The organism is Tatumella ptyseos, from assembly GCF_030552895.1.
GTDB classification, from domain to species: domain Bacteria; phylum Pseudomonadota; class Gammaproteobacteria; order Enterobacterales; family Enterobacteriaceae; genus Rosenbergiella; species Rosenbergiella ptyseos_A.
The window spans coordinates 1,326,172-1,383,842 of the sequence record NZ_CP130649.1; the positions used below are offsets into that span (position 1 = coordinate 1,326,172).

The 57,671-nt window shown below is 47.7% G+C and carries 55 protein-coding genes and 1 pseudogene (2 of these 56 only partly in view); 40 read left to right on the top strand and 16 right to left on the bottom strand.

The window, feature by feature from the left end; translation table 11 throughout:
• From flgE to flgL, 8 genes are all read left to right on the top strand, one after another.
• On the top strand, positions 1-699 hold the 3' portion of the coding sequence (gene flgE / locus QJR74_RS06230; RefSeq protein ID WP_304373686.1) for a flagellar hook protein FlgE. It extends 504 nt beyond the left edge of the window; only the last 699 of its 1,203 coding nucleotides appear in the window; its start codon lies beyond the left edge, outside the window; it ends in the stop codon at positions 697-699.
• Positions 700-714: 15 nt separating this feature from the next.
• Positions 715-1,476: a flagellar basal body rod protein FlgF gene (locus QJR74_RS06235; protein WP_304373687.1), complete on the top strand. Its 762-nt coding sequence runs from the start codon at positions 715-717 to the stop codon at positions 1,474-1,476.
• A 12-nt stretch (positions 1,477-1,488) separates the two neighbouring features.
• The gene (gene flgG / locus QJR74_RS06240; RefSeq protein ID WP_071429560.1) at positions 1,489-2,271 is read left to right on the top strand and encodes a flagellar basal-body rod protein FlgG; all 783 of its coding nucleotides are present in this window, start codon (positions 1,489-1,491) and stop codon (positions 2,269-2,271) included.
• A 50-nt stretch (positions 2,272-2,321) separates the two neighbouring features.
• Positions 2,322-3,011, top strand: coding sequence for a flagellar basal body L-ring protein FlgH (locus QJR74_RS06245; RefSeq protein WP_304373978.1), 690 nt, complete (start codon positions 2,322-2,324; stop codon positions 3,009-3,011).
• A gap of 27 nt (positions 3,012-3,038) precedes the next feature.
• Positions 3,039-4,124, top strand: coding sequence for a flagellar basal body P-ring protein FlgI (locus QJR74_RS06250; protein ID WP_304373979.1), 1,086 nt, complete (start codon positions 3,039-3,041; stop codon positions 4,122-4,124).
• The gene (gene flgJ / locus QJR74_RS06255) at positions 4,124-5,032 is read left to right on the top strand and encodes a flagellar assembly peptidoglycan hydrolase FlgJ (RefSeq protein ID WP_304373688.1); all 909 of its coding nucleotides are present in this window, start codon (positions 4,124-4,126) and stop codon (positions 5,030-5,032) included. The genes QJR74_RS06250 and flgJ overlap by 1 nt, the downstream gene beginning before the upstream one ends.
• Positions 5,033-5,129: 97 nt before the next feature.
• Entirely contained in the window at positions 5,130-6,770 is a 1,641-nt protein-coding gene (gene flgK / locus QJR74_RS06260) for a flagellar hook-associated protein FlgK (protein ID WP_304373689.1), read from the top strand.
• A gap of 23 nt (positions 6,771-6,793) precedes the next feature.
• Positions 6,794-7,756, top strand: a complete 963-nt coding sequence (gene flgL / locus QJR74_RS06265; RefSeq protein WP_304373690.1) for a flagellar hook-associated protein FlgL — start codon at positions 6,794-6,796, stop codon at positions 7,754-7,756.
• A gap of 49 nt (positions 7,757-7,805) precedes the next feature.
• On the opposite strand, the gene rne is transcribed toward flgL, so the two are convergent.
• Positions 7,806-10,817 carry a ribonuclease E gene (gene rne, locus QJR74_RS06270; protein ID WP_304373691.1) on the bottom strand — a complete coding sequence of 1,004 codons (3,012 nt, stop codon included), beginning with the start codon at positions 10,815-10,817 and terminating at the stop codon, positions 7,806-7,808.
• Between the two features lie 546 nt (positions 10,818-11,363).
• On the opposite strand from rne, the gene rluC reads away from it, so the two are divergent.
• Complete coding sequence (gene rluC, locus QJR74_RS06275) at positions 11,364-12,323, top strand: 23S rRNA pseudouridine(955/2504/2580) synthase RluC (protein WP_304373692.1); 960 nt, start codon at positions 11,364-11,366, stop codon at positions 12,321-12,323.
• An 11-nt stretch (positions 12,324-12,334) separates the two neighbouring features.
• On the opposite strand, the gene QJR74_RS06280 is transcribed toward rluC, so the two are convergent.
• Positions 12,335-12,922, bottom strand: a complete 588-nt coding sequence (locus tag QJR74_RS06280; protein WP_304373693.1) for a Maf family protein — start codon at positions 12,920-12,922, stop codon at positions 12,335-12,337.
• Between the two features lie 142 nt (positions 12,923-13,064).
• Here QJR74_RS06280 and yceD point away from each other — a divergent pair, with 142 nt between their 5' ends.
• From yceD to QJR74_RS06380, 20 genes are all read left to right on the top strand, one after another.
• The gene (gene yceD / locus QJR74_RS06285; RefSeq protein WP_304373694.1) at positions 13,065-13,586 is read left to right on the top strand and encodes a 23S rRNA accumulation protein YceD; all 522 of its coding nucleotides are present in this window, start codon (positions 13,065-13,067) and stop codon (positions 13,584-13,586) included.
• Positions 13,587-13,600: 14 nt separating this feature from the next.
• The gene (gene rpmF / locus QJR74_RS06290; RefSeq protein ID WP_048911991.1) at positions 13,601-13,771 is read left to right on the top strand and encodes a 50S ribosomal protein L32; all 171 of its coding nucleotides are present in this window, start codon (positions 13,601-13,603) and stop codon (positions 13,769-13,771) included.
• 26 nt (positions 13,772-13,797) lie between these two features.
• Complete coding sequence (plsX, locus tag QJR74_RS06295; RefSeq protein WP_304373695.1) at positions 13,798-14,811, top strand: phosphate acyltransferase PlsX; 1,014 nt, start codon at positions 13,798-13,800, stop codon at positions 14,809-14,811.
• Positions 14,812-15,765, top strand: coding sequence for a beta-ketoacyl-ACP synthase III (locus QJR74_RS06300; protein ID WP_304373696.1), 954 nt, complete (start codon positions 14,812-14,814; stop codon positions 15,763-15,765). It begins immediately after the preceding gene.
• 16 nt (positions 15,766-15,781) lie between these two features.
• Positions 15,782-16,714 (top strand): ACP S-malonyltransferase, encoded by a 933-nt coding sequence (gene fabD, locus QJR74_RS06305; RefSeq protein ID WP_304373697.1) that lies wholly within the window; start codon positions 15,782-15,784, stop codon positions 16,712-16,714.
• Between the two features lie 10 nt (positions 16,715-16,724).
• The gene (gene fabG / locus QJR74_RS06310) at positions 16,725-17,459 is read left to right on the top strand and encodes a 3-oxoacyl-ACP reductase FabG (protein WP_304373698.1); all 735 of its coding nucleotides are present in this window, start codon (positions 16,725-16,727) and stop codon (positions 17,457-17,459) included.
• A 148-nt stretch (positions 17,460-17,607) separates the two neighbouring features.
• Positions 17,608-17,844, top strand: a complete 237-nt coding sequence (gene acpP / locus QJR74_RS06315; protein ID WP_028685983.1) for an acyl carrier protein — start codon at positions 17,608-17,610, stop codon at positions 17,842-17,844.
• Between the two features lie 84 nt (positions 17,845-17,928).
• Positions 17,929-19,167, top strand: a complete 1,239-nt coding sequence (gene fabF, locus QJR74_RS06320) for a beta-ketoacyl-ACP synthase II (RefSeq protein ID WP_304373699.1) — start codon at positions 17,929-17,931, stop codon at positions 19,165-19,167.
• Between the two features lie 64 nt (positions 19,168-19,231).
• Complete coding sequence (pabC, locus tag QJR74_RS06325; protein ID WP_304373700.1) at positions 19,232-20,041, top strand: aminodeoxychorismate lyase; 810 nt, start codon at positions 19,232-19,234, stop codon at positions 20,039-20,041.
• Between the two features lie 3 nt (positions 20,042-20,044).
• Positions 20,045-21,070, top strand: a complete 1,026-nt coding sequence (mltG, locus tag QJR74_RS06330) for an endolytic transglycosylase MltG (RefSeq protein WP_304373701.1) — start codon at positions 20,045-20,047, stop codon at positions 21,068-21,070.
• Entirely contained in the window at positions 21,060-21,692 is a 633-nt protein-coding gene (gene tmk / locus QJR74_RS06335; protein ID WP_304373980.1) for a dTMP kinase, read from the top strand. Before mltG ends, tmk begins: the two co-directional genes overlap by 11 nt.
• Positions 21,692-22,675, top strand: coding sequence for a DNA polymerase III subunit delta' C-terminal domain-containing protein (locus tag QJR74_RS06340; RefSeq protein WP_304373702.1), 984 nt, complete (start codon positions 21,692-21,694; stop codon positions 22,673-22,675). The genes tmk and QJR74_RS06340 overlap by 1 nt, the downstream gene beginning before the upstream one ends.
• A gap of 16 nt (positions 22,676-22,691) precedes the next feature.
• Positions 22,692-23,492 carry a YchF/TatD family DNA exonuclease gene (locus QJR74_RS06345; RefSeq protein WP_304373703.1) on the top strand — a complete coding sequence of 267 codons (801 nt, stop codon included), beginning with the start codon at positions 22,692-22,694 and terminating at the stop codon, positions 23,490-23,492.
• 47 nt (positions 23,493-23,539) lie between these two features.
• Complete coding sequence (gene hinT, locus QJR74_RS06350) at positions 23,540-23,890, top strand: purine nucleoside phosphoramidase (protein WP_304373704.1); 351 nt, start codon at positions 23,540-23,542, stop codon at positions 23,888-23,890.
• Positions 23,891-23,907: 17 nt separating this feature from the next.
• Positions 23,908-24,273 (top strand): YcfL family protein, encoded by a 366-nt coding sequence (locus tag QJR74_RS06355; RefSeq protein WP_304373705.1) that lies wholly within the window; start codon positions 23,908-23,910, stop codon positions 24,271-24,273.
• A gap of 10 nt (positions 24,274-24,283) precedes the next feature.
• Positions 24,284-24,907 carry a penicillin-binding protein activator LpoB gene (gene lpoB, locus QJR74_RS06360; RefSeq protein ID WP_304373706.1) on the top strand — a complete coding sequence of 208 codons (624 nt, stop codon included), beginning with the start codon at positions 24,284-24,286 and terminating at the stop codon, positions 24,905-24,907.
• Positions 24,888-25,661 (top strand): thiamine kinase, encoded by a 774-nt coding sequence (gene thiK, locus QJR74_RS06365; RefSeq protein ID WP_304373707.1) that lies wholly within the window; start codon positions 24,888-24,890, stop codon positions 25,659-25,661. Before lpoB ends, thiK begins: the two co-directional genes overlap by 20 nt.
• A gap of 47 nt (positions 25,662-25,708) precedes the next feature.
• Complete coding sequence (nagZ, locus tag QJR74_RS06370) at positions 25,709-26,734, top strand: beta-N-acetylhexosaminidase (RefSeq protein ID WP_441007650.1); 1,026 nt, start codon at positions 25,709-25,711, stop codon at positions 26,732-26,734.
• 238 nt (positions 26,735-26,972) lie between these two features.
• Complete coding sequence (locus tag QJR74_RS06375) at positions 26,973-28,277, top strand: NAD(P)/FAD-dependent oxidoreductase (RefSeq protein ID WP_304373709.1); 1,305 nt, start codon at positions 26,973-26,975, stop codon at positions 28,275-28,277.
• Positions 28,278-28,500: 223 nt separating this feature from the next.
• Positions 28,501-29,052, top strand: a complete 552-nt coding sequence (locus tag QJR74_RS06380) for a glycine zipper 2TM domain-containing protein (protein WP_304373710.1) — start codon at positions 28,501-28,503, stop codon at positions 29,050-29,052.
• Positions 29,053-29,088: 36 nt separating this feature from the next.
• Here QJR74_RS06380 and mfd read toward each other — a convergent pair whose 3' ends face one another.
• Positions 29,089-32,544: a transcription-repair coupling factor gene (gene mfd, locus QJR74_RS06385; protein WP_304373711.1), complete on the bottom strand. Its 3,456-nt coding sequence runs from the start codon at positions 32,542-32,544 to the stop codon at positions 29,089-29,091.
• A gap of 272 nt (positions 32,545-32,816) precedes the next feature.
• Between mfd and lolC the strand changes: the two genes are divergently transcribed.
• The 4 genes from lolC to cobB are packed head-to-tail and all read left to right on the top strand — an operon-like array spanning position 32,817 to position 36,848.
• Positions 32,817-34,016, top strand: a complete 1,200-nt coding sequence (gene lolC / locus QJR74_RS06390) for a lipoprotein-releasing ABC transporter permease subunit LolC (protein WP_304373713.1) — start codon at positions 32,817-32,819, stop codon at positions 34,014-34,016.
• Complete coding sequence (gene lolD, locus QJR74_RS06395) at positions 34,009-34,713, top strand: lipoprotein-releasing ABC transporter ATP-binding protein LolD (protein ID WP_304373714.1); 705 nt, start codon at positions 34,009-34,011, stop codon at positions 34,711-34,713. Before lolC ends, lolD begins: the two co-directional genes overlap by 8 nt.
• Positions 34,713-35,957, top strand: coding sequence for a lipoprotein-releasing ABC transporter permease subunit LolE (gene lolE / locus QJR74_RS06400; protein ID WP_304373715.1), 1,245 nt, complete (start codon positions 34,713-34,715; stop codon positions 35,955-35,957). The genes lolD and lolE overlap by 1 nt, the downstream gene beginning before the upstream one ends.
• A 60-nt stretch (positions 35,958-36,017) precedes the next feature.
• Complete coding sequence (cobB, locus tag QJR74_RS06405; RefSeq protein WP_304373716.1) at positions 36,018-36,848, top strand: Sir2 family NAD+-dependent deacetylase; 831 nt, start codon at positions 36,018-36,020, stop codon at positions 36,846-36,848.
• Positions 36,849-36,886: 38 nt separating this feature from the next.
• Here the strand turns inward: cobB and QJR74_RS06410 are convergent, their stop codons facing one another.
• The 9 genes and pseudogenes from QJR74_RS06410 to rluE form a co-directional block, all read right to left on the bottom strand.
• Complete coding sequence (locus tag QJR74_RS06410; RefSeq protein ID WP_304373717.1) at positions 36,887-38,026, bottom strand: ribosomal protein uL16 3-hydroxylase; 1,140 nt, start codon at positions 38,024-38,026, stop codon at positions 36,887-36,889.
• A 67-nt stretch (positions 38,027-38,093) separates the two neighbouring features.
• Positions 38,094-39,560, bottom strand: coding sequence for a two-component system sensor histidine kinase PhoQ (gene phoQ / locus QJR74_RS06415; RefSeq protein ID WP_304373718.1), 1,467 nt, complete (start codon positions 39,558-39,560; stop codon positions 38,094-38,096).
• Positions 39,550-40,221 (bottom strand): two-component system response regulator PhoP, encoded by a 672-nt coding sequence (gene phoP, locus QJR74_RS06420; RefSeq protein WP_304373719.1) that lies wholly within the window; start codon positions 40,219-40,221, stop codon positions 39,550-39,552. The genes phoQ and phoP overlap by 11 nt, the downstream gene beginning before the upstream one ends.
• Before the next feature lie 100 nt (positions 40,222-40,321).
• Complete coding sequence (gene purB, locus QJR74_RS06425) at positions 40,322-41,692, bottom strand: adenylosuccinate lyase (RefSeq protein WP_304373720.1); 1,371 nt, start codon at positions 41,690-41,692, stop codon at positions 40,322-40,324.
• A gap of 37 nt (positions 41,693-41,729) precedes the next feature.
• Entirely contained in the window at positions 41,730-42,359 is a 630-nt protein-coding gene (hflD, locus tag QJR74_RS06430) for a high frequency lysogenization protein HflD (protein ID WP_304373981.1), read from the bottom strand.
• A gap of 23 nt (positions 42,360-42,382) precedes the next feature.
• Entirely contained in the window at positions 42,383-43,504 is a 1,122-nt protein-coding gene (mnmA, locus tag QJR74_RS06435; RefSeq protein ID WP_304373721.1) for a tRNA 2-thiouridine(34) synthase MnmA, read from the bottom strand.
• Positions 43,505-43,596: 92 nt separating this feature from the next.
• Positions 43,597-44,550: a DMT family transporter gene (locus QJR74_RS06440; protein WP_304373722.1), complete on the bottom strand. Its 954-nt coding sequence runs from the start codon at positions 44,548-44,550 to the stop codon at positions 43,597-43,599.
• A 156-nt stretch (positions 44,551-44,706) separates the two neighbouring features.
• Positions 44,707-45,147, bottom strand: a complete 441-nt coding sequence (locus QJR74_RS06445) for an NUDIX hydrolase (protein WP_304373723.1) — start codon at positions 45,145-45,147, stop codon at positions 44,707-44,709.
• A gap of 9 nt (positions 45,148-45,156) precedes the next feature.
• Positions 45,157-45,702: pseudogene (rluE, locus tag QJR74_RS06450) on the bottom strand (23S rRNA pseudouridine(2457) synthase RluE); the annotation flags it as partial.
• A 449-nt stretch (positions 45,703-46,151) separates the two neighbouring features.
• On the opposite strand from rluE, the gene icd reads away from it, so the two are divergent.
• Positions 46,152-47,402, top strand: coding sequence for an NADP-dependent isocitrate dehydrogenase (gene icd, locus QJR74_RS06455; protein WP_304373725.1), 1,251 nt, complete (start codon positions 46,152-46,154; stop codon positions 47,400-47,402).
• 142 nt (positions 47,403-47,544) lie between these two features.
• Here icd and bla read toward each other — a convergent pair whose 3' ends face one another.
• Positions 47,545-48,438 carry a class A beta-lactamase gene (bla, locus tag QJR74_RS06460; RefSeq protein WP_441007635.1) on the bottom strand — a complete coding sequence of 298 codons (894 nt, stop codon included), beginning with the start codon at positions 48,436-48,438 and terminating at the stop codon, positions 47,545-47,547.
• Positions 48,439-48,650: 212 nt separating this feature from the next.
• Between bla and QJR74_RS06465 the strand changes: the two genes are divergently transcribed.
• Positions 48,651-49,184: an AAA family ATPase gene (locus QJR74_RS06465; protein ID WP_304373726.1), complete on the top strand. Its 534-nt coding sequence runs from the start codon at positions 48,651-48,653 to the stop codon at positions 49,182-49,184.
• Positions 49,185-49,446: 262 nt separating this feature from the next.
• On the opposite strand, the gene QJR74_RS06470 is transcribed toward QJR74_RS06465, so the two are convergent.
• Together QJR74_RS06470 and QJR74_RS06475 are read right to left on the bottom strand one after the other, a co-directional pair.
• Entirely contained in the window at positions 49,447-50,475 is a 1,029-nt protein-coding gene (locus QJR74_RS06470) for a CAP-Gly protein (protein WP_304373727.1), read from the bottom strand.
• Between the two features lie 196 nt (positions 50,476-50,671).
• Positions 50,672-51,892: a cupin domain-containing protein gene (locus QJR74_RS06475; RefSeq protein ID WP_304373728.1), complete on the bottom strand. Its 1,221-nt coding sequence runs from the start codon at positions 51,890-51,892 to the stop codon at positions 50,672-50,674.
• A 1,153-nt stretch (positions 51,893-53,045) separates the two neighbouring features.
• Between QJR74_RS06475 and QJR74_RS06480 the strand changes: the two genes are divergently transcribed.
• The 4 genes from QJR74_RS06480 (at position 53,046) to QJR74_RS06495 (ending at position 55,430) form a co-directional block, all read left to right on the top strand.
• Entirely contained in the window at positions 53,046-53,522 is a 477-nt protein-coding gene (locus tag QJR74_RS06480; protein ID WP_304373729.1) for an OsmC family protein, read from the top strand.
• 65 nt (positions 53,523-53,587) lie between these two features.
• On the top strand, positions 53,588-54,340 hold the full coding sequence (locus QJR74_RS06485; protein ID WP_304373731.1) for an SDR family oxidoreductase: 753 nt from the start codon (positions 53,588-53,590) through the stop codon (positions 54,338-54,340).
• The gene (locus tag QJR74_RS06490; RefSeq protein ID WP_304373732.1) at positions 54,337-54,528 is read left to right on the top strand and encodes a hypothetical protein; all 192 of its coding nucleotides are present in this window, start codon (positions 54,337-54,339) and stop codon (positions 54,526-54,528) included. Before QJR74_RS06485 ends, QJR74_RS06490 begins: the two co-directional genes overlap by 4 nt.
• Entirely contained in the window at positions 54,525-55,430 is a 906-nt protein-coding gene (locus tag QJR74_RS06495; protein ID WP_304373733.1) for a DMT family transporter, read from the top strand. The genes QJR74_RS06490 and QJR74_RS06495 overlap by 4 nt, the downstream gene beginning before the upstream one ends.
• Here the strand turns inward: QJR74_RS06495 and QJR74_RS06500 are convergent.
• Positions 55,420-57,102 carry an alpha-keto acid decarboxylase family protein gene (locus QJR74_RS06500; RefSeq protein WP_304373734.1) on the bottom strand — a complete coding sequence of 561 codons (1,683 nt, stop codon included), beginning with the start codon at positions 57,100-57,102 and terminating at the stop codon, positions 55,420-55,422. The genes QJR74_RS06495 and QJR74_RS06500 overlap by 11 nt on opposite strands.
• A 141-nt stretch (positions 57,103-57,243) precedes the next feature.
• On the opposite strand from QJR74_RS06500, the gene QJR74_RS06505 reads away from it, so the two are divergent.
• A protein-coding gene (locus tag QJR74_RS06505) for an Lrp/AsnC family transcriptional regulator (protein WP_304373735.1) crosses the window boundary here: on the top strand, positions 57,244-57,671 show its 5' portion. The gene runs 34 nt beyond the window's last position; the window shows 428 of its 462 coding nt (coding positions 1-428); it begins with the start codon at positions 57,244-57,246; its stop codon lies beyond the right edge, outside the window.

The following is a 57,671-nucleotide window of genomic DNA, read 5'->3' on the forward strand; positions in this document are numbered from 1 at the left end:
CCGTTCGATGCTAAAGAAGTTAACAGTTATAACGCCAAAAGCAGTATGACGGTTTACGACAGCCAAGGGAATGATCACCAACTCGATCTCTATTTTGTGAAAACCGCTAACAATCAATGGCAAGTTTACCCCATTGACAGTTCAACGGGGGAAGCCTCCACCGACTTTACCATGTCCTTCGATGAGAATGGACAACTGACCAGCGAAGCCCTCCAACCCATAACGATACAGGGAAGCAATGGGGCGGCAGCCAATCAAACCCTTAACATCGATTTCGCAGGCAGTAGCCAGCAGAACACGGGTGAGACGCAGTTTGGCAATCCAAAACAAGACGGTTATGCGCCTGGGGATTTAACCGGATTTACCATCAATGATGATGGCACGATTATCGGCAGTTATTCGAACCAACGCACCCAAGCGATGGGGCAAATTGTCCTAAGTAGCTTTACCAACAGTGAAGGGCTACAGCCGATGGGAGACAATCTATGGAGCGAAAGTTCCTCTTCTGGACAACCCGCCATTGGGACACCAGGTAGCGGTAATTTTGGCACTATGACTGCCGGCGCACTCGAGGCATCGAATGTCGATCTGAGTAAGGAGCTGGTTAATATGATCGTCGCGCAGCGTAATTATCAATCCAATGCGCAGACCATAAAAACGCAAGATCAAATCCTCAATACCTTGGTTAATTTACGATAAAGGATAGGGCCATTCATGGATAGGATGATCTATACCGCAATGAGCGGAGCGAGCCAAACCCTCGCCTTGCAAGCAGTGACCTCAAATAATTTAGCCAATGTTTCCACCCCCGGCTTTAAAGCGCAATTAGCCAATTTTCGCGCGGTGCCCGTGGAGGGTGCAAGCCTTGCTACGCGAAGTTTTGTGACGGCTTCTACCCCCGCGGCGGATCTCTCTGCCGGTCGCGTTAATTATACGGAAAGGACACTCGATGTTGCATTACAACCCAATGATTGGCTAGCCGTCACACTACCCGATGGCAGCGAAGCCTACACGCGTAATGGCAATATGCAAGTTTCACCGCAGGGGATCCTGACCGTGAATGGCCACCCTGTAGTCGGGGAGGGCGGACCCATTGCCATCCCAGAGCATGCGCAATTAACGCTTGCCACGGATGGAACCCTCACGGCATTAAATGCGGGGGATCAACCGAATGCGACGGTAGCGATTGGGCGATTAAAGATTGCCTTGGGGGAACCGACTATGGTGACACGTGGCGATGACGGATTTTTTCGTCCTACCGAAAAAGCCATTGCCCAATTTGGTGACGCACGCTTACCGGTTAATCCCCAGGGCAAAGTGATGCCGGGAGTCTTAGAGGAGAGCAACGTTAACCCTGTGCAATCGATGGTAGAGATGATCAACCATGCTCGCCGCTTCGAAATGCAAATGAAAGAGATCAGTCATGCTGATCAAAATGAGCAAAAGGCTAACCAGTTATTGTCCATTACGAGTTAATGAGGAAAGACCATGATCCGTTCTTTATGGATTGCAAAAACCGGACTTGATGCCCAGCAAACAAACATGGATGTCATTTCCAATAATCTCGCCAACGTATCGACCAACGGCTTCAAGCGCTCACGTGCGGTATTTGAAGATTTGCTTTACCAGACCTTACGTCAACCGGGTACGCAGGCTTCAGAACAAAATACGTTACCTTCCGGTTTACAAATCGGGACTGGGGTACGACCTGTCACCACCGAGCGTCTTCACTCTCAGGGAAACTTATCGAAAACCGATAACGCTAAAGATGTCGCCATCAATGGACAAGGATATTTCCAAGTACTCCTACCTGATGGCAGCTCGGCATACACTCGCGATGGCTCGTTCCAAGTTGATCAGAATGGCCAGCTAGTGAATAACGCTGGCTATCCGGTACAGCCGGGGATCACCATTCCAGCGGATGCACTCAGTATCACTATTTCGAAAGATGGCATTGTGAGTGTCACGCAAGCTGGGCAGACGCAACCGGCTCAGGTTGGGCAATTAACCTTGAATACGTTTATTAACGACGCTGGATTAGAGAGTAAAGGCGAGAATCTGTATCAAGAAACCCAAGCCTCTGGCGCGGCGACGGAGAGTACGCCGGGCCAAAATGGGGCGGGTTCACTCTATCAAGGCTACGTTGAGACCTCAAATGTGAATGTGGCGGAAGAGTTAGTCACCATGATCCAAACTCAGCGTGCTTACGAGATCAATAGTAAAGCCATTAGTACTTCCGATCAGATGTTACAACGTCTCACGCAACTTTAAACCGCTTTGGGCGTGACCTCACGCCCACGATAAAGGAGATAAGGGTGAAAATGCGTTGGTTTTTTACGGGATTGATGTGGTCATGCTTAAGCACCCTGAGTGGTTGTGCCCTCATTCCCCATACTCCCTTAGTCAAAGGAGATACCTCAGCCAAGCCCGCCATCTTGCCGCAACCTGTGGTGAATGGGTCAATTTTTCAAGCCGTTGCTCCCATGAATTTTGGCTATCAACCGCTGTTTGAAGATCGAAGACCCAGAGCCATTGGCGATACCTTAACGATTATTTTGCGGGAAAACGTCAGCGCGAGTAAAAGCTCGAGCAGTAACGCATCACGTCAAGGCAGTAGTCAGTTTGGCTTGAGCGTGGTGCCGCGCTCGTTGAATGGACTATTGGGTGGTGATAAAGCCAACTTCGATGGATCGGGCGGGAATGACTTTAGCGGTAAAGGGGGAGCCTCGGCAAATAATACCTTCACCGGAACCATTACCGTATCGGTCTCATCCGTGCTAGCTAACGGTAATTTGAAAGTCGTCGGCGAGAAGCAAATTGAAATTAATCAGGGAACCGAATTTATCCGTTTCTCAGGTGTAGTGAATCCGCGCACCATTAATGCCGATAATGCAGTGCTTTCTACCTCCGTAGCTGATGCACGCATTGAGTATGTTGGAAACGGCTATATCAATGATGCCCAACAAATGGGATGGCTACAGCGTTTCTTCTTAACTATCGCACCGATGTAAGGGAGTCTTAGGATGCGAATTATCATCATGATTGGATTACTGTGTATGAGTTTCCTCTCGTTCGCGCAAACATTGCGTATCAGAGATGTGACGCAAGTACAGGGGGTCAGGGAAAATGCGTTGATTGGTTATGGATTAGTGGTGGGCCTTGATGGGACGGGGGACCAAACCACGCAAACCCCTTTCACAACACAGTCGATGAGCAATATGTTGTCGCAGCTCGGCATTACGCTACCGGCGGGGACCAATATACAACTGAAAAATGTGGCCGCGGTCATGGTGACGGCGAAGTTACCCGCCTTCGCACGCCAAGGCCAAACCGTCGATGTGGTGGTGTCTTCGATGGGAAATGCGAAAAGCCTGCGCGGCGGGACGCTATTATTAACACCCTTAAAAGGTGTAGATAACCAGGTCTATGCCTTGGCGCAAGGAAATGTGCTAATCGGCGGTGCGGGTGCGCAAGCCGGAGGGAGCAGTGTACAAGTTAACCAACTGAACGGTGGACGGATCACGGGAGGGGCAACGGTTGAGCGGGAATTGCCGCATAATTTCGGTGATAAAAACCAACTGATCCTGCAATTATCACGAAACGATTTCTCCCTCGCCCAGCGGGTGGCTGATGTGGTCAATAAATACAGTGGTTATTCGGCCGCTGAACCGCTTGATGGGGGTAGTATCGCGGTACGAGTGTCACCGACCCAAGCGTCGCAAGTCCAGCTTCTAGCCAAACTGCTAGATTTACCGATTACGCTCCCCACTGCCCGCGCAAAAATCGTGATTAATGCCCGGACCGGTTCGGTGATTATGAATCAGCAAGTCAGTATTGAACGCTGTGCCGTCGCCCAGGGTAACCTTTCCGTAACCGTGGATAATCAAGCGAAAGTTAATCAGCCGGATACACCATTGGCTGGAGGAGAAACGGTCGTTACGCCACAAACCAAGATATCGTTACGTGAGCAGGGTGGCGCGCTACAGAAAGTGAATACCAGTGCATCGTTGAATGATGTGGTGGCCGCGTTAAATACCCTTGGCGCCACTCCGACGGAGCTAATGTCTATTTTACAAGCGATGGATAGTGCGGGCTGCCTGAATGCTGAATTGGAGATCCTCTAATGGCGATGACGATAGCAATCGGGTGGGATGTCAATGAATTGAATGCCTTACGCGGGGCAGCACAGCAGTCGCCGCAAACTCATATCGCCACGGTAGCGCGGCAAGTTGAAGGTCTCTTCCTACAGATGATGCTGAAAAGTATGCGGCAAAGTCTACCCGGGGGGGATCTACTGGGTAGCGACTCGCAACGACTCTTTACTGCTCTCTATGATCAACAGATCAGCCAGATGGCCCCCACTAGCCCGTTAGGGTTAGCGGCATTGATCGAAAAGCAGATGCAATCGGTGACACCACCAAGCGCTGAGGTTGGTCAACGTGCGATCCCCTTCGATAATAACCGGCAATTTTTTCAACGGCTTTCACAGCTGGTGGAACGAAAAGTCGATAGCGTGGTGCAGTTAGCCCAACCGATGCAGCAATTTATTCAACGGCTATTACCGCATGTTAAGAGTGTGAGCCGAGAAACCGGTATCCCGGAGAAACTCATTTTGGCCCAAGCTGCCTTGGAATCTGGCTGGGGACAGCGACAAATCACTACAGAGCAGGGGCTACCCAGTCATAACCTGTTCGGTATTAAAGCCGGTGGCCGCTGGCAGGGACCGACGACGGCGACTGTCACCACTGAGTACCGACAAGGCCACGCAGAGAAAACCACCGAACCGTTTCGTGTCTATCGCTCATGGCAGGAGGCATTACAGGATTATGGCAATCTCTTGGTGAATAATCCTCGCTATCAAGCAGTGACCTCTGCACGTAGCGCCGAGCAAGGGGCCTATGCGTTACAGCAAGCGGGTTATGCCACGGATCCGCACTATGCCCAAAAGCTGGTGGCCATTATCCGGCAGCTGAATCAGGGGCTCCCTAGTCAACTCCCTAGCGCTACGCTCAATCTAAACGAATTATTTTAATTGTCTTTAATAAAGTCTCTTTTGTCTTGTGCCGATAGAAAGAACGGGGCGTTATTAGGCCAAGATATCTGCAAGTTTATAAGGGTAAGGAAAAGATATGTCGAGTTTAATAAATTCTGCGATGAGCGGATTAAGTGCTGCCCAGCAACTGTTAACCAGTACTGCAAGTAACATCAGTAGTTACACCATTACAGGTTATAACCGACAGATTACGGTGATTTCGGAAGCACAAAACACCTTTAGTGGTAACAGTTGGTATGGAAATGGGGCGATTGTGAACGGTGTTCAACGGCAATACGATGCATTAATCGATAGTCAGCTGCGTAACGCGAGTGCAAAGAGTAGCGCGCAGTCGGCGCATTACACGCAGCTGTCTGCCATTGACAAACAGATGACACTGGAAGGGGGGACCTTGAATGATGGGCTAGAAACCTTCTTCGATACCTTACAGAATGTGGTGAATAATGCTGCCGATCCCGCTGCCCGTCAGGCGGTGATGTCGCAAGCCGCAGCATTAACGAATCAGTTTACCAGCACCCAAACGATGCTCGATCAGCAGCAGCGCGATATTAATTCACAATTACAGAGTTCTGTTTCGGCGATAAATAGCTATACCCAGCAAATTGCTACCCTCAACCAACGTATTGCTCAGCTGTCGCAAGGCGGTGATGCCCCGAATAATTTGCTTGATCAACGTGATCAGTTAGTACGGGAACTTAATGATCAGGTGGGAGTAACGGTGGCGATGCAAGATGGCAATATGAGCGTCAGTATCGCGAACGGCTTTACATTAGTCAGTGGCACCAAAAGTTACCCGTTAGAGGCGATCCCCTCAAATGCCAATCCAGATCAGTTAACGCTGGGTTATCAAGATAAGTTAGCGGGACAGGTAGAGTTACCCGAAAAACTGTTTAAGACCGGTAAAGTGGGAGGGCTAATAGCCTTTCGCCACGATGAGCTTAATCAGTTGCAGAACCGCTTAGGGCAGCTGACCTTGGCATTTGCTACCGCGATTAATAGTGTGCAGGAGCAAGGCTATGATTTGAATGGCCAGCAAGGCGAAGCGATGTTCAGTATTGGGCAGCCGAGTATTAAACAAAACCTCTTAAATACCGGAACCGCCTCGCTAAATGCTGAATTTACCGATGCCGAGCAGGTACAAGCTTCCGACTATCAACTAGTGTTTCAACAAGGTAACTGGCAGGTAACCCGATTAAGCGACAATACCGCAATTCCAGTGAAGATATCGGATTCGGCAGACGGCACTACCCTCGAGTTTGATGGGCTAGCTATCACGGTCAGTGGCAGCCCTGCCGAACATGACCGCTTTCTGTTACAGCCGGTCAATCAGATTACCCATCAGTTCTCGTTAAACTTTAGCGATCCCAATAAATTAGCTGCAGCTCAGGATCTGTCAGGCGAGAGCGATAACCGTAATATTCAGCAGATGCTCGACCTGCAGTCGCAAAAACGGGTAGGGGGGACACAAACGTTCAGCCAGACTTGGCGCTCGGCAGTCAGTTTTGTCGGAACGCAAACGCAAGCTTATGAGAATGCAGCGAATTTATCAGACAATATCATCACACAGCTCACTGCGCGTCAGCAAGCCGTTTCAGGAGTGAATCTGGATGAGGAATATGCCAACTTAACGCAATATCAACAGTATTACATTGCCAATACCCAAGTATTGAATACCGCCAGCGCGCTATTCGATGCCCTAATCAGCGTGCGCAGTTAGTGTACTAAGCGGGAGTGAGTGAGATGCGATTAAGTACCACCTTTATTTTCCAACAACAGACTCAGGGGATTAGTCATGCCCAAACGGATTGGTTAGCCGCAGGACAGCGATTATCTTCCGGTAAGCGAGTCGTTTCCCCATCCGATGATCCCGTCGCGGCGTCGCAAGCGTTAGGGATCCAACAGCATCAACGTACCGAGCAGCGCTACAGTATGGCACAGCAATTTGCTCAGACTAGCCTGAGTAACGAAGCCACGGCACTCTCCTCAATCAGCGATAATATTCAAGCCGCGATTAGCGATATTATTTATGGCGCCACGGGTACGCTGAATGATGATGACCGGCAATCTGTAGCAGTAAAGCTTGAAGGCGTGCGTAATCAACTGCTAACGCTGGCCAATAGCCAAGACAGCAATGGACGTTATCTTTTCGCTGGATACAACACCGCTCAGCCCCCGTTTGTCTCGGGTGATCAAGGAGTGAGTTATCAAGGTGGCGAACAGCCTATAATGCAGAAAGTGGATAATCAACGGGTGATGACCCTTACTCATACCGGTAAGCAGGTCTTTCAGTCGGCATCCGCGAATCCAAAATTAGAGCCTGATGGCACCTTGGGTGATACGGATCTTTTTTCAATCTTAGATAAGGCCATCACAACGCTTAAGACGCCGCTACAAGAAGCGGATGATTCAGCAATGCAAGACTTTCAGGAAGCAATGAATACCGCTAATCGAGGATTAAACAATAGCTTAAATAATATTCTGACGTTGCAATCTGAAAATGGGACGCAATTGACGGAATTAGAAAGTTTGGGGTCGATTAGCGCTAGCCAGAGTATTCTCGCGCAAGGGCAGTTGAGTCAATTGGTGGATGCTGATGTGACGCAGACCATTTCGGAATACCAAATGAAAGAGACGGCACTCCAGGCGAGTTACACTGCCTATACGCAAATGTCTAAACTTTCGTTGTTTCAGATGAATAAATGATGGATAAAAAAACACCCGCGACGTTGCGGGTGTTTTATTTTGAGCTAACTTAGCTTGCTTTCGTCACGCCGGCGCTAGCATGGTGGCGCGCAGCATGCCCACCTGCCGCACCTTTACCGGTGAATTGATAAACCGGACGAACCCAATCGCTTTGTTTAATTGGCTCGGCTACCCAAGCGGGTGCCTCAGCTTTGGTGACAGGTGAAGTTGCCACCAGACGCCCTGCAGTCACTGCTTGTGGAGTGAATGAGGTGACAGGTTCTGCAATCTGAGGTTGGGCCTCATTGATGACAGGCTGAATCTCGTCAATAACAGGTTGAGTTTCAACCGTGACAGGTTGAGCCTCGACAACCTCAGGTTGTGAGGCAGCAGGCTCGTCCTGTACTGGGGTAGGTTCAACCACAGCAACGGGTTCACTCACCACAGGTGCTTCACTCGCTACAACAGGCGTCACTGGCGTTTCACTCTGCACCGAATCGGTCACTGGCAACGTGGTTTGCTCGATTTTGGTGTCAACAGGAGTCTCTGTGGCGGACTCTACAGTGGTGACCGGCAGATCATAACGCACCCAGACTTTACCCGATGCCATTTCTGGCGCAGCGGCGGCGGTGCTCACGGCCATTGGTGTTTGTTGCGGGTAACGGTCATCACGATAGCGGCGACGACGTTGACCACTCACTCGTAAGTGACGAGGGGAACGACGTGAACGACGCGGTGCAACATTTTCTTGGTTCTCTGTAACTTGACGAGCCGCAGCGGTTTCAGCCGCTGCAGGGATTGCTACCGCTTGTTCAGCCTGAGTCGCCTCAGCAGAAGTAGTGGTATCAGTGTCTGTTACACGAACTTTTTGTTGCAGCACACGAGGTTGACGACGCGGCGTGACCTTCACTTCACGTGGGGTCTCTTCGCTAACAGGCGTTTCAGCTTGTTGCTCGGTAGCCGTTTCTTGCTTACGCGCTTCTTGTTGCTGACGACGCTCCTCTTGACGGCGGCGCTGACGCTCAGCACGTTGTTCGCGACGTTGCTGTTCGCGTTGTTGACGCACCTCATCACTGACGGCATTGTCCTGACGCGGAGTGCGTTCTTGACGAGAGGTATTGTCAGTATTATTGCCGGAGTTACGCGAAGATTGACGACGTGTATCCTCTTGTTGTCCTGCAATGTTACTCTCTTTTTGATTCTGACGATTGGTTCGGTCGTTCTTATCATTACGATCGTAACGGTTGTTATTACGACGTTGATTATTACGACGATCCGTTTGGCGCTGTTTAGCTTGTTGTTGAGAAGGCGTCGATACAGCCTGAGCCGTCGTTGTCTTGTCAGTTGCTGCTTTCTCAGCATTATCCGAGCCAGCAAAGAAAGCTTTGATCCCTTTCACCAGACGGCTAAAGAAACAACCCGCTGGTTTTTCTCCCGCAGAGGTCGCTTGTGCTTCGGTAGCGACTGGTGGGGCATCAGGCATAGCAAAGGCAGCCAGTGCCGGTTGCTCTGGACGACGACGTTCAGCGGTCTCTTCTTCCGATGGCAGTGCCATTTCGGTTTCATGCAGTTTCGGTAAGTGATAGCTGAGCGTATTCGTCTCTTCACCTTTACGAACACGCAGCACTGAGTAGTGTGGTGTTTGCATTTTATCATCAGGAACGATAACCGTTTTCACGCCACCTTGGCGAGTTTCAATCGCATTCACTGCCGAGCGCTTCTCGTTAAGAAGGTAAGAGGCAACTTGAACGGGCACGATCGCATGCACTTCTTTAGTGTTATCTTTTAACGCTTCTTCTTCGATTAAACGCAGAATGGACAGGGCTAACGACTCGTTGTCACGGATGGTTCCGGTGCCACTACAACGTGGACAAACATGATGGCTCGATTCGCCGAGGGATGGACTCAGACGCTGACGAGACATTTCGAGCAAACCAAAGCGTGAAATATGACTAATTTGGATACGGGCACGGTCTTGACGTACGGCATCACGTAATTTATTTTCGACAGCGCGCTGATGGCGAGCGGGCGTCATATCGATAAAATCGATGACGATGAGGCCACCTAAATCACGTAACCGTAATTGACGAGCAATTTCATCTGCGGCTTCAAGGTTGGTATTGAAGGCGGTTTCTTCAATATCGCCGCCGCGAGTTGAGCGCGCGGAGTTGATATCAATCGCAGTCAACGCTTCAGTCGTATCGATTACGATAGATCCCCCTGAAGGAAGGCGGACCTCACGTTGGAAGGCAGATTCGATCTGCGATTCAATCTGATAGTGACTGAAGAGGGGAATTTCACCAGAGTATAATTTGATTTTACTCGTGAAATCAGGGCGGCCTAGTGCTGCAATATGTTGGCGAGCTAATTCTAGGACACTAGGGTTATCGATCAGAATTTCACCGATATCTTGACGTAAGTAGTCGCGGAACGCCCGTACAATCACATTACTTTCTTGGTGAATCAAGAACGGTGCTGGACGGCTATTCGCAGCCTTTTGAATCGCTTCCCAATGTTTTAGTCGGAAGTTTAAATCCCACTGTAGTGATTCTGCTGATTTTCCAACGCCTGCAGTCCGAACAATCAGTCCCATACCATTCGGGATATCGAGGGAGGATAGGGCTTCTTTCAATTCACTGCGGTCATCGCCTTCGATGCGGCGAGAGATACCGCCTGCCCGTGGATTATTTGGCATTAGGACCAGATAACTTCCCGCTAAGCTGATGAAGGTAGTCAGTGCTGCGCCTTTATTTCCGCGCTCTTCCTTGTCGATCTGGACAATAACTTCTTGGCCTTCACGTAAAACATCTTTGATGTTTGGACGGCCATGGCCGGAGTAGTTATCTGGGAAGTATTCGCGTGAGATTTCTTTTAGAGGGAGAAAACCATGGCGTTCAGCACCATAGTCAACGAAAGCGGCTTCTAAGCTGGGTTCAATACGAGTGATTTTACCTTTATAAATGTTCGCTTTCTTTTGTTCATGACCCGGACTTTCAATATCCAAGTCATAGAGTTTTTGTCCATCAACCAGTGCGACACGCAACTCCTCCTGCTGAGTTGCGTTAATGAGCATTCTTTTCATTTACATGTTCTCGTCATTATCATTTTTGAAAAGCTGCGGGCATTACTGCGATGAGCGAGTTATCCGATGGCTTCGTGTCTGTAGGCAATCACGTCAGCCTCACGGCTGTCGATCGCTTAAGAAGCGCATAACGTCGGGGAAGTGTTACTAATCAGCTTCACAATTCCGTAGAGATCATCTCTTCCCAAAATAAGGGCAGAGGGCAATATCCCATCTCGTTCAGGCTGCAGTCCGCAGCCCGCTAACTATCTGAATCCACTAAACGTCTTATGCCATTGCAGCGTGTTGTCTCTTCAGATAAAAATTCAACTAAGTCGCTTTACGATGCAAAGTTCTGCAATCGTTCAGCCCCAGCATTATTCCATTGCTCCCCTTCATATAGCAAGGTGACTTTCACGTTGTTGATCACTTTATTTATTATTTAAGCGATTTAATCGTAAAAGCTAAATTTCGCTGGTTAAAAAGAGAGCATAATACACTGCATTCCCATGCCTAAGCTCAATAAAAGAGTAGCGATTACTCTTGAGTCTCTTTACACTTATCCGCATGAAAACAGAACATAATGGCGTACAGCTGATTGCCATCACGTCGGAGCACGACGGACAGCGAATTGATAACTTTTTGCGGACCTTTTTGAAGGGGGTTCCGAAGAGCATGATTTATCGAATCTTGCGTAAAGGTGAGGTTCGAGTAAACAAAAAAAGAGTCAAACCTGAATATAAACTTATCGACGGTGACGAACTGCGTATCCCCCCAATTCGTACCTCGAAGAGTGACGCGCCGGAAGTGTCACCTAAGCTTGAGCGTGTCGCACAGTTAGACAATGCGATTCTGTACGAAGATGACGCTATTTTAGTGTTAAACAAGCCATCGGGTACCGCGGTACACGGGGGGAGTGGCCTAAGCTTCGGGGTTATTGAGGGATTACGAGCCTTGCGGCCCGATGCACGTTTCCTTGAACTGGTCCATCGTTTAGACAGGGATACCTCGGGGATATTGCTGGTTGCCAAAAAACGGTCGGCGTTACGTGCTTTACATGAACAGCTTCGCGATAAGACTATGCAAAAGGATTATTTGGCTTTAGTACGGGGAGAATGGCCGTCACACCTTAAATCCGTGAAAGCCCCTTTGTTGAAAAATATTTTGCAAAGTGGTGAACGTGTCGTGAAAGTCAGTACCGAAGGTAAGCCATCTGAAACCAGATTTAAGGTTGAAGAACGCTTTGGTTTTGCCACTTTAGTCAAAGCAAGTCCGGTAACCGGTCGTACTCACCAAATCCGAGTACACACACTGCATGCGGGACACCCGATAGCGTTTGATGACCGATATGGTGTCGCCAGTTTTGATCAGCAATTAGCAAGCACAGGGCTCTCACGTCTTTTCTTGCATGCTGCGGCACTGACCTTTACCCATCCTGCAACCGGTGCAACCTTAAGAGTTGAAGCCCCGTTAGATTCAGGGCTTAAGCATTGCTTGAACCTGTTACGTCAAAAGAAAAACGCCTAAACTCTTAGGCATTAATCCGCCAAAGGATTAATGCCTAGTTTTCTGAGAATACTCGAGAGGGCGATCAGTGGTAAGCCAACTAGGGTATTCGGGTCATTTCCGGCCATTTTTTCAAATAGGGTGATACCTAAGCCTTCCGATTTGAAACTTCCTGCACACTGTAAAGGTTGTTCTTTATGGATATAGCCCCAGATTTCATCATCAGTGAGCTCTCTGAAGAAGACTTGGTAAATCTCTAGGCGCTGGTGCCACTGGTTGCTAACGCCGTCATACACAGCTAATCCGGTATGGAAGGTGACACATTGCCCTGACGAAGCCCGCAATTGCGTGAAGGCTTGCTCAGGTGTGTGGGGCTTGCCCAGTACTCGCTCGTCTAAACTCCCCAACTGGTCACAACCAATGATGATGCTGTCTGGGTAATCGTCAATGAGTGCGGAAGCCTTTTCACGCGCTAAACGCAAAACTTGTTCTTCAATCGTTTCGCCAAAGACGCTAGACTCATCGATATTAGGCGCGGCAGAGAAAAAGGGTAGGCCTAGCTTATCTAAAACGGCCTGGCGAAAAGGGGATGATGAGGCGAGTACTAGGTTATATGGCATATTTTTTTCATAATCTATAGCGAATTAGGTCAACACATCTTAAACTATCTGCCGCACTGGTTGCGAATTTCTCGGTTAAAGATGCGGGTCAATGGCCTTTTTCTTTGACTCTTTATCATTACAAAGTTAATATGCGCGCCCTATGCAAATAGTAAAATTACCTCTCACTCTGGATCTGCAACGTACTGCACAAAAGCGCCTTGATTATCAGGGAGTCTATGTCGCGGATGCGTTACAACGGTTAGCCGATTCAGTGGTGAGTGTGGACACCGATGTATCTTGTACGATGTCTTTCGGCATTGATAGCCAGCGCCTAGCCGTCCTTGAGGGCAGCGCTGACGTAACGGTAACGTTATGCTGCCAGCGTTGTAATGACACGTTCACCCATCCTGTCCACGTAAAATACCTCTTCAGCCCTGTTCGCAATGATGAGCAGGCGGAAGCGTTACCAGAAGGTTATGAGCCCGTTGAAGTCGATGAGTTTGGCGAAGTCAATTTGCTTGCGGTGATCGAAGATGAACTTATCCTCGCATTGCCTGTCGTTCCGGTACATGATTCTGAACACTGTGAAGTGTCCGACGCGGACATGGTATTTGGCGATTTGCCCGCTGAGGCAGAAAAACCAAATCCATTTGCCGTATTAGCAAGTTTAAAGCGTAAGTAATAGGAGTAAGGTCCATGGCCGTACAACAGAATAAACCAACCCGTTCCAAGCGTGGCATGCGCCGTTCACACGATGCACTGACTACGTCTGCTCTGTCCGTAGATAAAGTTTCTGGCGAAACGCATCTGCGTCACCATGTGACTGCTGACGGTTACTACCGTGGTCGCAAGGTAATTGCTAAGTAATTCTGGCCGCGAAGCTAGGTATTACTTTGACACGTGTGACCCTGGCCGTTGACGCCATGGGCGGGGATTTCGGTCCCCACGTGACAGTGCCTGCAGTTTTGCAGGCACTGGGCATATATCCCTCCTTAGAAATCTATCTTGTCGGACTTCCCGAAACCTTAGAGCCATTACTGATTACAGCGGATTCCTCTGTTAAACAACGCCTACACTGTATTGAGGCAGAGTCTGTTATCACCAGTGATGTAAAACCCTCATCGGCTATCCGCCAAAGTAAAAATAGTTCGATGCGACTCGCGCTTGAATTAGTCAAAGATCAGACAGCCCAAGCTTGTCTCAGTGCAGGAGATACCGGTGCATTGATGGGGCTTGCATTATTACTTCTTAAACCTTTGCCGCAGATTCGTCGTCCAGCGTTAATGACATTACTACCTAATGCGCGGTCAGGACACACTGTGGTACTTGATGTGGGCGCGAATCTTGAGGCTGATAGCGAAATGTTGGTGCAGTTTGCCTTAATGGGAACGGTAGTCGCACAGCAACTGTTAGCCATTACAGAACCACAGGTCGCATTACTGAATGTTGGTCAAGAAGAGAGCAAAGGGAAAGAATCTATCCGGCAAGCCGCGAAATTATTACGGCAACAGAGCCTGATCCGTTATACTGGCTTCTTAGAAGGAAGTGAAATACTAACAGGACAAGCTGATGTCTTGGTCTGTGATGGGTTCAGCGGCAATGTGGCATTGAAGACGTTAGAAGGGGCAGTAAGATATTTTCTTCAACGTGCAGGGCGTGGTCAGTCAATCTGGCGGCGGCTTATCAGAACACTGCTTTCACCAAATACCAGTAAGATTGATCCAGATAAGTATAATGGTGCATTTTTATTAGGGTTGTCGGGCGTGGTCATCAAGAGCCATGGGGCAGCGAATCAGCAAGCTTTTTTAGCGGCAATTGAACAGTCAATATTGACAGTGCAGCGGCAAGTTCCTCAGCGAGTTGCTCGCCAATTAGCCGCTGTAGTAGCCAGGAGTGACAAAACATAAATGTTTAGCAAAATTATGGGTACGGGTAGTTATCTACCTGAACAAATCCGCACCAATGCAGATTTAGAACAAATGGTAGAGACAACCGATGAATGGATTGTCACTCGTACCGGTATCCGTGAGCGTCGTGTTGCGGGTCCCGACGAAAATGTAGCCACTATGGGCTTTCATGCTGCGCAAAAAGCCATAGAGATGGCGGGCATTGATAAGAATGATATTGGATTGATTATCGTTGCGACGACCTCTTCGAGCCATGCCTTTCCAAGTTCTGCCTGCATGATACAACAGCAGCTGGGTATCAAAGATTGCCCTGCATTCGATTTAGCCGCGGCCTGCGCAGGATTCACCTATGCACTTAGCGTTGCTGACCAATACATCAAGAATGGTGCCGTAAAGCATGCGTTGGTGATTGGGGCTGACGCCCTTACGCGTACCCTTGATCCGACTGATCGCGGCACGGTGATTCTGTTTGGTGATGGTGCTGGGGCAGTATTGCTTGGGCAAAGTGAGACGGCGGGAATTATCTCAACCCATCTGCATGCCGATGGAAGTTTTGGGAAATTACTGACATTAGGTTATCAAGATCGCGATCATCAAGAACAGCCTGCTTATTTAACGATGGCCGGGAATGAAGTGTTCAAAGTCGCGGTGACGGAACTCGCTCATATTGTCGAAGAAACCTTAGAGGCGAACGGTATTGATCGTTCAGAGCTTGACTGGTTAGTTCCCCATCAAGCCAATCTCCGTATTATCAGTGCGACGGCCAAAAAGTTACACATGGGGATGGATAAAGTCGTTGTTACCCTTGACCGTCACGGTAATACGTCAGCCGCTTCTGTGCCGACCGCGCTCGATGAAGCCGTGCGAGATGGCCGAATTCAACGAGGGCAACTAATTTTATTAGAAGCCTTTGGTGGTGGTTTTACTTGGGGCTCAGCCCTCGTTCGTTTTTGATAGACAGGTATCTTTTATGACTCACTTTGCTTTTGTGTTTCCCGGACAAGGTTCTCAGACGGTAGGAATGTTGGCGGAATTAGCGGCTGAACATGCGATCATCGAATCGACTTACGCTGAAGCATCAGAGGCCTTAGGTTATGACCTATGGCAGCTGGTTCAACAAGGCCCAGCCGAAGAGCTGAATAAAACGTGGCAAACACAGCCAGCGTTACTCGCGGCCTCTGTGGCATTATTCCGTCTGTGGGAGCAACAAGGTGGCGCAAAGCCTGCGCTAATGGCAGGACATAGCTTAGGGGAATACTCAGCATTAGTGTGCGCGGGTGTTATCGGTTTTGCTGACGCAATCCGTTTAGTTGAACTGCGTGGAAAATTGATGCAAGAAGCAGTCCCGGAAGGGACGGGTGCAATGCAAGCTATTATTGGTCTTGATGATGAAGCCATTCGCCTAGCGTGCGAAGAGAGCGCTCAAGGACAAGTTGTCTCCCCAGTAAACTTCAACTCGCCAGGGCAAGTAGTGATTGCTGGTAACAAAGAAGCGGTTGAACGTGCTGGTGCGGCCTGTAAAGCGGCCGGTGCCAAAAGAGCCTTGCCTCTCCCTGTCAGCGTTCCGTCACACTGTGCGTTAATGAAGCCAGCTGCGGATAAATTAGCCGTTGCCTTGCGTGAGATCACTTTCAATCAACCTACAATTTCTGTCGTCAACAATGTTGATGTAAAATGCGAGACGGATTCAGAAGCAATTCGTGAAGCGTTAGTCCGCCAGCTTTACAGCCCAGTACGTTGGACGGAAAGTGTCCAGGTTATTGCCGCGCAAGGTGAGACTCAGTTAATCGAAGTTGGGCCTGGTAAGGTTCTAACTGGCCTGACAAAAAGAATTGTTGATACGTTAACGGCGTCAGCGATTAACGATCCAGCTGCATTCAGTGCAGCATTGATTAAAGAATAAGAGGAAAAACATGAACTTCAATGGTAAGATCGCGCTCGTTACGGGTGCTAGTCGTGGAATTGGTCGCTCTATTGCTGAAAAATTAGTCGCCGGTGGCGCTACAGTTATCGGGACTGCGACCAGCGACAATGGTGCTGAAGCGATCAGTGCCTACCTTGGGGCTAACGGCAAAGGATTGGTTCTCAACGTTACTGATGCAGCCTCTATCGATGCTGTATTACAGCAAATCCGTGCAGAATTTGGCGAAATTGACATTTTAGTTAATAATGCAGGGGTAACTCGTGATAACCTATTAATGCGTATGAAGGATGATGAGTGGCAGGATATCCTTGACACGAACCTCACTTCTGTTTTTAGACTATCTAAGGCCGTATTACGTGCCATGATGAAAAAGCGCATGGGAAGAATCATTACCATTGGTTCGGTTGTCGGAACAATGGGTAATGCGGGCCAAGCAAACTACGCTGCTGCAAAGGCGGGTTTAATTGGCTTTAGCAAATCACTGGCGCGAGAAGTTGCGTCACGTGGTATTACTGTAAACGTTGTGGCTCCTGGTTTCATCGAAACCGACATGACGCGAGCACTGAATGAAGAGCAACGATCTGGTATTTTGGCAGAAGTTCCTGCTGCCCGTTTAGGGGAGCCTCAGGAAATTGCTAACGCTGTGGCCTTCTTAGCCTCTGACGAAGCAAGTTACATCACTGGTGAAACTTTGCACGTCAATGGTGGGATGTACATGGTCTGATCTGCTTCAAATTATTATTTTTGCGATTTATTGTACAAAAAATACTAATTTGTTGTCAGAAAAGCAGGGAATTAGTTGCATCTTTTTAAACATTTTATACACTACGAAAACCGTCGCATTAGCGAGTTTTGATAGGAAATTAAATAGTATGAGCGATATCGAACAACGCGTTAAGAAAATCATTGCTGAGCAGCTGGGTGTTAAAGAAGATGAAGTGATCAACTCTGCTTCTTTCGTAGAAGACCTGGGTGCTGATTCTCTTGACACCGTTGAGCTGGTAATGGCTCTGGAAGAAGAGTTTGATACTGAGATTCCAGACGAAGAAGCTGAGAAAATCACTACCGTACAGGCAGCGATCGACTACATCAATAGCCATCAGGGCTAATGAACACCTTCAGGCGGTCATTCGACCGCCTGAAATTTATTCCGTCCCACGAAGAATAATTATTCCCCTCCCTGGAGGACGAACGTGTCTAAGCGTCGTGTAGTTGTGACCGGTCTTGGCATGTTGTCTCCTGTCGGCAATACAGTAGAGTCTACCTGGAATTCTCTCCTAGCCGGTCAGAGCGGCATCAACCTGATTGACCATTTTGATACTAGTTCTTATGCAACACGTTTTGCTGGAACAGTAAAAGATTTTAATTGTGATGAGATCATCTCGCGTAAAGAACAACGTAAAATGGATTTATTTATCCAATACGGTATTGTGGCGGGTGTTCAAGCATTGCAAGACTCTGGAATTACCGTTACTGAACAAAATGCTCACCGTATTGGTGCGGCGATTGGTTCAGGGATCGGCGGACTTGGCTTAATTGAAGAAAACCATGCAGCCTTGACCAAAGGTGGACCGCGTAAAATCAGTCCATTTTTCGTCCCTAGTACTATCGTTAATATGGTAGCGGGACACTTGACCATTATGTACGGCCTGAAAGGCCCAAGCATCTGTATCGCAACGGCCTGTACTTCAGGTGTTCATAATATTGGTCATGCGGCACGTATGATTGCTTATAACGATGCTGACGTAATGTTAGCCGGTGGGGCAGAGAAGGGCAGTACTCCTCTTGGTGTTGGCGGTTTTGGTGCGGCTCGTGCACTCTCGACGCATAACGACAACCCTCAGGCAGCAAGTCGTCCTTGGGATAAAGATCGCGATGGATTCGTGCTTGGAGATGGTGCTGGTGTACTAGTCCTTGAAGAGTATGAACATGCGAAAGCCCGTGGCGCAAAAATTTATGCAGAATTAGTCGGTTTTGGGATGAGCAGTGATGCTTACCATATGACTTCCCCACCCGAAAATGGTGAAGGGGCAGCGCAAGCAATGCGTAATGCATTAAACGATGCACAACTTAATGCTGATCAGATTGGCTATGTTAACGCACATGGTACTTCAACCCCAGCGGGTGACTTAGCCGAGTGCCAAGCCGTTAAATCAGTGTTTGGTCAACAAACTAAGGTGTTGGTCAGCTCGACGAAATCGATGACTGGACATCTGCTGGGTGCAGCGGGCGCCGTAGAATCGATTTACTCTATTCTGGCTTTACGTGATCAAGCTATTCCGCCAACCTTAAATCTGGATAACCCAGATGTCGGCTGTGATCTTGATTTCGTTCCGCACACTGCACGTCAGGTTTCTGGCCTAGAGTACTCACTCTGTAACTCATTTGGGTTTGGTGGGACGAATGGCTCGTTGATCTTCCGTAAGATTTAATGACTGAATCTATCAAAAAGCCCGTTTAACGGGCTTTTTTTTTGCCAACGCTAGGGCTAATTGTATGCAATTGATTAATGGCGTGATGACATCCCAACTCTCTAGTCTCGATCGTGGCTTACAATTCGGTGATGGGTGTTTCACTACGGCACAGGTTATCGCGGGGAAAGTGCGTCATTTACCCCAACACTTAGCGCGTTTAGCAAGAGATAGTCAACGGCTGGGTATTGTCTTTGATGCGTGGTCTGAGTTAGAACAAGAAATAAATACGCTTGCTCAGCAGAGTGAATTAGGGGTTATTAAGATTATATTAACCCGAGGAACTGGCGGTAGAGGATACAGTACCCTAGGCTGTAAGCAAACCCAACGTATTCTATCTTTAGCCCCTTATCCAGCGCATTATGCTACGTGGCAACAGCAAGGGATAACCTTAATGACTAGCCCCATCCCTTTAGGGATGAACCCCTATTTGGCAGGGATTAAACATCTTAATCGCCTAGAGCAAGTCTTAATCAAGCACCACCTTGAGAGTGAAGGGGCTCAGGAAGCCCTAGTCCTTGACTCAACAGGTCATGTAGTAGAATGTTGCGCAGCCAACATCCTTTGGCGAAAGGGTAAGCAGTGCTTTACGCCTGCGCTGACCCATAGTGGTGTTGAAGGAATAATGAAAGGCTTAGTGATTGAAGCCTTGCAGGCAGAAGGGTACCATTGCAGCCAGGTTACCCAAGCTCCCGCTGAGCTAGAAGGGGCAGATGAAGTCATTGTTTGTAATGCATTGATGCCAGTGATCCCGGTCATTGGTATTGATCAATGGCACTATCAACCCGGTGAGGCGATGGCAACACTGATTAAATTAGGATTTACTGCGAGTTAAGTTATGCAGAAAAAAAGTAAGGGCCTTTTGGGCTTAGTGATTCTATGTGCGATTTTGGTGATAGCGGGTCTTTGGCAAGTTAAGCGTTTTGCTGCACATCCGTTATTAATTCAACAAGAGACGATTTATACCTTACCTGCTGGATCGGGACGTGTGGTACTAGAGCAGCAGCTCGAATCACAACATATCGTGCCGCGAGGTCCATGGTTTGGTTGGTTATTGAAAGTCGAACCGCAACTCGCAAAATTTAAAGCCGGGACGTACCGTTTAACACCAGGAATGACGGTTCGTCAGTTATTGGCCTTGCTCGCGAGTGGGAAAGAAGCCCAATTTCCTATGCGTTTTGTTGAAGGACAACGTATTGAAGAGTGGCTTAAGACACTAAGAAACGCCCCTTATATCAACCATCAACTTACCGATGACCAATTATCAACTGTCGCTAAGGCTCTGGATATGCAGCCGTCCCAATTAGAGGGAGGTTTTTATCCTGACACTTACTATTATACGGCGAAACGTACTGATATCAGCCTATTAAAGCAAGCTCGTCAGCGGATGGTGCAGCTTCAACAGTCGGTATGGGAGCAACGTGAGGCTAATTTGCCCTACCAAGATCTCAATCAACTAGTCACCATGGCTTCAATTATCGAAAAAGAGACAGCCGTTCCTGCGGAACGCGGTAAAGTCGCCTCAGTATTTGTGAATCGCCTGCGTAAAGGGATGAAGCTCCAAACCGACCCAACGGTTATCTATGGCCTAGGCAGTGCTTATACCGGTGTTTTAACGCGTAGCGACCTCGAAAAACCGACTGCCTACAACACTTATGTGATCCCAGGGTTACCACCCGGACCGATTGCCATCCCGAGTCGTGCATCACTGGAAGCGGCCGCTCATCCTGAGAAGAGTGATCTACTCTATTTTGTGGCGAACGGCCAGGGGGGACACACTTTTACCTCGACGTTAGCCAACCATAATCAAGCCGTCAAAGCGTGGCGCAAAGTTGAAAATGAGCGTAAAACCGGTGAAAAGTAAATTCATTGTCATTGAAGGGCTGGAAGGCGCAGGTAAAACCACAGTTCGTGACAAAGTCGTTAGCGAGTTAAACGCGCAAGGTATTACCGATATCGTTTTTACCCGCGAACCCGGCGGTACTCCTTTAGCTGAAGCCTTACGGCAGATTGTGAAAGAGGGGATCGAGGGGGAAAATATTACAGCCAATGCTGAATTACTCTTGCTCTATGCCGCACGAGTCCAGTTGGTAGAAACGGTAATAAAACCTGCGTTAGCGCGAGGGGCTTGGGTGGTAGGGGATCGGCATGATCTCTCCTCACAAGCCTATCAAGGCGGAGGGCGAGGGCTTGATACAGCGATGATGCAGACTATCAAACAATCAGTCTTGGGAGACTTCTCACCGGATATGACCTTATATTTGGATGTCACACCGGAAATCGGCCTGTCTCGTGCCCGTGCGCGGGGACAGTTGGATCGGATCGAGCAGGAGTCTTTAGCCTTTTTTCATCGTGCCCATCAGCGATATAAAGCGCTTGCGGCGAGCGATAACCGTATTTTCACTATCGATGCGACTCAGCCTCAGCCGCAAGTGCAGCAAGCGGTACAAGAAACTGTCCGCCGCTGGCTTAAGGAACAGCAGTAATGCAATGGTTTCCGTGGTTAACGCCTTATTATAAGCGGTTAATCGAACAGCATCAGGCGCAACAAGCTCATCCCGCTCAAATAGTGCATGCTCATCAAGGCATGGGAGCGGAGGCCTTGGTGTGGGGCGTTGCGCGTTGGTTATTGTGTGAAAGTCCCCAAGGACATAAAGCCTGTGGCCAATGCCATGGTTGCCAGCTTATGTTGGCGGATAATCATCCCGACTGGTACCCCCTCTCAGCTGAAAAAGGGAAACAACAGATTGGTATTGATGTGATCCGCGATACCTGCGAGAAAGTGTGGCATTCACCGCAGCAAGGTGGGGCACGGGTGGTTTGGATTGATGGTGCGCAGCGGTTAACCGAATCGGCGGTTAACGCTTTACTTAAAACCGTCGAAGAGCCACCAGCAAACTGTTGGTTTTTATTCACTACGCCACAATTAAGCCATTTACCTGCAACGCTACGTAGTCGCTGTGTGGTAACCAACATCGCGGTACCGCAAGAGCCACAAGGATTGGCTTGGTTGGCACGTGAAAGCCAATTGCCTGAGCCAACGCTATTAACAGCGTTACGCTTAAGTGGTGGGGCGCCGGCGCAAGCGCTTACGCTAATTAATGCCCCGCACTGGCAAAAGCGCCAGCAAATAGCCGAAGGGATACGTAGTGCTTTACCTCAACAGCCAATGCACTTACTCCCCATTTTGATGGATGAACCCAGTGGCGAAAAAATCTATTGGCTGATGGCTTTTTTGTTAGATGCGCTAAAATTACAGCGTGGTGGCCAAACGTGGTTAACCCATGTCGACAGTGAGGAGACAAGCCGCTACTTGTGCACGCTCCTAGGCGAGCAGCGGTTGCAACAGGTTATTGCGCGGTGTCGCGACTGCCATGCATTACTGACACAGACACCGCAGGTGAATACCGAATTAGTGATTAGCGACCTGTTATTAACGTGGGAAACCCTGTTAACGACTTCCCAATGAGTGATAGAGAAAATTTATGTTTTTAGTGGATTCGCACTGCCATGTTGATGGCTTAGATTATGAAAAAGAACACCAGAACTTGGCTGAAGTTATCGATAAAGCTCAAGCCCGTGATGTACGTTTTATGTTGGCGGTCTCCACCACATTAAGCGCCTTTCCTGCTTTACAACAGCTTACGATCGATTTTCCACAAGTCGCCCTGTCTTGCGGTGTACATCCTCTTAACCTTGATGACGACTGGAATATCGAGCGACTTCATGCCTTAGCAAGCGATCCAAAAGTCGTGGCGTTAGGGGAGACTGGGCTGGATTATTTTTACCATAAGACGCCTGATTTGTGGGCAATTCAGCAACAAGCGTTTCGTGATCATCTTCATGTGGCGTGTCAACTTAATAAGCCAGTAATCGTGCACACCCGCGATGCGCATGAAGATACGATTCGTTTACTGGCCGAAAATCATGTCGACCGCTGTGGTGGCGTGCTGCACTGTTTTACAGAAGATCGTGATACGGCAAAAAGACTGTTAGATTTGGGGATGTATATCTCTTTTTCGGGTATTTTAACCTTCAAGAACGCTGAACAAATTCGCGAAGCTGCGCGTTATGTGCCGATGGACAGAATCTTGGTAGAGACTGATTCTCCTTACTTAGCGCCAGTTCCTTATCGGGGTAAAGCCAACCAGCCAGCCTATACCCGTGATGTAGCGGAGTATTTGGCGGTAGTAAAAGGCCTCACTATCGAGCAAGTCGCTGAGCAAACTACGGAAAACTTTGCTAAATTATTTAATATTGCCCCAGAGCGCTTAACGCTTTCGTAAGCTAACTCGCCGCGTTGCGGCGAGATGACCTAAAGGAATGATTGACCATGGCAGAAGAGACGATTTTCAGTAAAATTATTCGTGACGAAATTCCCGCAAAAAAATTATACCAAGACGAGTTAGTGACAGCATTCCGTGATATCTCACCGCAAGCCCCTAGCCACATTCTCATTATCCCGAATATCCTTATTCCTACCGTTAACGATGTCAAGGCGGAACATGAGCTTGCATTAGGACGCATGATGACGGTGGCGGCAAAGCTAGCCAAGGAAGAGGGCATTGCACAAGACGGTTACCGCTTGATTATCAATTGTAATCAACATGGCGGCCAAGAGGTCTATCATATTCATATGCATCTGGTAGGTGGAAAACCCCTTGGACCGATGCTGACACGCTAATGAATCGGAGCCGAACTATGCGCTTTTTAAGTGTGTTAATCCTTTCTATTGTCGGTGCAGTAGGGTGTAGCAGTAAACCGCCTGCCATCACTATTTCGCAGCCGCTGGTAATGGGGGCTGAAGTGCTTTCTGCCGGGATTACTGCCGACGCACCCGTGATAAATGGCGATCAAGCGCCAGCGGCGACCACACGTGTCTATAATGATCGTGACGTTCCTGTCACCATCCATTACCACTATTTTTGGTACGATGATCAAGGTTTGGATATTCCACACGATGCGAAACAGCAGTTTATGCGTATTCCTGCGCACAGTTCGACCGAGTTACTTTCTTCTTCTGGCAGCGTGAATGCTCGTCAGGTTCGTATCTATATTTCTCTCTGAGGGCATTACCATGACGAAATACTTAAAATATAGCAGTTCGTTACTTTTCGCTTGTTTACTCAGTGGTTGTGTCATCAATCAATCGCAAAAACCGGCCCCGGTGGAACAAGGTAATGGCTCAGCTCAGCCACCGCTAACCACTCAGCCTGGACAAAAAACACCACCGGTACAGAATCCCCCTCCAGTGAACCAACCTCAACCTGTGCCGGAAGCCCCAAAGCTAACGACCATTGACTGGCCTGCTACAGTACAACCCTTAGTCAGTAAAATGGTGAGTACGAAAGGTATTGCTTCAGGCAGCGTCTTGTTAGTTGACCGTATTAAAAATAGTACCAATGGTTCGATTCAAACTGACAACGCCAATAGTGCGTTAAACCAAGCTTTATCTGGGTCGTCTTTTAGCTTAGTCACTGCTGAGCAGTTGGCGCAAGCGAAGAAAACCTTAGGGATTTCACCTAATGATAGCTTGAACTCTCGAGGTAAAGCGATTGGCCTTGCGCGTAATCTTAACGCGCAATACGTCCTGTACACGACCACCCGTGGTGATGTGAAAGCAGCCCGAGTACAAATGCAGTTAATGCTTGTCAACACTGGTGAAATTATCTGGACAGGCAGTGGTAAAGCCAGTTACTAATGCCGCATTAACGCTATTGCCAGGTCTTTCTGGCAATAGCTGGCAAAACCCGCAAGCAGACAGTGAAATCTATCGTTTCACACCGGTTAAGCCTCTTCCTTTTGTGGATCGTCAACGCGAGTTCCGTCTGTTACGTAAACTCCGATACAGTCATGTTGCGGTAAAACCTAAACACTATGACATGGGCTGTCTTACTGTCGAATGGATAGAGGGTAGCCCCCTCGCGGCCAATGTATTTTCCGCAGAAAATGGTGAGCTACTGCTATTGCTTAAGCAATTACACCAGCATCCTTTATTAGGTTACCGTCTACCTTTAGTCACCCTGTTGACGCGCTATTGGCAACTCTGCCAGCAGCGTCATCCTAAGTGGCTGCGTGAGCTAAAACGGCTACAACGGCTGGGAGAACCACGGCCCTTACGATTAGTCCCCCTCCATATGGACCTTCATCCTGGTAATATCATCCAAAGTGAGCAAGGGTTGAGGCTAATTGATTGGGAGTACAGTGCAGATGGCGATATCGCGCTGGAGCTTGCTACCTTGTGCTTACAAGAGGCTCCTCGCGCCGAGGCATGGGTAAGTGCCTATGCACAGCTGTTTACACTGGATATCGAGCGCTTGCGTTTACAAGTTAAACGTTGGCAGCCTTGGTTGTTACTGCTACAAGCTAGCTGGTTCCAATTAAGATTTGAACAAACGCAAAGTGCCGCGATGAGCGAGCAAGCAGCAGAGAGCTGGCGATACCTTTTACATTAATATTGAGCACGTTAGGACATGACATGACTAGTACCCCAGGCCCGCTAATGTTAGATATTGAGCAGTATGAGCTCGACGCCGAAGAACGCGAATTACTGCAACACCCATTAACCGGCGGTGTAATTCTGTTTTCCCGCAATTACCACGATCCTGAACAACTGGCGCATCTGGTTCAACAGATCCGTGAAGCCTCACACACTCGCCTGGTGGTAGCAGTGGATCAAGAAGGGGGACGAGTTCAACGTTTTCGTGACGGATTTACTCAGTTACCGGCTATGCAATCATTTCTTGCGCTGAGTGCCACTGTGGATGAGGCGCTCCACGTGGCTCGTGAGACAGGCTGGCAGATGGCCAGTGAAATGACGGCGATGGATATTGATTTAAGCTTTGCACCGGTATTGGATCTTGGCCATATTAGCCTAGCGATTGGGGATCGAGCCTTTAGCGACCAACAAGAAAAAGTATTACCTGTGGCGGCAGCTTTCATGGAGGGAATGCACAGCGCTGGAATGAAAACGACAGGTAAACATTTCCCAGGTCATGGTGCAGTTGTCGCGGATTCTCATAAAGAAACACCCATCGATCTCCGTGAAGCCAGTGAAATTCGGCAGAACGATATGGCGATTTTCCGTCATTTTATCGAACAGCATCAGCTTGATGCGATGATGCCTGCCCATGTTATTTATCCTACCATTGATGATCGTCCTGCGAGCGGCTCACCCTACTGGTTGAAGGAGGTCCTACGAGAAGAATTGGGCTTTAAAGGGGTGATTTTTTCTGACGACTTGCATATGGAAGGGGCAGCAGTGATGGGCAGCTACCCAGAGCGGGCAAGACAATCGCTTAATGCAGGATGTGATGCGATTTTAGTGTGCAATCACCGGCCTGGCGTTATCAGTATCTTAGATGAACTTCCAATTTCACAGGCTACTGGCCTTGAGCAGCTCTACCATCATGGGCGCTTTGAATGGAAAACACGACAACAACATCGCCGTTGGGTAACCAATCATCAACAATTGGCGACCTACCAGCAACGCTGGTTAGAAGAAAAACAGCAGCTCCTCGGTAAGTAATTGTCAACAGGGGGCGACATGCCCCCATTTTCCGGCTCCCACCCTATTTTTTTATCCTATCGAACAACTTAATTTATGCATCTGTGCCAATCGACTTGATTAATATCAAATTTATTACGCTGAATAATCTGAGCATGCTATGCTGAATTCAGTGAACGATTTTACTTTATAACCCTATGTTAATTAAGTTTATTCTTAACATTTATTTAACTAGGGAAGGTTAATCTTTGGGGGTCATGTGACTACGACGAAACAAAAAATTGTAATAGTAGGCGGCGGTGCAGGGGGCTTGGAACTTGCTACCCAACTAGGAAATAAACTGGGACGTAAAGGCCATGCAGAGATTACGCTGATTGACCGTAACCCAACACACCTATGGAAACCGCTATTACATGAAATCGCAACCGGATCAATGGATGAAGGCATCGATGCGTTAAGCTATATGGCGCATGCTTATCATCACCATTTCCAGTTCCAATTAGGGAGTCTGGTGAATATTGACCGTGAGACTCAGCAACTCGAATTGGCCCCTATCCACGATGCTCAAGGTAATGTATTAGTTGATGCGCGTAACCTTAGTTATGATACCTTGGTAATGGCATTGGGTAGTACCTCTAATGATTTCGGTACACAGGGTGTCAAAGATCACTGTATTTATCTCGATAACCCGCAGCAAGCGCACCGTTTCCGTAATGAAATGTTGAATCAATTCCTCAAACACTCGTCCGCACAACAGAACGATAAGCCGGTGAATATCGCAATTGTTGGTGGTGGTGCGACAGGGGTAGAATTGTCTGCTGAACTCTATAATGCCGTAAAGCAGCTCAATAGTTATGGATACAAAACCTTAGGCCGCGAAGCGCTTAATGTCACCTTGGTTGAAGCCGGTGAGCGTATTCTTCCTGCCTTACCGACGCGTATCTCGGCGGCGGCGCATCAGGAATTAACCAAATTAGGCGTCCAAGTCAAAACCGGTACTATGGTGACCAGCGCACAGCAGGATGGCTTGAATACCAAAGATGGGAGTTTCATTGCGGCAGACTTAATGGTCTGGGCAGCAGGGATTAAAGCGCCTGATTTTATGAAAGAGATCGCCGGCTTAGAAACGAACCGTATTAACCAGCTAGTGGTTCAACCAACGTTACAGACCACGCGCGATGAAAATATCTATGCGATTGGTGACTGTGCAAGCTGTGCCTTACCAGAAGGTGGTTTCGTACCCCCACGTGCGCAATCCGCCCACCAAATGGCTTCGCAAGTATTAAAAAATATTCTTGCCGCACGCAAAGGTAAGCCCCTAACGGCTTACAAATATAAAGACCATGGTTCATTAGTCTCGCTATCACGTTTCAGTACTGTCGGGAGCTTGATGGGTAATCTTATGCATGGTTCGATGATGGTTGAAGGGCGGATTGCTCGCTTAGTCTATCTGTCACTTTACCGTATGCACCAGGTTGCCTTGCATGGCTACTTCCGTACCGGACTGATGATGCTCTCAGGCAGTATTAATAAAGTCATTCGACCTAAATTAAAATTGCACTAAAAGTAGAGGCCGCGTAAGCGGCCTTTTTTTTACGTCCTTCTCGATTCCCCTTCTCAGCGTGACCTATAAAATAGCGAAACACACTTTTAGGCAGAGTCTTATCCTAATTTTCTCCATAATTCCGATAGCTGACACTACATTGGTTTGGCACACTCGGCGCAGAGTTTTAGAAGCAAAGCGTTAACCCTGTATCCATAAACCAGAATAAATTGCAGGAGAGAGTATGAATAAATCATTAGTTGCCGGTGTGGGTATTGGTGCATTAGCTGCGCTAGGTGTTGCCGCGGTCGCAGGCAGTCATTTCACGCAACAATCTCCGCAGTTTGCGGAAGTTATTGCGGTACAACCGCAGAGCGAAACAATCAAAACGCCACATGAGGTCTGCCGTAATGTGAATGTGGTGCATCGTCGAGCAGTACAAGATGAGAACCGTATTACAGGTTCGGTTTTAGGTGCTGTAGCGGGCGGCGTGTTGGGCCACCAGTTTGGAGGGGGACATGGACGGGATATCGCGACGGTAGCCGGCGCGCTAGCTGGGGGTTATGCAGGTAACCAAGCTCAGCAAAGTTTACAAAACAGTGATACTTATCAAACCTCTCACCGTCGTTGTTCGACCCAGTACACGCAGGAAAAACGTATTAATGGCTATAATGTGACCTATAAGGTCGGAGATAAACAAGGGACGGTTATGATGGACCATAAACCTGGCTCGGTGATCCCGCTGGATGCCCAAGGAAACCTAAAACTGAGCGAACCCATCGTAAAGAAAAGCTAAACTTATTCAGCCACCCTAGGGTGGCTGAAAAAGCGCTTACTGAGTCTTCACCCGATGTTTATCCATCTGCGCCAATAACTCCACCAACCAATCAATTCGAAGTTGACGTTCAGCTAAGTCTCGCGTAAAACGCAGTTTGACCGGACCTTCCAGTTTCCACTGTTTCGGATCGTGCTGCAGTAACCCAATCAACCAACCTGGATCCACATTATTGTGTTCCGCAAACTCAATATAACCGCCTTTTTCTCCGGCCTCAATTTTCGTAATACCGAGTGATTCAGCTTGCAATCGAATTTCAGTCTGCATCAAAAGATTACGCGTTGGATCTGGTAATAGCCCAAAGCGGTCAATCATTTCGACTTTAATATCGTTCAGTTCAGCCGACTCACTGGCGCTGGCAATACGTTTATAGAGTGAGAGACGGGTATTGATATCCGAGATAAAGTCATCAGGAATTAATGCCGGCATCCGCAATTCGACATCGGTATGACGCTGCGAGAGGTCTTCAAGTGAGGGTTCTTTCCCTGCTTTTAATGACTCTACGGCATTTTCTAACAACTCCATATAGAGCGTAAAGCCGAGTGTTTCCATCTGCCCACTCTGATCATCGCCGAGTAACTCACCAGCACCGCGGATCTCTAAATCATGGGTAGCCAAAGCGAATCCAGCCCCTAAGTCCTCTAGTGAAGCGATAGCTTCTAAGCGTTTACGGGCGTCGGTAGTCATCGCTTTAGGATGAGGGGTGAGTAACCACGCGTAGGCTTGATGGTGAGAACGTCCCACACGCCCTCGTAATTGGTGGAGCTGTGCTAACCCGAAATGGTCAGCACGTTCGATGATAATGGTATTCGCCGTTGGGATATCGATACCGGTTTCAATAATGGTGGTACAGACCAACACGTTAAAACGTTGATGATGGAAATCGTTCATCACTTTTTCTAGCTCACGCTCACGCATCTGCCCGTGACCAATACCAATCCGCGCTTCCGGGACTAACTCAGCGAGTTTCTCAGCCGCTTTATTGATATTTTCGACATCATTATAAAGATAATAGACCTGACCACCCCGCAGAACTTCCCGCAAAATGGCTTCACGTACCGTTAAGGCATCATACTCACGGACAAAGGTTTTGACCGCAAGGCGTCGGGCTGGTGGTGTGGCGATGATGGAGAGGTCGCGCATTCCGCTCATTGCCATATTCAAGGTCCGTGGGATCGGGGTAGCGGTGAGGGTCAGGATATCAACGTCCGCACGCATCGCTTTGATACGCTCTTTGTGACGTACACCAAACCGATGTTCTTCATCGACAATTAAAAGACCAAGGTCAGACCACTGCAAATCGCTCATTAATAATTTATGGGTGCCGATTAGGATATCGACCTTACCTTCCGCGGCTTCTTGTAATACCTGAGCTTGCTCTTTCGCACTTCGGAAGCGAGATAACATCTCGACCCGTACCGGCCAGTTGGCAAAGCGGTCGCGGAAATTGTCGTAGTGCTGTTGCGCCAATAAGGTGGTGGGGACTAGGACAGCCACTTGTTTATTATTTTCAACGGCGAGGAAGGCCGCACGCATCGCCACCTCGGTCTTACCAAAACCGACATCGCCGCAAACTAAGCGGTCCATGGCCAGCGGCTGACACATATCGCTGATCACTGCGCTGATAGCTTGTTTCTGATCGGGGGTGGTGTCGTAAGGAAAGGACTCACAAAATTGCTGATAATGCTCACGGTTTTGCGTAAAGGCAAAACCGGTTTTTGCCGCACGTTGCGCATAAATATCCAATAACTCCGCCGCGACATCACGTACTTTCTCTGCGGCTTTCTGACGCGCTCGGTTCCATGCGTCACTACCGAGTTTATGTAGCGGCGCATTTTCATCGGCCCCGCCCGCATAACGACTAATCAGATGTAGCGAAGAAATAGGAATATACAGTTTTGCATCATTGGCATAGTTCAGTACCAAATATTCAGCGGTCACGCCGCCGGTCTCCAAAGTTGTCATACCGACGTAACGCCCAACGCCGTGGTCGAGGTGAACAACTGGTTGGCCTGGATGCAATTCCGCTAAATTGCGGATCAGTACATCTGGGTTTATTGCCCGGCGTGTATCCTGACGACGCCTCACGACACGTTCACCTAGTAGGTCATTCTCACAGATAAAAATCAGTTGCTGCGGTGGGGCGATAAACCCTTTTTCAGCCGCGCCGACCATAAGGTAGGTCCCCGCTTTCTGCGCTTCAGAGAACTGTGAAATGGGGGTGGGGCGCAGTTTAATACGTGCTAGCATCTCCTGTAGCCGCTCGCGACGTCCCTGACTTTCTACCGAGAAAACCACGCGCTCGCCAGCGTGCGCGTCTAATAATTTGCGCAACGGTTCGAGAGGATTTTGTTGATTATCAGGTTGGTGGAGTGCAGGAAGCACTTCATAGCCCAAGTTAGTGTTCGCGGCTTTTTTGGGCAGGGCTTGTGATAATAACTGAATACGCGGCCAGCGTTTTAACTCGCCATAGAGGTTATCAGGCGCTAGCCAGAGTGCGGTCGGTTCAAGCAAAGGGCGCATTGGGTCAACACGGCGATTCTCGTAACGATTAGCCGTATCCTGCCAGAAGCGTTCACTACTAGCCGCTAAATCACCGGTATTCACCAATAACGTTTGTTTCGGGAAATAGCTCAATAGTGAGGGTAACGGTTCATCAAAAAAGAGCGGTTGCCAATACTCTATTCCTGCAGGCAAGGTCCCACGGGAGACTTGTTGGTAGATATGTTCTGATTCGCGAAGCACATCAAATTGCTCACGCCACTGAGTGCGAAAGCGCTCAATAGACGCTTTGTCCGTCGGAAACTCATGCGCAGGCAGAAGGTTAATGCCATCCACTTCGTTCAGTGTACGCTGGGTATCAGCATCAAACGAGCGTAAGCTATCGATCTCATCATCGAGAAAATCTAGGCGATAGGGGGCTTCACTGCCCATTGGGAAGAGATCAAGCAAGGCCCCACGAGTCGCATATTCTCCATGAACCATTACCTGTTCAACGTGACGATAACCTGCTTGGTCGAGTTGGCGAATCAAGGTATCGCGGGAGAGTTTATCACCACGCTGCATCACTAAAGCATGACTATGCAGGAAACTATGCGGACAGACTCGCTGCATCAGCGTATTAACCGGTAGGATCAATAATCCTTTTTCCATCAACGGTAGTTGATAGAGCATCGATAATCGGCTTGAAATAATGTCTTGGTGTGGAGAGAAACTATCGTAAGGCAGCGTTTCCCAATCAGGCAGGGTGTTTACACTTAATGAGGTGAACTGGCCTATTTCGCTGGTCAGTTGTAACGCGTTTTGCATATCATTGGCGATCAGTACCACCAAGCCATTATGCTGTTCCGCAATGCGAGCCGCCTCAATAGCAAAGGCAGAGCCGACTAGCTCACCTAATTGCCGCACATCGCCTGCCTTACTAGGCAGTGAATACTGCTGGATATCCGTCATAAACTTAGATTATCTCATTTTAAGGATGCCTTAACCTTTCTGTTATCAGCGCAGAGAGGTCGTGATCCGTGTTTTACTCTCTCTTTAAAGTAGCACTCTGCACTGCGAAGCGGTATTCGCTTTCGACGATAAGGGGATGCGTTTGGCTTATTTTTATACAACTGACCGTTTTTCCGAGTGTTTACCTTGATGAACACGCCGGTAAAGGTTTCATAAAGGCGGCACCTCCATTATCATTCCTATAACCTTTTTTACCGTCCGGGATGGACTAGATGTATCAACCTGTCGCTTTATTTATTGGTCTGCGTTACATGCGTGGCCGTGCTACTGATCGATTCGGGCGGTTTATTTCGTGGCTCTCGGCGATTGGTATTACCTTAGGGGTATTAGCATTAGTCACCGTACTCTCTGTGATGAACGGCTTTGAACGTGAGCTGGAAGGCAATATTCTAGGATTAATGCCGCAGGCCGTGGTGTCACAACCCGCTGGACGTATCGATCCGCAACAATTTCCGGCCTCGGCTCTTAAGCTTGAGGGCGTCAATCGCGTGGCACCGTTGACTACCGCCGACGTTGTTCTACAAAGTTCGCATAATGTGTCAGTAGGCGTGATGCTCGGTCTTGCACCGGGTGAGCAGGATCCATTACTGCCTTATATCGAACAAGGCCCCCGCCATATTCCTGCTGCTGGCAGCTATCAGGTCATCCTCGGTGCACAACTGGCGAATCAGCTTGGCGTGCAAATCGGTGATAAATTACGGCTTATGGTGCCGTCGGTCAGTCAATTTACGCCAATGGGACGGATGCCGAGTCAGCGCCTTTTCACCGTTGCAGGGATCTATGCGGCGAACAGTGAAGTGGACAGTTACCAAATTTTGGTCAACCAACAAGATGCCTCGCGCGTGATGCTCTATCCCGCGGGCAATATCACCGGCTGGCGCTTATGGCTCGACCACCCTCTAGCGGTGGATGAGATTGATCAACACGCGCTGCCTGCTAAATCGGTCTGGAAAGATTGGCGTGAGCGCAAGGGTGATCTGTTCCAAGCCGTGCGTATGGAAAAAAATATGATGGGCTTGCTGCTGAGTCTTATTGTGGCTGTGGCTGCTTTCAATATCATCACCTCACTGGGCTTGTTAATCATGGAGAAGCAAGGTGAAGTGGCGATACTGCAAACCCAAGGCCTAACGCGTCGGCAGATTATGACTGTCTTTATGGTGCAAGGTGCCAGTGCCGGGATTATTGGTTCGTTATGTGGCGCGTTGCTGGGCATTCTGTTGGCCAGCCAATTAAATCATTTATTACCAGTTATCGGCTTGTTATTAGATGGTGCGGCACTTCCGGTCGATATTCATGTCGGACAAGTCGTGATAATCACCCTAAGTGCGATGATCTTGGCCTTATTGGCAACCCTTTATCCATCGTGGCGAGCTGCCACCGTTCAACCTGCTGAGGCGTTACGTTATGAATAATTCACCTTTATTACAGTGTTCAGCCTTATGCAAAACCTATCGTGAAGGCGCAGTCAGTACCGAAGTGTTGAAGCAGGTTAGCTTTAGTATTGCAGAACGGGAGCTGGTCTCGATTATTGGTAGTTCAGGTTCGGGGAAAAGTACCTTGCTGCATTTATTGGGTGGCTTGGACCAACCGACCTCGGGTGAGGTACTCTTCAAGGGGAAATCCCTCAATACGATGAGTGCGTCAGCAAAAGCCGATTTGCGTAATCAACATCTTGGCTTTATCTATCAATTTCACCACTTGTTACCCGATTTCACTGCTTTAGAAAATGTCGCCATGCCGCTTTTAATTGGCGGGTGCTCCCCCCAAGAGGCGACTCACCGCGCAGATGAAATGCTAAAAGCGGTTGGCTTAAGCCCGCGAGGTAAACACCGTCCTTCCGAGTTATCGGGTGGAGAACGCCAACGTGTCGCCATCGCCCGAGCCTTAGTAAATAAGCCGAGTTTAGTGATGGCTGATGAACCGACAGGGAACCTTGATGCACGAAATGCCGATGCGATATTCGCGCTACTGGGTGAGTTGAATCAGAGCCAAGGGACCGCCTTCCTGGTGGTGACGCACGATTTGGCGCTTGCTAAACGCTTAGACCGTCAGATGGAAATGCGTGACGGTGTTTTACATGCTCAGCCGGTCTTACAAGGGGTGAGTTAATGCGCGGCTCTCTCTCTTTTCTACTGGCACTACGCTTTAGTCGAGGCCGTCGTCGCGGCGGAATGGTCTCGTTGATTTCGGTCCTCTCAACGGCAGGGATTGCATTGGGTGTTGCGGTACTCATTATTGGCCTGAGTGCCATGAATGGCTTCGAGCGGGAATTAAACAAACGTATCTTGGATGTCGTGCCTCATGGTGAGATTATTCCAGTACACCAACCTTTTCAGCAGTGGCAATCTTTACTGGCTCCCATTGAGCAGGTAAAGGGCGTTGCCGCCGCCGCCCCCTTTATTACCTTCACCGGATTGATTGAAAGTGCGCAAAAGTTACAGGCCATTCAGGTTAAAGGCGTCGATCCTCAGCAAGAAACAAAATTAAGTAGTTTGCCTCAATTTGTCCAAAACAATGCGTGGTCCTCGTTTCATGCAGGGCAGCAGCAGATCATTATTGGCGGTGGAATTGCAAAAAGTCTCGGTCTGAAGGTAGGGGACTGGCTAACGATACTGATCCCAAATAATGATCAGCAGAATAAACTGCTTCAGCCTAAGCGTATTCGTTTACAAGTGAGTGGCATCTTACAGTTGAGCGGCATGCTTGACCACAGTTTAGCCTTAGTGCCATTAACCGATGCACAACACTATTTAGATATGAATCAGTCGGTGACGGGGATTGCGTTGAAGATGCGAGATCCATTCCAAGCGCCAGCGATTGTTCGAGCGGCCGGTGAAGCGACGCATAGTTATGTCTACATTCGTAACTGGACTTCAGATTTTGGCTATATGTATCGTGATATCCAGATGATCCGTGCCATCATGTACCTAGCAATGATCTTGGTGATTGGGGTGGCCTGCTTCAATATCGTCTCTACCCTGGTGATGGCCGTGAAAGATAAAAGCAGTGATATTGCTGTGCTTCGTACTTTAGGCGCGAAAGATCGTCTGATTCGTGCCATATTTATCTGGTATGGATTATTAGCAGGAATTACCGGTAGCGTGATGGGGGTCGTGCTCGGCGTGTTAGGGGCGTTAAACTTAACTCGTCTGATTAAAGGCATTGAATCGTTTACCGGGCATCATTTCCTCTCTGGGGATATCTATTTTATCGATTTTTTACCCTCAGTGCTGCATTGGAGTGACGTCGTTATCGTTCTATTCTGTGCCTTAGTGTTGAGTTTACTGGCCAGCTGGTATCCAGCTCGTCGGGCAAGTCGTATTAATCCTGCGCGAGTCTTAAGCGGGCAGTAAATTTAAGATGTGCTCGCCTGAATGCGAGCACAATGTTCAATGTGTTCTGCAGGAGTTTTCATGCGTACCAGCAACCGTCGTCGTATTCGCGTCGCCCGTTTCAAAAAGAACAAGCGAAAAATGCGCCAACGCTTTCGACAATCCTATTTCGAAGATGCACGCATAGCGAAACTCGTTTCGACACCTTTGCCCAAAGTCGTGATATTGACTGGGGCCGGGATTTCAGCAGAATCGGGAATAGCGACGTTCCGCGCTGCGGACGGGTTGTGGGAGAATCATTCGATAGAAGATATTGCCACACCAGAGGGTTATCAACGTGATCCGCAACAAGTTCATGATTTTTACAATGCGCGTCGTCGTCAGTTGCAATCACCGCAAATAATGCCCAACAATGCGCACCGCGCGTTAGCCAAGTTGGGTACCCTGTTAGGCGATAATTTACTCATCGTGACGCAAAATATCGATAATCTCCATGAGCGGGCCAGTAGCGCAAATGTCATCCATATGCACGGTGAGCTGCTTAAAGCGCGTTGTACTCAAAGCCAACAAGTCATCACTTGGTTAGACGATCTGCAACCGACCGACCGTTGCACCTGTTGTCAATTCCCGGCCCCATTACGTCCACACGTTGTGTGGTTTGGTGAAATGCCGCTACAGATGGAAGGAATTTATCAGGCCATTGCCGAGTGTGATATCTTCATCGCAGTGGGGACATCGGGTCAAGTCTATCCAGCCGCCGGTTTTGTGCATGAAGCGAAAAACCAAGGTGCAGAGACGATTGAGTTTAATCTCGAGCCAACGGCGTCGAAAGAAGAGTTTATTGAAGGCCATTATGGCCCAGCCTCGCAAACACTCCCAGCATGGGTGGAGATGTTTCTTAGCCAATGTTGAGATCGTTAAGGGCAGTCATGCTTGACTGCCCGTTATCCTTATTCCTCGTCTTCCTCTGCCTCTTCACCGAAATGCCAATAACCCGCATTAATTAATCCGGTAAGCTGCGTTAATAGGCTGTTATTCTCAATTAAGGGAAGTAACTGTTCAGCCTCAATCTCTGCCTTGTCGGCTAACAGACTTAGGAATAGAGGGTCTGGGCTGGAAAAACGCTCACCATTAATAAAGGTGTAAGACGCTAATTGTAAAACTTTTAACCCGCCGATACGGTGTAAAGCAGCCCCTTCCTCTAACGCGTCGCGGACTTCGTCTTCTTGATAAGCCGGTTGGGGAGGCGCGATATCTAATTCATGGCGTGATTGGGAAAGAAACTCACCTAACCAAGGCGTGAAATCTTCAGAATTCAATAATCCGCTCATCATGTCACGAAGGCGAGCGGCTTCTTCATCTAAGATCGTTGCAGCGTTATCGCGAAGGCGCAAAGAGGGATCTTCGTAACGACGACTACCGAGCTCTTGTGCCAGGACATAATCGGCGAATCCACTTAGCAGTTCTTTGCCCGATGGCGCGCGAAAACCGACTGAATAATTCAGTGAGTTTTCTAATGAATAACCCTCATGCGGGAAGCCGGGGGGAATATACACTAAGTCCCCGGGTTCAAGGATCTCATCGATGATCGCTTCGAAGGGTGTCACTTGTAGCAAATCAGGATGCGGGGAATGTTGAGCGATCACATCATTATTACCGACTCGCCAACGACGACGACCCGCACCCTGTATGATGAATACATCATATTGATCTAAATGAGGTCCAACGCCGCCATCAGGGACGGAGAAAGAGATCATCAAATCATCCATTCGCCAGTCAGATAAGGCCCGAAAGGGTTGCATCAGCTCTGCCGCCGCAGGATGCCAGTGATTAACTGCTTGGACGAGAAGTGACCAGTGGCTTTCGGTTAAGTGATCAAAATCGGTAAAAGGTCCATGCGCAACTTGCCAACCGGCGTCAGTCTGGCTGACTAATCGGCTATCCACTTCATTTTCCATTGCCAACCCAGCAAGTTCATCGGGACTGATGGGATCCTGAAAATTAGCAAAGGCTTGACGGATGACGACTGGCTTTTTCTGCCAATAGGTTGCGAGAAATGTAGGCCAGTCAATGGCGAGTTCGAAAGACATAATACCCTCAAAGAGTGAAAAAACTTGCGAGAGTATATCAGTCTGGCAATAAGAATGAGACAGGAATTCAAATCATCTGATCAGCAAAGATAATTTCCATCCGTGTGCCGCCCCAATGACTGCGAGAGACACGTATTTCCCCAGCATAGTTTTCAACGATTTCTCGCGCAAGGGACAAACCGATGCCTTGGCCAGGTCGTAAGGTGTCTACACGATGTCCGCGCTGGAAAATCATCTCTCGGCGCGCGGCAGGAATACCTGGGCCATCGTCATCAATGTATAAGGTCAGTGTCGTATCATCCTGTCGAGCACTGATATGAATGAATTCAAGACAGTATTTGCAGGCATTATCTAAAACATTCCCCATTACTTCGACCAAGTCATCACGGTTTCCTGAAAATGTGAGCTCGGGAGAGAGTTCGACAGTGATATCAACCCCTTTATTTTGATAGACCTTATTAAGTGCTGCGCAGAGACTATCAATGAGGGGAGCGACTGCATGTATCTCACGATTTAACAGGTTATTTTCCGCCTGAAGACTGGCTCGATGTAAATAATAGCCGACTTGTTGTGAAATACGACTTATCTGTTCAAGCATCAACGGCTCAGCTTCTTCAATCTGTATTGGCTTCGCTCCACGTAGTGAGCGGAGCGTACTTTGTAAAACCGCCAAGGGAGTCTTCAAGCTATGCGTCAGATCAGAAAGTGTGGTGTGGTAACGACTACTGCGTTTACGTTCACTTTTGAGTAGCAAATTAAGATTGCTCACTAATCCTTTTAGCTCTTTAGGCGGTGAATCGCCCAACGATTCCCGTTGTCCAGATTCCAGCGCTTTCAACTCAGCCGACAGTTGCCCGATAGGCTTCAAGCTCCAATGAGCCGCAAGCCACAATAGCGGGATGACTAATAAGAAGTTTGCGGCTAAGACATAGTTAAACCATGACCAAACTAGTTCACTGTGTTGGAGTTCTTGTGGGATGGAATCCACGACTACGATGGTGAGGGCAGGTAATGTGGCCGTAGCATCATAACGGCTGACAGCAACCGAGTGAGTAAAAGTATCATCACTATCCAGTTCTGCAATTTTCTTTTGAGCTTTACGGTTATTACCGATCGCCGCTACGCTGACTTTATTACTGGCATCAATTTCATAAAAATTGTTGGTATGAAGCCAGCTTTGAGAGATGCTGCGTCGAATCTCAGGAACATCGCGCAATTGCCAGAGTAATCGGCCATGTTCATCATAGATATAAACCAGTGTAGGGAAATTCAGCTTTAAGTTATCAGGGCGGTCGATCACCAGTTGATTATCACGCCATTGGGCAAGGGTAAAAAAAAGATTACTTTCACCGCGCATCACCTGATAAGTATTCTTATCAAAACTAATCATATAGCCGACTACCGCCACGACGCCGTAACAGAGTGAAATAATGAGCACGAGGGCAGAGGCTGCTAGCAAAAAGCGCCCGCGTAAAGATAGCGGAAATAAGGAAAATAGTGTAAAGGGTGACGAGCGCGTAGTGCTATGGGGCATCGAAGCGGTATCCTAGCCCACGTAATGTTGTGATCACATCATGGGGATAATGTTGTTGCATCTTTTTCCGTAAGCGCCCCATTAATACATCAATGGTATGGCCTTCACGCAGATCCGCATCGGGATAGAGTTGTAGCATTAACGATTCTTTACTGATGACTTTGCCCGCATTAATGATCAACGTTTCGACGATGGTGTACTCAAAGGTGGTGAGTTTTACCGGATGCTGATCAATCGTCAGCTCTTTTCCAGAGAGGTCGATGAGAAAAGGGGGGTAATGGATGATTTGTGAGGCATGACCCGCGGTACGGCGTAGAAGGGCTTGTAAACGCGCTGCCACTTCCTCGATATGAAAAGGTTTAGTGACATAATCATCCGCACCAGCTTGCAATGCAGCAACTTTGGATTGCCAGCCTTCGCGTGCGGTGAGAACTAAGATCGGTTGCTTAACCTCTTGTGCACGCCAACGTTGGATAAGACTCATTCCATCTTCGTCAGGTAAACCGAGGTCAACCAATGCGACATCGGGGACATATTCATTCAAGAAATAGTCAGCTTCATTGGCATCTTCAGCCGCATCAACTTGATGCCCCATTTCACGAAGCTGTACGGCTAGATGATGCCTTAATAACGGGTTATCTTCGACCACTAAAACGCGCATTTGCACATCCTCTTTGTATTCACTAACACATAAGAGTACCACTCAGGGTCTAAACGGGGACTTAACATAACGAAAACGGATAGGTTAAGTCCCCAATAACTTATTTCAGATCGTCTGTTAATTGAATAGCACGACCTAAATAGTTAGCCGGTGTCATCGCTTTCAGACGTACTTTCTCAGCTTCAGGCAGATCAAGATTATCGATAAATTGCTGCATACCTTGGGCATCGATACGCTTACCACGGGTTAGCTCTTTCAGCTTCTCGTAGGGCTTCTCGATACCATAGCGGCGCATTACCGTTTGGATCGGTTCAGCCAACACTTCCCAGTTTTGATCTAGTTCCGCTAATAATTTTTCTTGATTAACTTCTAACTTAGCGATGCCTTTCAGAGTGGACTGATAAGCGATAAGTGCATAGCCCAATCCGACACCCAAGTTACGTAATACAGTGGAGTCCGTCAGATCGCGCTGCCAGCGTGACACAGGTAATTTGGTCGCTAAATGCTGGAGTACAGCGTTAGCGAGACCTAAGTTACCTTCAGAATTTTCAAAATCAATCGGGTTGACTTTATGAGGCATGGTGGATGAACCTATCTCGCCGGCAATGGTTTTTTGACGGAAATGGTTCAACGCAATGTAACCCCAGATATCGCGGTCGAAATCGATGATGATGGTATTAAAGCGGGCGACACAATCAAATAGTTCAGCAATGTAATCGTGCGGCTCGATTTGAGTGGTATAAGGATTCCAACGGATCCCTAAGGCGGTAACGAACTCTTCGCTAACGTGGTGCCAATCTACTTCCGGGTAGGCGGCAAGGTGCGCATTATAGTTTCCGACCGCACCATTAATTTTCCCAAGAATCTCGCATTTCTCAAGTTGTGCGATTTGTCGAGCCAAGCGATAAGCAACGTTAGCCATCTCTTTGCCCAATGTCGACGGGGTGGCAGGTTGACCATGGGTACGAGAAAGCAGTGGAATATCACGGTATTCTGCGGCTAGCGCTTCAACTGCACTCAGAACTTTACGCCACTCTGGAAGGAGGACTTGTTGGCGTGCCGTTTCCAGCATTAAGGCATGAGAAAGGTTATTAATATCTTCTGAGGTACAAGCGAAGTGAATAAACTCGGTGACGGCATGCAATTCTGGCATCGCCGCAACTTTATCTTTCAGGAAGTATTCAACGGCTTTCACATCATGGTTAGTCGTCCGTTCAATCGTTTTAATTGTTTCTGCATCATTTACCGAGAATTCTGCAACAATTTTATCAAGGTAAGCGTTTGCGTCGGCGCTAAATAAAGGAACTTCAGCGATTTGTGCCACTGATGAAAGTTTTTGGAGCCAGCGTACTTCAACTTCTACACGAAATTTTAGTAAACCAAATTCGCTGAAAATTGCACGTAATGGGCTGACTTTGTCACCGTAGCGACCATCAATAGGGGAGACCGCGGTGAGTGAGGATAATTCCATCAGTAAACTCCTGAGTAAAAAATAAACATTGCTGCCGCTACGCGTCTGCGTGCGGCAAGCCAGATAAAATTAATTTTGCCATATCGACCAGCTTACTGCGAGAGAACAGCAGTTGACACCGGCCGCCCCCAAGTTGTTGCCACAGCATTGCCGAGCGCACACCAGTGAGCAGCGCAGCGCGTACCCGGCTTTGAACAGGTGAGTTCTGGAGGATAGCTTGTTCGCCAGTGATTTGGATTCGAGGCCCGAGGGGGCTAATAATATCAGTATAAATACTGGCTGTAGCGGAGGCGAGGGTCGACGAATCAATACCGAAATGTTGTAGCTGGCGATCAAGCTGGCCTAATCGTTGTTCAAGGTCGCTAAGGGCTTGGCGATTTTTGCTTACTTTACGTTCTAAGCCAATCATGCCCAAGCTGTAGCGGGTGATATCGGCAAGCGCCCCTTTTTGGGAAGGCGTATTGAGGACGGCAATCATAGATTCTAAGCCAAACCGCAATGCCGCTTCGCTCCCTCCGTAGTAGCGCAATGCACCCGCCGTAGGCTCCAGAGGCTGTGTGAGGCTGCGCAATGAGCAGTGATAAGCCTCTTCAGGACAACGACCATGACGCGCTAACTGCTGCGCGAGGTGCGCAGCTTGGCAGATGCCGGCAAAAGCGAGGGTCATCTCGTAGATATTTTTTTTTGCCACTACGCGTTTTCCGTCTCTAAAAGAGGGAGCCGTTGCTCTATCACACCGCCGCCTAAACAGCATTCACCGAGATAAAACACGGCAGATTGCCCTGGCGTGACTGCCGCAACAGGTTCATCAAAACGTACTTCAATACGTTCATCATCGAGTGGAGTGATAAGGCATGGGATATCTGTTTGACGGTAACGCGTTTTCACCGTGCAACGCAGTGGTTCAGTTAAGGTCTCACGATCAACCCAATGTAATTGCTGAGCGATAAGCCCTACAGACATGAGGCGCGGGTGCTCCCCCCCTTGGGCGACAATCAGTCGGTTATTCGCGACATCTTTATCAACTACATACCAAGGGTCGTCATTACTTTCTTTAAGCCCACCGATTCCCAGTCCTTTGCGCTGACCCAAGGTATGATACATCAAGCCTTGGTGGGTTCCGACCTCTTGGCCGTCCACACTGAAGATAGGACCAGGTTGAGCCGGTAAGTAACGCGCGAGGAAGTCTTTAAACTTGCGCTCACCAATGAAACAAATACCGGTAGAATCTTTTTTGCGTGCGGTGACTAAATCAAGCTCTTCGGCAATACGGCGCACTTCCGGTTTTTCAAGTTCCCCGACAGGGAACAGACTCTGTGCCACTTGTTGATGGCTAAGAGTATAAAGGAAGTAGCTTTGGTCTTTATTTGCATCGAGGCCACGAAGTAATTGGCTTTTACCCTCGACATCTTTACGGCGTACGTAATGACCGGTGGCAATATAGTCAGCACCTAAGTCTTCAGCAGCAAATTCTAAGAATGCTTTAAACTTGATCTCTTTATTACAGAGTATATCAGGGTTTGGCGTACGCCCAGATTTGTACTCTTCCAAGAAAAGCTCAAATACGTTATCCCAATATTCTGCAGCAAAGTTAATTTTATGCAGTTTGATGCCTAATTTATCACAGACAGCTTGCGCGTCGGCGAGATCCTCAGCGGCAGTACAATACTCTTCACCATCATCTTCTTCCCAGTTCTTCATGAACAGGCCTTCAACTTGGTAACCTTGTTGCATCAGTAACCACGCTGAAACGGAAGAATCTACACCCCCGGACATTCCGACGATGACTTTTTTTGCACTTTGGTCAAACATAAATACTCACTGAAGTTGGCAATCAATTCGAACGCCTCAGTGTACCATGCAGCGAGGCAGTTCGCACCTGTATTACCGCGCACAATTACGCGCTATGTGCGATGTTGGCGCTTGTTGACCTCTAACTGTGCAGATAACACCACGGATTGACTCTTGCTTTTCAATCGTTGATTTAACTGGTTACCAAATAGGGTTAAAAAGATACCGACAGCCAGTGGGGCTAGCAAACAAATTGAACCGAAAGAGAGTGAACGACCGTAGAGGATATTCTCTAAACTTAGCGCGATAATGGGAAAGATCAAGAAAACGATGGAGGCTTGAAATGCCGTGGCGCGTTTTTGTAGCATAAAATAACACAAGATACCAAACACGCCTGCAAAGGCGCCAAGGTAAACGACGGCAAGTAAGGCGTGTGAGGAAAAGTGTGCTATTACCGGATGTTCGCTAAACCAGCCGACCACAGTTAATAGTAAGCCTGCCATCAAACAGGGTAACGCATTGAAGGTGAGTACTGAGACGTCACAGCAGCGTTTTTTACATAATGCATACATAATAGCGTGAATCACTACCGCCGCGATAAGCATCATAATCCCTAAGAGCTGACCAGAAGCGGCCCCTTGAGCTTCACGCAGTAAAACTGAAATTAATGCAACCAAAGCAATCGTTAGCCCGAGTAATTGAACCGAGTTGGTTTTTTCCCGTAATAGGATAATCGAGGCACAGAGTACGGCTACCGGCATCATGGCAAAAATAACGGACGCTAGGCCGGAACTTACCCAGGTTTCACCATAGATCATCAGAGTGAAAGGGATAGCAAAATAGAAGAGGCTAATAATAGCTTGGAAGATGCGTTGCCCTTTAGGGAAGAATAGGGGGGATCGTGTGTAGTATAGGGCGAGTAGTAACAATGGGGCTGCACAGAGAAAGCGTAACCCTGTGGCAAAGAGCGGGGGGATGGTTGTGCCCGCAATTTTCATTGCTAGCCAAGTGGTTCCCCACGTCAGTGAAACGATGATAAAGAGTAGCGTTTTAATGGCAGAGTTCATCTCGAAAACCTCAGCAAATAGAGGTCTACACTATATCGAGGTTCTAAGAGAATGAATTTCCACGTTATAAAGTAAAACGCAGGGGTGTTAGAAATTATTTCTCAAAAATAGGCCATTCAGGAAAATAAATTTTCTTCCAAAACTATAATTGAGTAATTATTGCTTAAACCAATGTAGTGCGGCTAAGGGATAACGCGTCCCCGTCTGCCAAAGTTTGATACTTTCCGCTACCAAAGGAGAGCGTAATTGGGATGATTGCAAGATTTCAGATGGCGTCAGCCAATGGCAACAGTCGATATCATCATCTTGCGGCATTGTGTCCAAACATTTTTCAACCTCACAACTAAATAAGAAACGGATAAAAGGTGTGCCGTCGTTGGCAGTCCATTGGTGCACGCCAAGTAGATACTCGGGGGATAAGCTTAGCCCGGTTTCTTCCCATAATTCACGCTTCATGGCCGCGACCAAACTCTCCTCTGCCTCGAGGTGGCCAGCGGGTTGGTTCCAAGTCACTGCTCCCTCGATACGCTCTTCAACGACTAATAGTTTTCCTTCTGCCTGTACGACACAGGCAACGGTAATATGCGGGGTAAACATCATCGCTCCTTATACTGATGCTTTATCGATCTTTCGCCATTCACCCGTTGCCAGTCCATCGAGCTGATAGGGGCCGATGGCATAACGAATAAGACGTAATGTCGGAAAACCAATATGGGCGGTCATGCGGCGCACTTGCCGATTACGCCCTTCGAATAATGTAATTTTAAGCCACTGGGTAGGGATGGCTTTACGCTCGCGAATGGGCGGGGTACGCGGCCATAACCATTGTGGTGGCTCACAGCGTTCGACGCCAGCAGGAAGAGTCGGCCCATCCTTTAAGGTTACCCCGGTTCTCAATGGCGCAAGGTGTTCATCACTGGGATCGCCCTCTACCTGGACATAATAGATCTTTTGAGTACGTTTCCCTGGCTGCGTTAATTCAGCCTGAAATTTGCCATCGTTAGTCAGCAGAAGTAATCCTTCGCTATCGCGATCTAAGCGACCTGCTGCATAGACATCTGGCACAGTAATATAATCTTTTAATGTCGCGCGCCCTGACTCGTCAGAAAATTGTGGCAGCACATCAAACGGCTTATTAAAAAGAACGATGGTGGTAGGACCTTGACGACGTCGTGGAGGAGTCGGTGTTCTTCGGCGTGGTGGGCGAGTAAGAGGCTTCATAATGACGTTATCCGGCGCTTTATTTTGCTCAGTATAGCCTAGACTTCAGATAATTTAACCCTTGTTTTCATAGGCTTTTAGTTGATGTCTAGCAGAGATTCCAGTAAGTTTTTGCCATCCCTTTTTGTAGGGAGAGGGTAGATTAGCGAAAAAGTTAATCTTTTGTTGTGAGAATGTGCAAAGTCAAAAGTGTGAAGTAAGTCTCAACTTAAGCCGGGCAATAAAAGTAATTATTTAAAGCAGACAATAGGTTAAGTTTTAGAAAATAGATTTCTGCGACATATCGTAATGATTTTTTTCTAGGAAAGTCGTGATGATTTCGCGTAACATACCCTGACACATTACAAGTCATTAACAAAAAACGCTCGAAGGAGAGGTTGATGGAAAGCAAAGTAGTTGTTCCTGCATCAGGCCAGAAAATCACGCTAAATCAAGGCAAATTAACTGTTCCAAACAACCCAGTCATTCCTTATATCGAAGGGGACGGGATTGGTGTTGATGTCTCTCCTGTGATGTTAAAAGTGGTCGATGCAGCGGTTAATAAAGCTTATAACGGCGAGCGTAAGATTTCGTGGATGGAAATCTTCACTGGCGAAAAATCGACGGAAGTTTACGGTAAAGACGTTTGGTTACCGCAAGAAACTCTTGATCTGATCAAAGAGTACCGCGTAGCGATTAAAGGACCCTTGACCACTCCGGTTGGTGGCGGTATTCGTTCACTGAACGTTGCTCTGCGCCAAGAGCTAGACCTATATGTCTGCTTACGTCCAGTACGTTATTACACCGGAACGCCTAGCCCGGTAAAACGCCCTGAAGACACCGACATGGTGATTTTCCGCGAAAACTCAGAAGATATTTACGCAGGTATCGAGTGGAAAGCGGGCAGCGAAGAAGCCGACAAAGTCATCAACTTTTTACGCACTGAAATGGGCGTGAAAAAGATCCGTTTCCCTGAACAATGTGGTATCGGTGTTAAGCCATGTTCAGAAGAAGGGACTAAACGCCTTGTTCGTGCAGCTTTCCAGTATGTTATCGATAATGACCGTGACTCTTTAACGCTAGTTCATAAAGGGAACATCATGAAATTCACAGAGGGTGCCTTCAAGGATTGGGGATACCAACTGGTTAAAGAAGAGTTTGGTGCTGAACTGTTAGACGGTGGCCCATGGATGAAGGCTAAAAACCCGAAAACCGGTAAAGAGATTATCATCAAAGACGTCATCGCCGATGCCTTCTTACAGCAAATCCTGTTACGTCCGGCAGAATATGATGTGATTGCTTGTATGAACCTCAATGGTGACTACATCTCCGACGCCTTGGCGGCGCAAGTTGGCGGTATCGGCATTGCACCGGGCGCGAACATCGGTGACGAATGTGCGCTATTCGAAGCGACTCACGGTACTGCACCGAAGTATGCTGGCCAAGATAAAGTGAACCCAGGTTCAGTCATCCTCTCCGCTGAGATGATGCTCCGTCACCTCGGCTGGTTCGAAGCGGCTGACTTAATCGTTAAAGGAATGGAAGGTGCGATCGCCAATAAGACCGTAACTTACGATTTCGAACGTCTGATGGAAGGCGCTAAGTTACTGAAATGTTCAGAGTTTGGTGATGCGATTATCGCTAATATGTAATTAATCACGCTGCGTGATTGATAAGAGCGGGTACTGAAAAGTGCCCGTTTTTTGTTAGCGTGCTAAGGGTTATCAAAAAAGTTATCAGAATCCCTGCTAATTTATACCTCAATTGTTTTCCAAGCTTTACTGACATCGTGATTTAATCTAAGTAAGAAGTCACTATTTTTGCAGCCTTAGCGAGAACATCTTTTCTGGGCATCGCGGTCTTTGCGTATTGAGTAAAATAGATAGCTAAAACGAGAGGCTTATTTTTATCTGTCCAAATTACTGCCACATCGTTGGTAGTGCCATAATCCCCAGAACCTGTTTTATCGCCTACTCGCCAATCGGTGGGAACGCCAGCTTTAATGCTGTGTTCTCCCGTCGTATTACCCTCCAGCCAACTGATTAAAAGCGCTTTTTTATCGCTTTCCAAGGCGTCTCCTAAGGTGAGCTTATGGAGTGTTTTGGCCATGGCTCGCGGGGTAGTGGTATCTCTAGTATCACCAGGAAGAGTAGTATTGAGAGTGGGTTCATTACGGGATAATAAAAAATCGTGGTCTCCCAGTGAACGGGCAAATGCATTGATAGCTTTTATACCACCCGCTTTTTGAAGCAATAAATTCATCGCGGTATTATCACTATATTGTAAGGCTGCCTTACTGAGCTCAGCAATACTCATTGTTTTACCGATATTCTTACCCGTTATTGGATTATAATTAACCAAATCGACCTTGTTAATTTTTACTGTTGAATCTAATAGGTTTAACGACGATTGACTATCCTTCAAGAGTTTGGCCGTAACCATAATTTTACTTGTACTACATAACGGGAATCTATCACTCCCTTGGTAAGAAAAATAATCACTGTCTGATGCGTTGATCAGGTAAATACCTAATCTACCATGCGAGGCTTTTTCTAAAGCGGATAATTTCAACCTCATTTCACTGCTATGAGTCATCAGGTTGGCTGAAGCAGTTGGGGAGAACAGAGAGGTAATAACGACGAGCATCATTGTAATAAATGATGAAGTAAACAAAGAATCAATTTTCATTTTTCACACAATAAAAAGATAAATCTAATCGGTTAATATATGATACTTACTAACATAAGTAGAGGTCTTAATTCGTTATTATCTTCGATTAATGTTGACTGCGTGATGAGTATGCGGATGATATATTTTTAAACGTTGATGGTTATTTAAGACATTAATGACTGTTATTTCCCCTAGCACTACAACCCTCTATGGCTCGAAGGATGAGATGAATGAACGCTTTTCTATCATTAGACCAGCTTGGGAAGCGTATTTGCATCGTCGGCCCATCCAATAGCGGTAAATCGACGCTAGCCAGAGCGATAAGCGTGAAAACAGGGCTGCCTGTCGTTCATCTGGATCAATTGCACCATCAGCCTAATAGTGCATGGATACCGCGTCCTCATGAAGAGTTTCTAAGATTACATCAAAAGGCAATAGAGGGTGAAAACTGGGTAATGGACGGTAATTACGGTAAATGTATCCCTTCGCGGTTAGTCCATGCTACGGGCATCATACTCATTGATATTCCACGGTTTACGGCTTTGTATCGTTATATAATGCGCTGTTATTCAACAAAACCTAGAGTAGGCGGTATCGGCATTCAAAAAGAGCACCCAACAGGAGAGATGGTCAAACATATTCTCCATGACTCCCCGAAAAGTCATCAACGATATCGCGAGCTTTTCAATCATGCACCAATCGCTAAAATTTTACTCTCTTCTCCTCGTGAAGTTGCTCAACTTTATGATAGGTGGCAACTTTAAATCTACTCTCTGAACTCAGACTCTAGTTAGCCAACATTTAGGGGCATACACCTCTATTCAAGACCTTGAGGTAAAAGAGGGCGATACCCCGCCATCATATTTACTAAGAAAACCAACTATAGGCGATGTTGGCTGGCTCTTAATACAATGGATTTAGTTACGGATTAAAGCTTTTGGAAGCCTATTGAGAACAGCTTGCTGACGGGAGAAACAGTGGGTAGGGGGAGAAGAAGCCCTAATCCGAGAATTAGGGCATATAGACTTAGGCTTTAATACGCTTACCATTAGGTAAAGTATTAACGCCCCACATTCCCGCTACTGAGCTAACAATCGCGCCAAGAAGTAGGGCGACGAAAGACCAAAGTGAGATTTTAGCTGCAGCTTTGGCTGCGGTATCGGCTTTTTGTTTTGCTTCTTGCTTGAATTGTGCATACTCCGCTTTAGCTTGATCAACCTTACTTTGTAATTGATCAATGCTTTGATTTGCTTGCTGTACCGCTTTATCTCGCGCTTGGATAAAGTTATCGACCGCTTGGTCTGCCTGTTCCTGAGTCATTGAGGTATTTTGTGCTAAAGCATTTTTAACATCATCTCGGTTAACAGATTGACTGATTGTCTCGGTGCGAGATTTTAGTTTATCAGTCAGTTGGCTAATAATCTGATCGCTATTTTCGGGGTGGGTGGCAATCGCTTTACCGGCATCCAACACATCATTCCCAGCTTGCTGTAGCTGATCTTGCAGATATTGCGGCTGCAATTCGGGGATATTTGATTTCTTCAGCGCATTCAGAACATCTTGATTAGTTTCGGAGACGTTAATGTGGGTATCTATCCCTAAATTATCGAAAATATTCTTACCAAAATCAGCAGTATTGGCTACGGCCTTACCCGCTCCACTGACGACGCTTCCTGCACCGGATGCAACGGAACTTACTGCGCTACCTGTTAATTTGAGTAACCCACCCACGGCAGAGAAACCCAACACAGTAGCAACCAATAAGGTCGTTCCCCAAATGAGGAAACCATGAATTAGGCCATCTGCACCTGCCAAGCGACCTGCGACAAATCCACCCGCGGCCAAACTAATTATTAGAGCTATTACTGTCCAGATCATGACGGCTTTATCCGCACCGTTCACAATATCGTCTTGTGTTGGAGAAAGTAGAGAAAAGCCTAGACTTGCACCAAGAGTGGTGAGTAGCAATGATACTGCTAACACAGTTATGACGCCTGCAATAATGCTACCCCAAGAGATGCGGTGGGTGATGTTGATGTCGTGTTGTAATTCCATCTTTAACTCCATTTTAAAAAAGGATACTCATCAACTACTGTAGTGCAAGATTAGGAAAATTCTAATTTTGTATAACTGTTCTGATGTACACCCGACAAAATAGCTGAATGACGTAACTCAAGGTATTGAGGTTAAAATCAACATATAGGGTGAGACGAATTGGGCGAAGGATTTTTTCGCCCATACGCGTGAAGATTTAAGGAGTATTTTTGACCACGGCATGCTTTTGGGCAGACAGCGCGGACATAAATTGATCATTTAGATGCAAGTGTTGCTTAACTAATTCGATAGGGGTACTGGCGAGCCACTGATTCAGCGAAATATCAGCATAATAATCGCTTTTAAAGAGCTCTAGGAAACGTAATGGGGTGGTACCAGTATTTTCAATATAGTGACCCATTGCGAAGGGAACATAACCGACATCGCCCGCACGATAGTCAAAAGTACGCGCTTGGCCGGATGAAGCGAACACCCCCATCCTCCCTTGACCCTCAAGATAATATTGCCATTCATCATTATTTGGGTGCCAATGGAGTTCTCGCATTCCACCTGGTGCTATTTCTACTAAGGCCGCGGCAATAGTTTTCGAAATAGGAAAGTTAGAAGAATCAGTAATGCGTACTTCTCCCCCTGAGGAGGTAATAGGCGTCTGTTGCATCATGTGGTGAGTAAAGGTGTGTTTTGATTTTTTTCCTTGGTGGGGACTGACTGATGCCATATTGCCCGGCACTTTTCCTGCAAAAATATATTCACTTTGGGGTGAGGGTAACTGTGAAAATGTCGAGACAGGAACATTAAAGTTTTTGGCTAATACTTCGGGGGGGATATGTTTGAACCAATCAGAAAGTAAGAAAGTGCTGTCCTCATCAAAGCCTCCGTCATCGAATGCCAACAGAAATTCACAGCCATCATTACCGATACCCTGTATAGAATGCGGTATACCCGGTGGAAAATACCAGAGGTCACCCGCTGAGATATCATCAATAAACCAGCCACCGTCCGTGTCGAATGCAGTGACCCGTGCCTGGCCATAGGTCATAAATGCCCATTCCCCCTCTTTATGCCAATGCAGCTCGCGTATCCCACCGGCATTAAGTCGCATATCGACGCCGGCAATGGTTTTAGAAATTCCTAATTCACGATTAGTCACTTGACGGGTCCATCCGCCACTGCTGCGACGAATATGGGCATCACTGAAAGAATAACGAAGGTTAGGTAAGGTCCCACTGTCTGTGGCGGGTGGGTTAACTAAATCCTGGTTTTCTTGTTCTCGCATCGGGTCGTGGGGACCAGGGAAATCAGGATTAAACGGATAAGTTTTATTCTTACTATCATGAGCGAGCACTTCCCCTGCCGCGAGCATCATAGTACCTCCTGCGGCGAAAGACATAAAATTGCGTCGTGTAAAATTAGCCATCTGAACCTCCTGTCTGTGTGTAACTTCTTTTTTACGCCAGCTGGAGGTGAATCAGAAATATGCGGTGTAACATTATATTAACAACATTATTTTGCCGCTTCGATAGCCTCTATTATTTGTCGGCGCGAAGAAGCCGCGCAGCAATAAAGAGAGCGAGAATAGTTGTCTTAATTTGTTGAATGATGTCTCTGCGCAGATAAAGCAAAAATAGTCCTTTTGTTTTAAGTTAAAAATTCATAGCGAGACGTTACATTTAATATTTTATTTACAATTTTCCTACAAATAGAGTAGGGCACGCCTCTTAAGCATTGGCTATTTGAACGAATTAATCGTTATTCTCGATAACAAAAAATTTTTCAGTCGGTTAATGTCTCACTACATTATTCTGCACAGGTTAGGCGAAGTCATGCATAAATGTTGGAGTATTGGATGCCTTATTATAAGGGGATGTGCCAATGATAATGACTTTTCCCGTTCGCAGCGGGAAGGCATAGGTGTTTTCCCAGAGAGAAGTGCTTTACCTGGATCTCAAGCAGTACGCACCAAAACGTTGCGCAGAGCGATTATGTCAGGTGAATCACCGCATTGGTGATAGTAATATTAATCACATGAAAAATGTTGCATCTTTTTATTTGCCGACTACGCTTAAGTTATAGCGTCGAAGAGTAGGGATTTTCCATCACTCAGGGATGAGTGCCGCTATACCATATTCTCCCAATGAAGTGGCGTTATCACTAAATTACTCATTCCTATGGTTAACATGAACAATCATCTACGTATCCCCCATTCAAAGCCGTTCTGCCTAGTCTCCACTTATTTTTTTGACCTTGTCTAGATAGAATTGCGGTTCTACGTTACTCTGTAGTCCATCATTCTCGACTTCCAATGGACGCCTAATGTCTCAATCTAAGCGTAAATTCTGGATGATCACGTTGCTGGCGGTAATCGTGGTGCCTTGTATTATCATGGCGGCATTATTGGTAACTGTGATGTATGTAAAACCTTACTAATCCAATCTTTGGGGGAGTTTACGAAGCTGAGCGCTTCGATATTCTTACCCCCAAAATCTGACTCTTCACTATTTAAATAACTTCTTTACGGCTGTTTAAAACTCTGGTTCAGTAACGCTTTATTCTTTCTTATGGATGACGTTATGGAACATACCTATCACACCTCTATTACTTGGACCGGTAACTTGGGAGAGGGCACCGCGCATTATCGCAGCTATGCACGTACCTGGGATATTGCACTGCCCGGTAAAGCAGTTATCGCCTGTTCAAATGATCCGTTACTAGGTGGCGACCCAACCAAGATGAATCCTGAAGATCTATTGATGTCATCATTAGCGGCGTGCCATATGCTGTGGTATTTACACCTCGCTTCCGCAGCCGGTGTGACCGTTGTCGGTTATCAAGATAGCCCCACTGCAATCGGTGAAGTGTTACCCAGTGGCGCAGGGCGCTTTCTATCAATGACTTTGCATCCCGTGATTACCGTATTACCTAATACTGATCTCGATCTTGCTCGTAAACTGCATGACGATGTGCATCCTGTTTGTTTTATTGCGCGTTCAGTTAATTTCCCAGTGACTTATCAACCTCAATTTATTATCGCTACAGAGGCGGCGTGATAGGGGTAGAAAATGACTGATGAGTCGTGAAGGATTGAAGCATTTGTCATATATGAGGAAAGCGTGTGGCACAGCAAAATATCACCCTCGTTACCGGGGGATCCAGAGGAATTGGTAAGGCAACAGCGCTGTTATTGGCCGAACGAGGGCATAAGGTCTGTATCAATTATCGGCAGCGCGAGGAAGAGGCGCTAGCGGTAGTCAAGACTATCCGCCAGCAGGGGGGAAGTGCCATCGCTATTGCCGCCGATATCAGTGATGAACGGCAGATCCTTGCGATGTTTTCTCAGATTGATCAGCGTTTAGGGCCCATAACGGGATTAGTCAACAATGCTGCTCGGCTTTTACCCCAATCGCGAGTCGAACAGCTCTCTGCTCCCCGTTTATCTGAGATCTTCCAAGCAAATATCAGTGGTTCGATACTCTGCGCGCGTGAGGCAGTCAAAAGGATGTCTACTCAATATCATGGACGTGGCGGCGCAATCGTAAATGTTTCATCGGCGGCAGCAAGATTAGGCTCAGCCTTCGAATATACCGATTATGCAGCGTCTAAAGGGGCGATTGATACCTTTACTCGGGGCCTAAGTGTGGAGGTAGCAGCGGTAGGGATTCGAGTCAATGCAGTTAGACCGGGGTTTATTTATACCGATATGCATGCTGAGGGGGGGGAGGCCGATCGTGTTGAGCGGGTAAAATCGCAATTGCCAATGGCTCGAGGGGGACAGCCTATTGAGGTTGCTTATGCCATCGCGTGGTTGCTTTCGGAAGAAGCCTCTTACGTAACAGGAAGCTTTATCGATCTCGCCGGGGGAAAATGACCTCTACAGCTAGTGTCTGCTGTACCATTGGATCGAGTAATCTGCCTATTATCGACGTCGAACACGATGGAGTATTGGCATCAGAGTTTATTTTTTATTGGAAGGGAGTATCCGCCGGGTTGAGTGATCGCCCAGCGTTACTGCAACTGGCAAAACGGATTATCGCCCAACGCTTGGAGAGTCTATGAACGCTACCTCACTCGGAAATAGTTGCGTCGTGATCGCCGCATTACTGTGGGGGACTACGGGGACGGCCGCGCGCTTAGCCCCACAATTAAGTCCGATTACCATCGCCTGTGTGGCCATGGGAATTGGCGGGATATTACAGGCATTATTAGCGTTACCTGCCATCCTTAAATCGTTGTCACAACTTAATCAACAGCGCAGTTTATTAATTTCTGGTGCTTGTGCGGTAGCTATCTATCCACTCGCTTTTTATAGTTCAATGCATCTTGCCGGGGTGGCAGTGGGTACGGTCATTTCCATAGGCTCCGCACCGTTATTTTCAGCTGTGATTGAAAATCGCCTTGAAAAAAGCGTCTTAACTAAGCAGTGGTGGTGCGGGGCGCTGGTTGGTGTCGTTGGGATCAGTTTACTGGCGCAATTACATGCAGCGCCTTCAGCGAATAGTCGTCACTCCTCATTGGCATTACTTATTGGCGTCGCCTTAGGCCTCCTGGCGGGACTGACCTATGCCTTGTACTCATGGACCGCAAGAAGAATGATGGTAAGGGGAGTCATTAGTCGTGCGGCGATGGGCGCGACGTTCGGTTTGGGTGGTTCGTTGTTAATACCGTTATTAATCGTGACCGGCGCGCCTCTGTTAGTGTCATGGCGTAACGCGCTGGTAGGCAGCTATATGGCGATCTTTCCGATGTGCGTGGGTTACCTCTGTTACGGTGCGGGCTTGGCACGGATTAAGGCCAGCGTTGCAACAGCAATCACCTTACTTGAGCCAGTGGTAGCGGCACTCCTTGCCGTGTTGATTCTCGATGAAAGCCTATCCCCTACAGGCTGGGTGGGGATAGGGCTAATCATTGCTAGTTTAGTGATCACCACTTTGCCGAGTCGAAGAACCCCTAGTGATTAGGGTTACGTGGCCCACAATTACCGTAGTCGTACTCAGCAAAACGCTTTGCGAACTGCTTTAGTTGAGGTGGGGCATCTAGGGGGGAGAAGCGTATTTCAATAAAGATGGCTTTATTTCGGTTTGGATCTGCGGCAGCTTGCAAGGCTTGATCTAATGAAGGTATATCATCCACGATGAATGATAGGGCATTATCACCTTTATCGAGCACACTGGGCAGTTGAGCGTAATGCCATTCGTTCACATCGTTGTAGGAAGAGGATTCGCCAAGAATCAGTCGTTCTATGGTATAGCCTCGATTATTTATCAGAAAAATAATCGGCGTAAGCTGATGCTGTAATAGGGTAGAGAGTTCCTGAACCGTGAGTTGTAACGAGCCATCACCAATAAACAGCAAATGACGTTGAGCAGGTTGTGCAACCTGCGAGCCCAGTAGAGCGGGTAGCGTAAAGCCGATAGATCCCCAGATAATCTGCGAGTGATAGCGAGCCCCCGCAGGAAGCCGCAAGTTTGATGCACCGCTATGTGCGGTGCCCGCTTCACCAAAAATGATGTCTTCCGGTTGAATAAAGCGTTGAATAGCTTGCCAGAAATAGGCCTGAGAAAATGACAGATCACTAGTATGAGATACCGGTAAGGGTGATTGAGGAATGCGGGTGTCAGCCTCACGTTCAGCAAGCTGCGCTGCTAATTTTCCAAGTAACTCTTTGAGCATCACCCCGGGAAATTGCGCGCCATTAATGGCCACGTCGAAGCGTCTTAATGCCACAAGTTTTGCGTCATCGATACGCTGGCTAAAGAGTCCCGTATTACAATCAGTAAGACGTAGTCCGACCCCAATCACGCAGTGTGATTGATGAACCGCGTTGCTCACCGCAGACAAACTGGCTTGACCGGCATAAACACCAAGGTAGAGTGGGGAGTCTTCATGTATTATCCCTTTGGCACTGGGTAGGACGGCATACGGGATATTCAATTTCTCGGCGATAATTTTAATAAAATCGACGACACCAAAGCGTAAGGCATCATTATCTAGTAAAAATACGGGACGATTTTCAGGCTGCCATTCACGCTTTAGGCGTGACATCACGTGAGCTAATTGCTGTGGATCACTTTTAGGTTCTATCAAAGTTAAGGGCTCTGCAGGGACCTCAATCATTATATGGGTAATGTCAGAGGGCAATTGTAGATGGACGGGGCGCCGTTCAAGCCAACAAGATTGGAGTAGTCGATCTATCTCAATCACGGCATTCGCTGGAGTCAAACGCGTTTGTGCAACAGTAAACTCTGCAACACAACGCCCAATATTATCGTAATCACCATCGACCAATGTGTGGTGGAGTAATGCCCGTTCATTAACAGCATGCAGAGGCGGCAACCCACTAATATGTATCACTGGAATATTTTCTGCATAGGCACCCGCCAAGCCGTTAAGTGCGCTTAAATCACCCACCCCCCATGTTGTGACAAAGGCCCCTAGACCCTTACATCGGGCATAGCCATCTGCCGCATAAGCGGCGTTCAATTCATTACAATTATTTATAAATTTTACGGGGGAAAGCGTTAGGGTTTGTTCAAGGAAAGAGAGATTAAAATCGCCGGGTACACCGAATAGATGCTCGATACCGACTTCATGTAATCGCCGCAGTAAAAATTGTCCTAATTGCATTTGCATCGATGTCACCCCATGCTAAAAATGATGAATGATTAGTGCAGAAAATAAAGATTTCTAATCAGTCTAGCGGGAAAGGGGTGCAAGAGGTGTGCATCTTTTGTCTCTATATGGCTTATGCTACATGAATTGTGCGAGAAACGAATGGATAACTTTGATTGGAAAATTATTTCAGCGTTGCAACTAGATGGACGTCTTACTAATCAAGAGGTGGGTCAAAAAGTGGGATTATCCGCTTCACAGTGTTCGCGCCGCCGAACCGCGTTAGAAGAAGCAGGGATTATTCTAGGCTACTCTGCTCGGGTAAATGGCCAAGCCATCGGCTTACAAGTATTGGCTTATGTTCATATTAACTTGCATAGCCATGACCCTAACTCAATGCTCCATTTTCAACAGATCATTGATAAAGAGGCAGCGATTCAAGAAGTTCATATGGTTAGCGGTGAAGCGGACTATTTATTGAAAATTGTCGCGACGACGTTAGAGCAATTAGCCGATTTTATCTCTAATACCTTATTAGCCAGTGAAGTCATCAGCCATGTAAAATCATTCGTGGTACTGAAGAAACTCAA

Bases quoted from the DNA above. Each gene is read 5' to 3' on its own strand.
- QJR74_RS06235 (WP_304373687.1), top strand. From the start codon at position 715: ATGGATAGGATGATCTATACCGCAATGAGCGGAGCGAGCCAAACCCTC.
- flgG (WP_071429560.1), top strand. From the start codon at position 1,489: ATGATCCGTTCTTTATGGATTGCAAAAACCGGACTTGATGCCCAGCAA.
- QJR74_RS06245 (WP_304373978.1), top strand. From the start codon at position 2,322: ATGCGTTGGTTTTTTACGGGATTGATGTGGTCATGCTTAAGCACCCTG.
- QJR74_RS06250 (WP_304373979.1), top strand. From the start codon at position 3,039: ATGATTGGATTACTGTGTATGAGTTTCCTCTCGTTCGCGCAAACATTG.
- flgJ (WP_304373688.1), top strand. From the start codon at position 4,124: ATGGCGATGACGATAGCAATCGGGTGGGATGTCAATGAATTGAATGCC.
- flgK (WP_304373689.1), top strand. From the start codon at position 5,130: ATGTCGAGTTTAATAAATTCTGCGATGAGCGGATTAAGTGCTGCCCAG.
- flgL (WP_304373690.1), top strand. From the start codon at position 6,794: ATGCGATTAAGTACCACCTTTATTTTCCAACAACAGACTCAGGGGATT.
- rne (WP_304373691.1), bottom strand. From the start codon at position 10,817: ATGAAAAGAATGCTCATTAACGCAACTCAGCAGGAGGAGTTGCGTGTC.
- rluC (WP_304373692.1), top strand. From the start codon at position 11,364: ATGAAAACAGAACATAATGGCGTACAGCTGATTGCCATCACGTCGGAG.
- QJR74_RS06280 (WP_304373693.1), bottom strand. From the start codon at position 12,922: ATGCCATATAACCTAGTACTCGCCTCATCATCCCCTTTTCGCCAGGCC.
- yceD (WP_304373694.1), top strand. From the start codon at position 13,065: ATGCAAATAGTAAAATTACCTCTCACTCTGGATCTGCAACGTACTGCA.
- rpmF (WP_048911991.1), top strand. From the start codon at position 13,601: ATGGCCGTACAACAGAATAAACCAACCCGTTCCAAGCGTGGCATGCGC.
- QJR74_RS06300 (WP_304373696.1), top strand. From the start codon at position 14,812: ATGTTTAGCAAAATTATGGGTACGGGTAGTTATCTACCTGAACAAATC.
- fabD (WP_304373697.1), top strand. From the start codon at position 15,782: ATGACTCACTTTGCTTTTGTGTTTCCCGGACAAGGTTCTCAGACGGTA.
- fabG (WP_304373698.1), top strand. From the start codon at position 16,725: ATGAACTTCAATGGTAAGATCGCGCTCGTTACGGGTGCTAGTCGTGGA.
- acpP (WP_028685983.1), top strand. From the start codon at position 17,608: ATGAGCGATATCGAACAACGCGTTAAGAAAATCATTGCTGAGCAGCTG.
- pabC (WP_304373700.1), top strand. From the start codon at position 19,232: ATGCAATTGATTAATGGCGTGATGACATCCCAACTCTCTAGTCTCGAT.
- mltG (WP_304373701.1), top strand. From the start codon at position 20,045: ATGCAGAAAAAAAGTAAGGGCCTTTTGGGCTTAGTGATTCTATGTGCG.
- QJR74_RS06340 (WP_304373702.1), top strand. From the start codon at position 21,692: ATGCAATGGTTTCCGTGGTTAACGCCTTATTATAAGCGGTTAATCGAA.
- QJR74_RS06345 (WP_304373703.1), top strand. From the start codon at position 22,692: ATGTTTTTAGTGGATTCGCACTGCCATGTTGATGGCTTAGATTATGAA.
- hinT (WP_304373704.1), top strand. From the start codon at position 23,540: ATGGCAGAAGAGACGATTTTCAGTAAAATTATTCGTGACGAAATTCCC.
- QJR74_RS06355 (WP_304373705.1), top strand. From the start codon at position 23,908: ATGCGCTTTTTAAGTGTGTTAATCCTTTCTATTGTCGGTGCAGTAGGG.
- lpoB (WP_304373706.1), top strand. From the start codon at position 24,284: ATGACGAAATACTTAAAATATAGCAGTTCGTTACTTTTCGCTTGTTTA.
- nagZ (WP_441007650.1), top strand. From the start codon at position 25,709: ATGTTAGATATTGAGCAGTATGAGCTCGACGCCGAAGAACGCGAATTA.
- QJR74_RS06380 (WP_304373710.1), top strand. From the start codon at position 28,501: ATGAATAAATCATTAGTTGCCGGTGTGGGTATTGGTGCATTAGCTGCG.
- mfd (WP_304373711.1), bottom strand. From the start codon at position 32,544: ATGACGGATATCCAGCAGTATTCACTGCCTAGTAAGGCAGGCGATGTG.
- lolC (WP_304373713.1), top strand. From the start codon at position 32,817: ATGTATCAACCTGTCGCTTTATTTATTGGTCTGCGTTACATGCGTGGC.
- lolD (WP_304373714.1), top strand. From the start codon at position 34,009: ATGAATAATTCACCTTTATTACAGTGTTCAGCCTTATGCAAAACCTAT.
- lolE (WP_304373715.1), top strand. From the start codon at position 34,713: ATGCGCGGCTCTCTCTCTTTTCTACTGGCACTACGCTTTAGTCGAGGC.
- cobB (WP_304373716.1), top strand. From the start codon at position 36,018: ATGCGTACCAGCAACCGTCGTCGTATTCGCGTCGCCCGTTTCAAAAAG.
- QJR74_RS06410 (WP_304373717.1), bottom strand. From the start codon at position 38,026: ATGTCTTTCGAACTCGCCATTGACTGGCCTACATTTCTCGCAACCTAT.
- phoQ (WP_304373718.1), bottom strand. From the start codon at position 39,560: ATGCCCCATAGCACTACGCGCTCGTCACCCTTTACACTATTTTCCTTA.
- phoP (WP_304373719.1), bottom strand. From the start codon at position 40,221: ATGCGCGTTTTAGTGGTCGAAGATAACCCGTTATTAAGGCATCATCTA.
- purB (WP_304373720.1), bottom strand. From the start codon at position 41,692: ATGGAATTATCCTCACTCACCGCGGTCTCCCCTATTGATGGTCGCTAC.
- hflD (WP_304373981.1), bottom strand. From the start codon at position 42,359: ATGACCCTCGCTTTTGCCGGCATCTGCCAAGCTGCGCACCTCGCGCAG.
- mnmA (WP_304373721.1), bottom strand. From the start codon at position 43,504: ATGTTTGACCAAAGTGCAAAAAAAGTCATCGTCGGAATGTCCGGGGGT.
- QJR74_RS06440 (WP_304373722.1), bottom strand. From the start codon at position 44,550: ATGAACTCTGCCATTAAAACGCTACTCTTTATCATCGTTTCACTGACG.
- QJR74_RS06445 (WP_304373723.1), bottom strand. From the start codon at position 45,147: ATGTTTACCCCGCATATTACCGTTGCCTGTGTCGTACAGGCAGAAGGA.
- icd (WP_304373725.1), top strand. From the start codon at position 46,152: ATGGAAAGCAAAGTAGTTGTTCCTGCATCAGGCCAGAAAATCACGCTA.
- bla (WP_441007635.1), bottom strand. From the start codon at position 48,438: ATGAAAATTGATTCTTTGTTTACTTCATCATTTATTACAATGATGCTC.
- QJR74_RS06465 (WP_304373726.1), top strand. From the start codon at position 48,651: ATGAACGCTTTTCTATCATTAGACCAGCTTGGGAAGCGTATTTGCATC.
- QJR74_RS06470 (WP_304373727.1), bottom strand. From the start codon at position 50,475: ATGGAATTACAACACGACATCAACATCACCCACCGCATCTCTTGGGGT.
- QJR74_RS06475 (WP_304373728.1), bottom strand. From the start codon at position 51,892: ATGGCTAATTTTACACGACGCAATTTTATGTCTTTCGCCGCAGGAGGT.
- QJR74_RS06480 (WP_304373729.1), top strand. From the start codon at position 53,046: ATGGAACATACCTATCACACCTCTATTACTTGGACCGGTAACTTGGGA.
- QJR74_RS06490 (WP_304373732.1), top strand. From the start codon at position 54,337: ATGACCTCTACAGCTAGTGTCTGCTGTACCATTGGATCGAGTAATCTG.
- QJR74_RS06495 (WP_304373733.1), top strand. From the start codon at position 54,525: ATGAACGCTACCTCACTCGGAAATAGTTGCGTCGTGATCGCCGCATTA.
- QJR74_RS06500 (WP_304373734.1), bottom strand. From the start codon at position 57,102: ATGCAAATGCAATTAGGACAATTTTTACTGCGGCGATTACATGAAGTC.